This is a genomic window from Halodesulfovibrio sp. (assembly GCF_025210605.1).
Lineage (GTDB): Bacteria > Desulfobacterota > Desulfovibrionia > Desulfovibrionales > Desulfovibrionaceae > Halodesulfovibrio.
In genome coordinates this window covers 1-57671 of sequence record NZ_JAOARI010000035.1, presented here as the reverse complement: position 1 = coordinate 57671, position 57671 = coordinate 1, and the positions used below count along the sequence as shown (strand labels likewise).

The following is a 57671-nucleotide window of genomic DNA, read 5'->3' as shown; positions in this document are numbered from 1 at the left end:
GAGTACAAGTATGTCAAAAAAAACAAAACAGCCTGTTAAGCAGCATTATGTGCCAAAATTTATCCTAAAAGGTTTTGCTAAGAACCCGCGTGCGAAGAGGAAAATGGTTTTTGTGTATGATAAGCACAGCGATATAATTTTTACTGCGAATATCCGAGATGTGGGCTGCGAAAATAAGTATTATGATTTCAAAATAGAAGACTTTAAGGTCACAGCTGAGTTTGGACTTGCACGAATAGAAAACGAACTTGCTCCAATAGTTTCTAACATCGTCTCACGTCAGCGTATTGATGATCTGACGTTCGAGGAGCGAGGTGCAATTTCTTTTTTCATTGCTATGCAAATGACTCGTTCTCCAACGACTCGAGAGCATTGTGCTTGGATTTCCCAAATGTTTTTTGATATTGCTGAAGAACTTACAGGAGTACGTGAGCTTGAAGGAGAACAGGAACCTTCAGAAGAAGAGATAAAAGCCAATGCGTGCATGTTAATTCCTGAGTGTGAGGAGTTTGCAAAACTAATTTTCCTTAAAAAGTGGTTTTTACTAACCCCTCCAGCAGGCGCTGTATTTCATCTTTCGGATACCCCTGTTGTTTTGGCAAACGATAACGATAGCCCTTTGAGAGCTTCATTAGGTCTCGCTTGTAAAGGCATTCAAATATATATGCCATTGTCAAAAAATATCGTTTTAGCAATGTATTGCCCTACATTGACAGATAAGCTTGAAAATGAAGCAAAAGAATTATTGGCAAAGATGACCCTCTTGTCTTCTTTTCCACGAGCAGGAAAAGTGCAAGCAGAGTCAGTGCTTGCAGCTTTGAGTGGTGAAAGCCCATTACTTTGTGAAGACGATCATGTTACCTTTATAAACTCGCTTCAAACAGAATGGTCACGACGATATCTTTATTCAAGTACGAATGATTTTTCTTTGCCAAAGCGCATGATTGAAGATCATCCAGAATACAAAGAAGGTATGAAGTGGAAAGTGCACGGTTTTGAAAAGAAAAGCTGATGAGTTTAGACAAATAAAAGGCACAGCATTATGCTGTGCCTTTTGTTTATCAATTACTGGCGAGTAAGTGGAAGTACAGTAGGAATAGATGCTCTTTTTTTGATCAGTTCAGCAATCTTTTCCTGTTCCTCTGAATTGCTCTGGAGAAATTTCTGGTAGCTTTCAATAGCTACTGCAGGATAGGCATTAACAGTATTGAAGTGCTGTCCAGGTACCTTCTTGATAGGGCGTTCTCCTGATTCACACCAGTGCGTAAGGCGAGTACCAAGAGCCCAAAATACTGCATTAGTATTAGCTTCTGGAAACATTTCCTTAGCCCAAGTAATTGTATCAGCTTTCATCCAGTGTTCACCTTCCCCTAATCTATTTTCCAGCTTTCTAATTTTTTTATTCTTAGCAGAAATGTTTTCCACCATTGATGCTTCACGTTCTCCGCTAATCCTTCCTTTTGACTGGCGCTCTTCAGACAGTTTTGCTTTGAGTTCATTTCTTTCATCTGCTGCTTCAATTAGTTGGGTCACAGCTTCTGAGTAGTTTTTTGGAAGTGAAGGCAGTGTGCCAGGGATATAGTTTTCTGGTAGGTGAAGAGCTTCTTTTCGATAGATAGAAGGGAGTGCTTCAGAAATGAACCATTCTCGATATTCGTCAGGTTAAAGGTAGCCTAATCGGTGAAGAAGATAGAGCAGTCCGGACACTGTTACATAATCTTCAGTATTTTTTTATCCTGCTCGATAGAAGAAGTGTATGAACACAGTTCTTCTTCTGTAAGTAAATTCTTTGTATGGCTAAAGTTAGCCCCAATTGCTCTGCAAATATCTGAAAGTGAAAAATAGTAATTTTCATTTTGGTAAAAGTAGCGTGTGTTCCATTCTGAATCGTTATCGATGACGAAAGGGATGAATGCTACTGGGGTGCTGTTTGGCATGGATGTTGTCGTGGAAATATTTTTCATGTTTTTTTTTTCATGATCATCATTGATCAATTTAATTTTATGGGAACAAAAAAAAAGGGGGGGGTATGATCAGTGTGCCAACTTCTTATTGATAAAATAAAGTTACGTCTGAAAACCATACTTTTACCTTCCTCTTGCCAGATTGAATTTCAAAAAGTCTTTTTATTAAAGTATTTTAATATCTTGTTGCTTGCAGCTCTTAGTAATGTGAAATTAATTAGAACAGAGCCTTATAATTATCTAATAATGATAATAAGAAACGTATCCAGGCCTTTGGCCTGGCACCCTCTATAAATAAATGAAATTATTGTGTGTGTATTCGTTGGGTCAAGATTAGCTTCGGGTTTTAGCTAAACTTACAGTTTGTAAGGGTTACCCAGCTTTTTGCTTCAATTTGGGGCATGGGTTGAATAAAGTATTCATTAGATTTTCTATCTCCTGATTTGTTGTTTTTTGAGCGTAAGAAAAGACCCCAGATTGTCTGGAATTTTTGAGCCTTACTTCTCAATGTATTGATTTATTTACCTAGGATCAGGTATACGGTCGCTCTTACTGCGAAAGAGCGTAGCTTTTACTGCGACTTCCAGGGATATCTGTTGCGATAATGCTTCCTGATTCCACTGCAGCGGTAATTCTGCGTTGTGCTTCAGTCTTTTTCACATCAGATGAGCTCATCATGGCAGCGATAAAGTCTTTTTGAGAATTAAATGGCTTACCATGATCCTGCAGTGCTTTCACTGCTAGTACTCCTTTTTCCTCCAAGATGTTACAGTCTGTAATTGGGTCAGTTGTGAACCAAAGATTTTCGTCCCTATAGAGAGTCAATTCTGTTTTTTTGATTTTGAAATTACGGGCTTTTTCATGATGAAAGATAATTTTTTTTCCATCCTTCGAACCTCTAGCGTGAGAGAGCTTAATGATATTAGGTGCCCAGTCTGAAATTGCTTGAGCCCCTCGTCCCCCTTGAGAATAAGTGTTTCCGCTTTTGGAAACATGGTGGACTAGTATTAATGAAGCATTCGCGCTTTTGATTACTGCAAATAAGTTATCTAGTAACTCGCGCATCTTGCAATTGTCATTTTCAGAAACTTTGATGAACGAAATCAAAGGATCGATAATGACCACATCGATGCATTGTTCTTTGATAATATCCCCCATCTCAGTCAAGAAGTCGTCATTACCAATATCCCCAGTAACACAGCCACTATTATGCATTTGAGCTGTAAACACATGTTCTTCGATTGAGTTTCTTTTTTCAGAATCCTAGCAGCAACAGCTTGATCACTATTTTCTGCCTGAACAAATAACGTGCGAAAATTTTTAGTGATTTTAAATTCATTGAATAAGCTTGGCTTACTTTTCATCCCTCCAGTGATAGCGATTTGGTTTATCATCAAGGATTTTCCTAAACCAGAAGTAGCGCAAAGAAGTAGGGCATCCTTTCTGCAGAGGAGATCTTCGAGAATTGGATTCGATTGAGTCTCAACTTTAAGTAATTCTCTTCCTGTCATTACTGAGAGTGTCTTTGAAGCAGGTAGAGAAATGGTAAAATTAGATAACAGTGGGGGTGACTGATTTTGGAGAATATTTTTGTTGCTTAGAGGCATATTTTTTCTTTCTTAATAAAATTAAATTGTTGTGAGCTCGCAGGAGTCCAAGGGTACTTTTTAGAACACGCATTTTTGGAAAAGCGGCTTACTTCTACACAAAAAAAAAGTTTATATGCAAGAAAAACAATTCTGAGACGTTTTTTTCGCACAACTTGTACTTAACGATGGGATAAAGGCAAAATGGCTCTTAAAGTCAGTTTTAAGTTTGTTTTTTCTTAAAAGTGTTATTTAGAAATAAAATGAGATTGAGTTAGGAACATTTTAAGAGCATTTGTGGATAAGTTTAGACAAGTGTGAAAAACTAAAGCATCTCAAGAGCAGCAAGTTTCTGTAGCTCGTTGCCATGCATGTACCTTAAGGCCATCGCAGGCACTTTCCAGCCCATGATGTCCATCAAGGAACGTAAATCGAGCCTGTTTGCGAGCTCTGTTGCGACTGTATGCCGAATACTATGAAAAGTTATTCGATCAAGCCTCGCACGACCTTCATTAAATCCTAGTGTCTGTATACATGTTCTGAAAGTCGCTGGTGCTTCGTAATAGGGAGTGTAGTCTTTTCGCAAAAAGACTCGATTTGTGGGAGTACGCTCTTCACAAGAGAGCAGTAGGGATTGCAATGTATTACTAATGGGTATGGTTCTGGATGAACCATTTTTAGTATTGTCGAATGTGATGTGGGTATTTGTGATATGTCGCCATTCAAGTTTGAATGTTTCACTTGCTCTGCAGCCAGTTAGAAATGCAAAGAGTGTAATTCGCCAAGCATTTGCATCATTTTCTTTTAGGTAGTTAAGAATCATTTCTTTTTCGTGGGGTTGGATTGTGCGCTTTCGGCGATTGTCATTGGTGATGGTGGTACCTACAGCTTTAGCACTTGGTGGGCTTTGCGAGATGATTCCTCTTAGGTGAGCGTGCCTAAGTACTCTTCGTAACGTGCCTGAAATATATTCGATAGAACGTTCTGAGAGCTTTTTTTCGACTAGATTGGTTATAATTTTGTCCCAATCTATGATTGAAATGGTAGCAAGTTTCTTTTCTCCGAGAACTGGAGATAAGTGGTTAACAAAATGACTTTGTTCTTTATGCCATGACTTTATCTTAGTTCGCTTAGCAAATGATAAGTAGGATTCTTTCCAGTAGCTATTGAGTGTTGCTTCCACTTCAGGCTTGGCTGTCTGAGTTTGTTTTTTTGTTTCTGTTGATGTGGATGTGGTTTTGCCTTTTTGCAGTTTAGGAGTTCGTTGTAGGCTTTTTCTGCCGTCCACCCACCCGAACTCCATCCGAGACCTAATTCTTTACGTGTTCCATTTTTTTGAAAGCGAGCAGTGAAGTATTTATCCTTTCGACGATTGTGTCTTCTGGTGTTGTGTTCATAAAAGCGTACGCCAGGGAATTTGGTTTTGTGCCAGATAATTTTTGCCATACTGATTCATTCTCTCCCCACTTTCTCCCCAGCTTGCGTAGGGGAAGTGGCGTTTTGTAATTTCTACAAAACTGAGCTTTTGAATTAAATTCAGTAAAAACGTAATGTTATTTGTTTTGTCTGGGGTGAGGTTTGGTGTGAATTAAGACTTAAAATCTCTCGTCCGCAAGGACGTGCCGGTTCAAGTCCGGCCCCGGGTACCAGAGTAAAATCAAGCACTTACGATGATTTCTAAAATTGTTGTTAGTGCTTTTTTTTTGCCCTTTATTCAGTTTGTCCCCACATTGTCCCCACTTATAATCTGAAATGTGTATTGTGGAGATGTTAGATGCTATAGCAATATCGTCAACTAATTCGTCATGTTGTTTACTTGCATCGTAAGAGAAGGAAAAGGATGGATAAGAATTATTGGGTAACTGCTCTTGGGCTAGCGTTCTTTGGTGTAGTGTTTTTTTTCGCTGGGGTATTGTGGGATGGATACGATATTATTTTAGTAATGATGGCGTTAGGTTCTTCAGGAGTATATGCGAGTTGGGTTTCTGCATTTGCTACTGTTGCAATAGCAATACTAACAGTTGTGTTGGCGAAGGAGACTTGGGCATTACGAAAAGCGCAGAATAAGCAAGTTGATTCATTGCGGAAAGAAACACTTAGACCACAAGTTAGTGTTACGCTAGAACCTAGTCCAATTTCATCAGCCTTTATGATGGTAGTTGTTAGAAATAGAGGGCGGGGAGTTGCGAAAGATATTTCTTTTGTTATGAGAAATGAGCAGGGTGAGTTGATCGATGCAGCAGTAAATGATGTTGTTGATGCTCTTATGAAAATAAATATTTTTTCGAAAGGGATACGAGCCTTTGGCATTGAGCAGGAGTTTAAAAGTTTTCTTTTTAGCTTTAGAGAGCTTTCTTCAAGTGTATATGATGAAGTTGTATTTATCGAGATTGACTATTTTGATGTTGAAGGAACTCAGTATGCTGATGTTGTAACAATTGATCTGTCAGAATTTAAAGGCTTGCGTACTATTGGTGGAGGAGATCCGTTATATACGCTTGCTGATGAGGTAAAAAAACTTAGAACAAGAATCGAAAAAGTGACATCTGGAAACTATGTGCGGTTAAATGTGAATACCTTCTCTTCATTAGATCGTGATCAGGAAAAAATGGAAGAGAGAAGAGTCTTAGAAGAGTATGAGGCTGAGCATGCAAAAAATTGATGCTGGATAACGGTAAGATATGAAAAAAAGAAAATCGATTCCAAATGATATCGCTGCAGAAGTTTTGTATATGGCTGATAGGACGTGCTGTGTTTGTCAAGAGTTAGGTAAATATGTTCAGATTCATCATATAGATGAGAATCCAGAAAACAACTCGTTAGATAATTTAGTTCCATTGTGTTTGCATTGCCATAACCAGACACAAATAAAGGGGGGATTTGGTCGGCATTTAGGGGCAACATTAGTTCGTAAGTATAGAGACGAATGGCTGCAGATAGTTAAACGGCGGAGAGATAAGGCTGTTGAGATAGCGCTAGAATACAAAATATCTAAAGAGAGAGGTTCCAAGGTTTATAAGTCAGCATCATGTTCACGAAAGTTAGAGCCATCGCTAAGTTATATAAATTCACTTCCGGAATTCAAACGTGAACTTACAGCGCTTGCAAAGCCTGAATGGGATTCTGGAGTAACTGCAAGAATGGTTGAGGCAAACTATGCTTATAAGGATGCGCTGGTAGCAGTATTAATCTTTTTATCAAATTCTTATTCTCCAGATCAATTTGGTGGTCAGACTGCAGAAGAGTTTTTTTCAGACGTGATTACGACACGTTATCGATGGCATCGTGCTGTTGCAGAACCTCAAGGAGGGGGGACTGGTGGGACGATAATGAATGTCCTTTGTACAGGGGCTGTATTGGAAGATGTTATTAAGATGGTTGAGGATATGGTTATGGCTCTTGTTCAGTATGACGATTCATTTGACTGGAAAGGATGGCCGGAGGCGTGGCGTAATGCTTAATCTTAAAAGATAATGAATAGTAAAAAAGTTGTTGTCCATAATCATTAGAAAACAAGAAGTTATTTATGCCTAAACGCGTTATGCAGCACCACCTAGAAGATCTTTCAAGACATAAGTATGGAATACTATTACCTAAAGAATGGGTAAGTCGTGATAAAGATAAAGATTATGGAGTTGACGTTGAAGTTGAGGTTTTTGATGTTGATGGTAGTCCTTCTGGGTTAGTTTATTGGGTTCAACTTAAGGCCACGAGCTCCACAAAGGCATACACGATTAAAAATTTTAATCTAAAAATTGAAACATTAGAGTACTATAGAAGGTTAGATATCCCTGTTTTGATTGTCAGATATTCATCTGTTCAGGATAAATTTTATTATAAATGGGCACATGAAATAGATCTGTATGGCGCAAAAGAGGGGGCTAAAACTGTCTTAATAAAATTCGTTGATTCGGATTGTTGGGAGAAAGAGAAAACTCCTCGGCTTATTCAGGAACAGCTAAAAAAGATTAAGATGATACGAAACGGAGCAATTAATTTTCCTGTTAAATGTAATTTGGTCGTTAATGGAAGTCACGTTTGTGGTGTGGAGTCCGGCCTTCTTTTGGCAAAGTTACGCAAAGAAATGCGTCAAGAATACAGCAAACATGTTCGAGTGCTGTTGGCGAAAGAAGATGCGATCGTTAATATTCAGATTTCACCTGAGGAATTAAGTATAGATCTTGGAGGCGTGTATCATTGTGTATTTCATAATGTAGCGTCAATGGAACAAGATTCACTAGCTGCTGAGTTGGCAAAAGATATTATGTTGGGACTAGCTGCCATTATTGCTCAGATGGGTAATAATGATTTTTCTGCAAAGGTAGCTTTTGCTGATGGCGTTGGTGCAAAACTAGTGAATAAACCAGATTTGTTAGTCCACATTTTCCCACAGCTGCTTAACTCAAACGAGTTTGAGAAGGCTATTGAGATTGCTAAGTTAGCTATTGAGAAGGGCGTCTCAGAACATATTGAAGGTGCTGTGCTTATAGCCATTTTGCATTCTTTAGATAGAACGGATGATAAAAAGGCAGCCGCTATCGAAGCTTATTTACTTCATTGTGTTGAACGGAACGAAAAAATCCATGATGAAATGTACGGACATTCTTTGTACAACCTTGGAAATTTTTATCGAAGCATTAGTAAAAATCGTAAAGCTATTCAATGTTATTTAAGGGCTCGGAAACATCAACCTGCATACTATCAGCAAGCATATTTTTTCAGTGAACTTGGTGGGCTGTTGTTTGATATTGGGAAATATAATCATGCTGCAGCGTACTATAAAAAGTCGTTAGATATTGAAGAAAGAGAGGGCATTCTTCCTTTGTATGCGGATTCTTTGATGCTAGCAGGGAATTATCAATTATCTTGTAAAATTTTTTCCAAATTTTTAGATGAGTCACATGACGAGCATGCTGAATGGCGTCTTAAGTTCTTTTGTTTAAGTATGTTGCTTGAAAAGTTTGATCTGAAATTACAAGCGCGTGAGCGGAAAGCTGCCATTAAGATGGCGGACATATCTGAATGTAAAACACAAGAAGACGCTGAAGCTCGAATTAATGAGTCACTGCGATTAGATCTTTTGTGTCCTTTAGCATGGTATAATTTAGGGATAAAGTTTCATAAAGAGGGAATGAATGCAGATGCCGCATACGCATTTATTGTTTGTTCTCTTGTAAATAGAAATGATCTTGAAGCATGGGTAAATGCAACTTCATGTTGTTTTGACGCAGAAGTTCCATTGTGGGTTTTGGTATTTACAGTAAAAGTGGCATATTTTTATGGAAAGGATGACTATGTTGACTTGGCTTATAGCATGTGTGAGCAGCACGGTAAGAATGTTGCCCCATTTGCTAAAGTGATAGAGACAATTATTGGAGAGATCAAAGAGGCTAATTCAAAACTGGCAATTCGTTTCCCGAATGAGGATGGAAAAATGATCAACATTCTAGATAGGGAGGCTAGCTAGCGCGTTCTGTTTGTACGTTTTTAGACAAATCTGATTTAGACTACAAGAATCTTGCATTAGACTTGCTTCATATATAACCACTTATGAAAAAGGTGGTTATAGCATGTTCAAAGAAAGAGATAAATTCACACAATATCTTGAGGACATAGTTCAAGATTTTAATTTGAAAAATCTAGGAAAAAAACCTGACTTACCTTGGGGGCAATGTAGTGATGCGTTATGGCGGTTGAATGACCGCGCTAGGGGAGCGTTGCTTGTAGAACATCAGAGAGCAATTTCTCTTTTGGCTACAAACTATTTGCAAGATATGCAGCTAGCCTCCGATGCTTTTGTTTTTGGTTTGAATTTAGATAGCTACTATGAACAGCTCAAAGACAGATTTGATTCGATTTCTGCTTGTTTAACGATTGCGCAGCGTAAAGACCGTAGGGTTTACGACGTTGCTCTTTGTTTAGAAATTTATGTGCTTTCAAGAGAGATTATAGAAGATCAAGGCAGAGTTCTTTTACCTAATTTTATTGATAGATTGGTTTGCTTATTGAGTGAGCTAAGTGTCGCAAAGAAGTTGCCGATTCATCCCTTCCCAAGATTTCCAAACAATCTTCCAACGCTAAAAGTAAAACCTCAATCCCGAGGTGGAACAAGTCATTCAATAAAAGACGAAATAATTATTCTTATACGTATGGTTCCAGATTATTCCAAACAGACTGCAAAGGAATGTTGGAGTTATTTGGAAGAAAAATTCGCTGTGATCAAAGAAATGAAAATTGAGAAGTACACTTTTACTTTTTCACATTATAATAATGAATTAATGTACTCTTGGGTTTCTTCTACAACTCGGCTTGAATCAGAAAAAGCCATGAAGTTTAAGACCTTTCAAACATGGTTTTCTAAAGCAAAAAATCCCGAGAACTAACTTGTCGAGATTTTGCCCTCTCTATTCTTCACATAACAACAAACATTATGTGGAGGCTTCATATGGAAAAGCTACAATCAACTGACCTTTCAATTCTTCTCAAAACCCTTCCCCCTGTCATTGCCCGAAAAGACTTGAATGTTTACCTCGGTGGACTAATTAGCAGTGGCTACATGGCAAATCTTGATAGCAAAGGGCTTGGCCCAAAATCCGTAAAAAGTGGTCGACGCGTTGCCTATATACGCGAAGATCTTGTTGCGTGGCTTGAACGTTGGCTTAGCTCGTAGGTGGCTCCGATGCCATTGACGACTGCCAATTCTTCATCTCTAGCCGCTTGTTCTCTTTCTGAATTCCTTTCTCTTGAACTACCCGAAAGACAGTTTTTGTTGGAGCCTGTTCTTCCAGAACAAGGGTTAGCAATTATCTACGCTCCCCGCGGGTTAGGAAAGACCTATGCCGCGTTAAGTATGGCCCTTGCGGTAGCTTCAGGTGGTGAGGTTTATGGCTGGAAAGCTCCTTCTCCCCAGCCTGTTCTCTATATCGATGGTGAAATGCCTGCTTCTACAATGCAGGAACGGCTTTTGGGACTTTCAAATGGTTCAGATAGTGCCTTGCCTTCATCTCATTTTTTTCAGTTAATCACTCCGGATTTGCAGCAAGTTCCAATGCCCAACCTTTCGCATAGTGCTGGGCAGAGATCCGTTGATGAGTTTCTTAACGGTGTTCGCCTTGTTGTTATCGATAATTTGGCGACTCTTTGCCGTAATGGACGGGAAAACGAAGCAGATTCATGGCTTCCTGTGCAGTCTTGGTTACTGGATCTACGCCGTCGTGTTTTGTCTGTTCTTCTCGTGCATCATGCGGGCAAGTCCGGCGATCAACGTGGCACATCTGCAAAGGAGGACATTATGGATACCGTGATCAGTTTACGAAGGCCTCAGGGGTACACGATGCAGGAGGGAGCACGCTTTGAAGTGCATCTAACGAAAGCTCGTGGTGTTGCTGGGGATGGAGTGAAACCTTTCGAAGTACAGCTTCAGCAAGAAGGCGATGCCCTTACATGGACAGTTCGGGAAATCGAAGAGGCAGAACAAGACCAGTTAAGAAGCTTGTTGGCCGAAGGGCTTTCAATTCGAGAGATCGCTGAAGAGATGGGAAAATCTAAATCTGCAATCCACCGGCTTAAGTCAAAATTGTAGGGTGTCCCGCTGTCCCTACCTATAAGAGGCGGGACAGTGGGACAGCCCATAATTTTCGGGACGCACGGTGGGACGGATACGGGACAGCTTCTTCTTATTCGGTGGTGTCACTCTGCTTTTGCAGATGTCATGCGGGACAAGTGGTGGGACAGTTCCGGTAATTCCTTCGTTTTGTTTGTCCCAGTGTGATTTTGTGTGTGGGACACACAGATATTACCCGCAGTTGCCATCAATAGATTGAAATATTGAGTGAGGTTGAAGCTGTATCGGTTGGTAGCAAGCCATGTTTTCGCTTCGCTCAAACGTCTTGCCCTGCGGGGCAATGCTCACGAGGTTCGCATGAAAAAGCAGTTGAACTCCATAAGGAAAAAAGGAGTGGGCGGTCGCCCTAAGTTGTCGCAAGAGGCTGTGCGTTCTCGAACAATTGGAGTTCGAGTTAACGAGTTAGAAATGGACAAATTAATTGCACGGGCAAAGACAATGGGTATGAGTCCCGCTCAATGGCTTCGTCATGCAGCACTAGATCGCAAATTACCTTCGCCGCCAGCTCCGGAAGTGAATAGAGATATGTATGTCGAATTCAGTAGAATCGGTGTGAGTTTGAATCAACTTGCGAGAGCAGCGAATAAGGGGCTGCCTGTGACTCTTCAAAAAGAGCCAGAAATTTTATTGAACTTGTTGCGTCAGGTGCAGCTAGCGATTTTGGGAGTTAGTGATGATAGCGAAAGTAATTAAGGGGAAAGGATTTAGGGGCGCATTAGACTACGCTCTATCTAAGGATAAGGCAGAGTTTTTGGCAACAAATATGGCTGGTAAAACACCACGTCAGTTTGCTTCTGAATTTGGAGTTATACGTAAATTACGCCCAAATCTAGGGAGAGCTGTCGCTCACTCTGTTGTTAGTATTGCCCCTGATGAGAATTTAAATGGGGAGTAATGGAAAGGTGTTGCAGAGTCTTATTTGGAGCATATGGGGTTTTCAAATAGCCAGTACGTTGTCGTTCGGCACAATGACACTGAGCATGATCATATTCACATAATAGCTAACCGTGTGTCGATGGATGGCGCTGTTGTCTCAGAAAGCAATGAAGCGGGCTCCTAAGAAGCAAGAGATTGAGTTCGCGCTTAGAACAGGCACTCTCCCTGTAAAACAGCAGCTTCAGCATGTGCTTGATGAAGCATTGAAGCATACAAAAGAATTTTAGAACTATGCACGAACTTGGCGCATCAAGGTGTCGGCGTGTTGTTAAACAAGGCAAAAACAGGCCGCGTCAGTGGGATAAGCTTTGAATATGATGATGTAGTAATGAAAGGCAGTTCCCTTGGACGTGGCTATTCTTGGAATGGACTTCTAAAACGTGGAGTTTGCTATGAGCAAAACAGATCAAATGAAATCGATGGTGTTGGACAGAGCCAGAGAGTACAACGAGGCGCGCAAGGCGATGACTCCAGAGGAAGAACAGCAGAAGGAAGACATAGAGGGGCTGCTGGAAGTAATAGGCAAATTAGAGCATTACAAGGCCTCAAGCTATGGCGAGACGATGGCTCTCTTGAAGCATTTGCGGACTACGATAAATCAAGCAGCAAACAAAGTGGAAAAATCCGCAGAACAAGTAAAGGACTTTCCCGTTAGTGTGATAGCAAGGGTTACCAGTGATATTACACAAGCAGGAAGAAATGTTGAACAAAGTGCAAAAAGAGCGTCTATGTTGCTTGATGATGTCAGGGACTACGCTTTAGAAGTTCGCAAGAGTACTTTATGGAGTGGTGTTGGGCTAGGGGTGTTAATTGGTATGCTCTTGGTGATAGTTATGCGGATCGTGGTAGCACGTTACTTGGCATGAAAAAAGCCCCTACTTAACAGGTAGGGGCGTTAGATCATCCAAATATTTTGTAGTGGCTTGTAAAGCTTTTTGCATGATTATAAAGTCTTGAAGAAGAGGAATTACAATCAAGCTGTAGTGAATGTTTTGTACTTTTGTACTTGGATAACTCAACAACTTTACTGTTAACATTTACTTCAATCGAGTGGCTTTCAACAAAGACATCAGAGAAAAATTTTTCTAATCCTTTAATTGGAAGTATCTTCTGTTTTTGTTTTTGCATTACTTTTTAACTCTTCTAATTCTTCGGTAATACGGTGTTCGTATAATGTATAGCTGTCGAGGTATACATCAGTTAAGGGGAGTGTTGCATCAGCTCTGTTGACACACGTCCCATCATCCTTTTTTCGATCATACCATTTCTCAAAGAATAACGCGTAAGCTTTAGGAGCAAGACCTACGAACTGCTTGAATGTAAGTTTATAGTCACTTGTAGATTCTTCGGCGTCTTCAATTAATTCGTCGAAAAAGTCTTTTGCGCGGCTTTTGGGGTAAGGTTCTATGTAAACAACTTGTGCAAGCCCAACAGCAAGAATGTGCTTTGCACAATTGTCACATGGGTAAGTGGTAACGTAAATCGTACCATCTCTCAAACCTTTTTTGGACGTTCTGGCTGCGCTTAAAATCGCCTCCATTTCCGCATGGATAGCTCGAGAAAATTCAATAAGGTTTTTTAAACCAGCATCTTCAAGGAGTTCAAAAATATCTTGTTCTTTACATGTTTTTTTTAGCATCCCTTGTTTTTTTAAGTTATTATAAATATTTGAAAGTAAAGATGAAATTTCGACTTTACTTCTGCATTCGCCAAGTTCTTTGCACATAACTTTTTCATAATTTCTTGTATGATCTGTCGTTAATCCTCCTTTGTATGCAGGTACATCATTCCATCCAATAGAAACTAGTTCATTATTACTATCACAAATTGCAGCACCTACTTGTCTAGATAAACATGTAGAGCGAAGGCGAGCTGAAAAAGCTTTAGCCATCATGGTTTCTTCGACTGTTGGACTAATAATTTGTCGTCCAAAAAGAAGATTTAAAAAGCGAGATAAGTCACGAGAGAGATTATTGTGCTGGCTGTTTAAAAATAGATCTGCTTTGTGGAAGATTTCTCGAACTTGTTGGCCATTTTTGATTCCTTCTTTTTGGTCAATTTTGCTTAGAAAGTCATATTCTTTTTTACGCTGATCTTGTTGGCGTTGACCGTTGCTGCATGACCTAAAGTTTTCAAGTTGTTGAGAATGGCTGCCACTTGTTCCAATAAGAAAGAGTATTTTTCCATAGATGGACTCTAACAGCTTTAACTCATCTTTATGTTTTACTGACCTGATAATGTGAGCGATTTTGTCCGGTTTTTGAACAGTAACAGCTCCTTCAGCTGTTTCGTAGCTGTCATTATCTACTTTAAATTCCACGATCTTAGAGATTGCTATTTTGGCAAGATGGTCGAAACCAAAGCGTTCTCTAAGGGTATTCCCCCATCGTTGTAGTTTATATATTTTGCTTGCGGCTTTTGAAGCATTGTGTCCAATGAGGTCTGTTTTTATTTCACCCTCTTCGAAGCCGAGCCTTGTAGCTTCTTCTTCAATTATTGAACTCATAGAGATGGGGTTTACTTCGTAATCGAATTCAGCAGATTTCAATAACTCTTCTAGTTTTCTGGCTGCATCTTTAGCGCCGCCGCCTATGGGTTCGACAAAGGCAAAAACTAATTCACGACTTTTTCGTTGTTCAATCCCTTTGTAGCCAAGGTTTTTCTTATTTTTTTGTATTGTATTTTTTTCAACAAGCGATAGTTGTTTTGCGAACATTAGTTACCCCTCCAAAGTATATCAGTGAGTGATAACTTTCAGTATGATTTTTGTCTATAAAGTCTATAATGATTGTATATTTTCTAAAGCACGTAGTTTAGAACTATCATCTCCATGCATATACCGCAAAGCCATCGCAGGAACCTTCCACCCCATGATATCCATGAGTGAGCGAATATCGATTTGTTTTGCTAGTTCTGTGGCAACAGTGTGCCTGATGCTGTGAAAAGAGATACAGTCTAGACGTGCTCTGTCTTCATTTAATCCAAGTCTGCTTACAGCTGTTCTGAATGGCGACGGTGCTTCTTTGTAGGTTCGCATGTGGGCATTGGTAAAAACTTTTTCAGTTGGCGCGCCTGTAGCAATTGATGCAATAAGCTCACGTAGTGGGGTGCTCATCGGAATAGTTCTGGATTCTGAGTTCTTAGTGTTCTCAAAATTTATTCCGTTGGCGGTTACATTACGCCATTCAAGAGAAAAGGCTTCGCTCGCTCTGCAACCAGTTAGAAACGCGAATAGAGTAATGCGCCATGCTTGAAGGTCAGAGATTTTTAGCTCGTTAAGAATTAATACCTTTTCTTCTGGAGTAATAATTCGCATTCTGCGGTTATTGGTGGGAGCGGTCGCTCCCACTTTTTTTCCAGAGGGCGGTGGAGAATCTGTAATTCCACGATCATGGGCATGACGAAGCACTCTTCGCAGTGTTCCGGAGATATACTCAACAGAGCGTTCAGAAAGTTTCTGAGAAGTCAGGCGGCTAACAAGAGAATCCCAGTGATGCATTGAAATATCGCAGAGAGAAGTCTTTCCCAACAATGGAGAGAGATGATTTCTGTAATGGCTTTCTTCCTTGTGCCATGACTTTTTTTTAGTTCTCTGAGCGTGGGCAAGGTAGGCAGAAGACCAGTATTCATCTAGTGTGATTCGTTTAGCTTTCTTTTGTTGCTGTTTCTGTTCTGCTGCTTGGCGTTTGTCTTTGAGGGTCGTGTGCCCTTCGCCAGTCGTAGCAGCTTCTTTAAGTTTTGAAAGTTGCGCAAAGGCTTTGTCTATTGTCTAGCCTTCAGAAGCCCATCCAAGAGCGGCCTCGCGTCTTTTCCCGTCCTTTTGGTAGCAAATCGCAAAATACCGATCTTTTTTTACCCCATGCTTGCGTGTTGGGTGCTCTCTGTACCGAATGCCTCTAATTGAGGTCGAGTTCCATTTGAATTTTGCCATAAGCTCTCCATTATTGTCCCCATTTTGTAGCTGAAATAGTGGGGATACAGGTTATGAACTGTGAAAAGCTTAATATGAAAAACTCTTTTAAGTCAAATGGTTGAATTTCATTTGTGAGGATCTGTGAAGGTTCGTACAGCGACTTAAAATCTCTCGTCCGCAAGGACGTGCCGGTTCAAGTCCGGCCCCGGGTACCAGAAATAAAAAAGCGCTTACGACGATTTTTAAATTGTTGTGAGCGCTTTTTTTTGCCTATGGCTAGGGGGCTAGTTGAAGAATAGTATGATAATCTTGATTGCTTTGAGATTGTAATCGCAAAACGTAGGCTATCCCAACATTGTGTTCATCAAAAAAAAACAGGCACCGGAATTTTCCGGTGCCTGTTTTTTTGCGCTAACAATACGATTCTTAGGTGAGACAGATACTATTGTTTTTTAGTAGTAGTCTCTGTTGCGGTTGCAGCTTCTGCTGCTTTCATTTTTTCACGAGTTTCCTCGATGTAGCCTTTAACTTTGTCAGACTGTTTCCATTCTGCATACATGGTGAGCCAGTTGCCAAAGTCGAGGAATTGTTGATCGAGCTGTGATTCGTGTCCTTCTACCCACATGCTGAACAAGTGCAGTTCAAACTGGAAGGTTGTGCTGTTGAAAACACGCTCTGCCATGCCTGCTTTCATGCTGCTACCGTCAAGTTCGTTTGAAACGTGAACAACAACTGCTTCACGGGAGGTTTCCGGAGTGATTTCCTTGTTGTTAAGTGCGTCAGCAAGTGAATGAAGATGCGGCCAGTTTTCGCGAATACGCATATCTGCTTTTTCGGGAATACGTATGAAAAGCTTCTCTCCTTCCTCTTCGCTGATGAAGTAGAAGCGTAGCCAGTTCTCAAAAATAAGAACTTCGCTGATAGATTTAACTGCCTTAGAAAATTCTGTAACCGCCATGTGGCACTCCTTATCTCTATTTCTCCCCTGTGTGGGTACAACTAACTATGGTCATTAGATGACTATCCGTCAAGTGAGTTTTTTCACAAACGACATCTAGGAGTATAAATGACACAGGACATGGTGGTCTTTTTCCACTTCAAGCCAGTTGGGAGTTACCTCTTTGCAAACTTGCATGGCTTTAGAACAACGGGGATGAAAAGGACAACCTTGCGGCGGTGTTAACGGGCTTGGCAAGTCGCCGTTTTGTGCTTTGGCAGCATGCCGCCTTCCTGGAATCGGGACGGGTACAGCTTGCAAAAGTACTTGGGTGTAAGGGTGCAGCGCATTATCAAATAATTTTTGTGCATCTGTAAGTTCGACAATGCGACCAAGGTACATAACTGCGATTACATCGCTTACATGCCCAACTACTGCCAAGTCGTGCGAGATAAACAGGTACGTCAGCCCGAATGCGGTTTGCAGTTCTTTAAGCAGGTTCAGTACCTGCGCTTGAACAGATACATCCAGCGCAGAAACAGGCTCATCGCATACAATAAAGTCGGGATTTAGCACCAAAGAGCGGGCAATTGCGATACGCTGCCGTTGACCACCGGAAAATTCATGTGGGTAACGTGCGTAATGTTCGGCGCGCATGCCGACGCGTTCTAGCAAGTCCGTTACAGTTTTTTTTCTGTCACTGGATTTGCCGATACGGTGTACATCCAGCGCTTCCTGAATACTTTTCCCAATGTTCTTACGTGGGTTCAGTGACGACACAGGATCTTGGAAAATCATTTGGATGCGCTGGGGCAAAGAACGTATTGTTTCGCTGCTTCCGTGCCATATGGATTCGCCTTCCAGTAAAATATCGCCGGAAGATGGCGGGAGCAGGTGTGCAACAATTTTTGCCAATGTAGATTTACCACAGCCACTTTCCCCAACCAAACCGAGCGTTGTTCCTTTGGCAATGGCAAGGCTGACGTCACGAACGGCTGTTAATTCTCTGGGAGCTGTCGAAAATAAAGGCTGGTCTACGGAAAACCTGCGAGTGATATTTTTAAGTTCTAAGAAGGTGGTAATACTCATTTCTCCGATAAGTTTGTGTGCAATAGTTTCATACTAGCAGAGTGTGCGCCGGTTAGCAAAAACTCGCATGTGTATTCAGCGTTGTAGTCGCAGGTAATAACGCTTTATTGACAAGGAGTTTGAAATGAGCCAATTTCCACCACCGAAGGAATCACTATGGGAAAAAAACGCACAAGAAAACCGCGTCCACCGTTACCGGCTCCTAGCTGGTCGATGATGCTGTATGCAAAGATTGAGAAGAAATATATCGGCATGTTTCGCTTTTTATTAGAAGCGCAGGACAACCTCGGATACGCATCTGTGGTTGATAATTACGACTGTGTGCTGAAAATTACGTTTTCACCGCATCAGGAACGTGAAATTCGAAGCTTTCTCAAAGGAATGCAGCAAACTATTCCGTTTGAAATTATGGAACGTCCGGTGGAATAATTTTCTGCTTTGCAAAATTACAGCATGCGCTCTGTCTGCGGTACATATAATAGAATGAAAAAACGGCTGTCCTTATAAAGGACAGCCGTTTTTGTGTATTGCTGTTATAACAACGTTAAATCCCAGTTGAATGGGGAGGTGCGTTTTGCTTCCGGTACTGCTGCTGGTGGTTTTTCCATCAGTTTAACAAACATGGTGTACCCAGCCTGAAGAAGCTGCTGTTTGTTCTTTTCAATGTCCATTGGCCACCCCGGGTAAATCCATGAGTTTTGACCATAGCGACGCAGCCAGAAACATTCACCTTTTGGAGAATAGAATGGTTCATTCGGCTTTACGCCTTCCAGAGGGAAGCGGGAGATGCCCATAGGCCAGTAGCCGTACAGAACAATACCGAGTGGTAGACAGCTCTGTTTAGGCAGTTCCATAATATCTTCCTGAGACAGCTCAGGAGAAACTATCGCGCCCTTGAAGCCCATCTTTTTTAATGCTGCGATGGCAGCAGGGTTGGACGGGTTACAGAACGGGCCTGCGATAAGGTCGATATTGCGAGCACCTTCAAAAAAGGCAGCTTGCCAAGGAGAGCCGAGAACAAAGTGGCGAGCACCCTGACGCAGTGCCTGCTTAATCATAGAGCGCCATTTGTTTTCTTCGTTTGGCCAGATTACTGGTGGAAGCCACCATGACATACGACCAAAGAGAGTACGCCCTACAGTTTTCAACGAACGCTGACCGAGCCAGATTCCGTTAGCAGTGTCGGTAAATTTACCAGCTTTGCCCTGTTTGCCGTGCGGCAGGTGGTCACGCATCAAAATTGTCATGGAGCGTGGACGCTTACCCTTTGCAGGGTAGATGACGTTTGCTTCAATAGAAGCACTTTTTCTGCCTTTGCAACGGGAAAGCTTGCCTTCCCATTCTCGCAGAATTTTGATCATTTCCTGCTCACGACGGTCAATCAAGAAGACAGGCGTGCCGCTTTTCGGGCGTTTACCGGCAGGAGCACGCAGCACAAAGGTTCCGTTCTTTGGTACAGGATGCGGAACTCGGTCGGTAAAGTGCCACTGTTCATCTTCGTACCCGATTCGTAGATAATCCGCCTTAAGCAGTTCAAAGCGTGGCTTGAAGAAATATTTAGGGTAGGTGCGTTCACCTTTTTTCGCTTTTTTCGGCGGTTCAACGGTGATTTTACCCACAAGACGACCAGAGCTGGTCTGTTCACCCGGATTAACAGGAGAACGACGTTTTTGCGGCAGGAATGTGCTGTGTGTGGAAGGGCGTCCGAGTGCCTGTTCCAAAATTTGCTCAGCCTGCTTGCGTGCTTTCGGGTCGTTAGGATGGTCGCGTAATAATTTGTATGCGGTGGTTACGTAGTAAACGTAATGCGGTCCTTTTTTACGCCCTTCGATCTTCCATGATTTGAGATTTTCAATAGGAAGAAGCGTCTTTGCCAGAACATCCAACGATAAATCCTGACAGGAGAAGAAGCGACCTTTACGCGCTTTCTGTTGGTACACGCGACGACAAGGCTGAACGCAGCGCCCACGCAGTCCAGATTTACCACCCATGTAGCTTGACCAGTAACAGCGACCGGAAACACAGTAGCAAAGTGCACCGTGTACAAACATTTCGAGTGTCATGTCTTCAGGGCATGCATCACTGCACTGGCGGACTTCATCAATATCTAATTCACGCGGAAGAATAATACGATCTACGCCCATGTCCTGCGCGACTTTGAACGCTGCGGGATGGGTTACGTTTGCCAATGTGGACAGATGCAGTTCGCCCGTAAATCCAACTTGCTTTGCAACTTCAACCATACCGAGATCCTGCATGATGAGCGCATCAGGGCCTACATCGCGCTGAAGTCTGCCGATAAGACGTGCTGCGGAGTCAGGATCACCCGGCTTAACAAGAGTGTTCATTGCTACATAGACTTTGCGGTCTTCCTTGTGGGCAAGTTCTACCATCTTGGATAATTCAGTAGAGGAGAAGTTGTCCGCCGCCATACGAGCGGAGAAGTGCTTTAAGCCAAGGTATACAGCGTCTGCACCGGCAGCAATTGCTGCAAGAAATGCATTCTTATCACCGGCAGGTGCCAAAATTTCAGGTTTATTTTCCATAATATATATCTCTTATGATTCCGCCGCACCTAGGTGGTTTAAGCAACTGCCGTACAATTGCTTGAAAAAAATTTGCTGGCGGAAATAATTTTCGTCGTAGTCTGCGGTGTAGCTCATACCTATTGAATTAGTGGTTGGCAACTCTAATACTCGTCTCGTGGAAACTCTTTTGCACCGCCATGCTATCATTAGAATACGAAAGAACATAAGAGCAGGAAGAGAAAAGGGAAAGATGGCTGGTTTAACTGTCTTTTTTTTCTGTATTTTTAATTTGTACGGTTTGGCTTGAGTTACCTACAGGCAGCGCTATTTGGTATTTGCATATGATACGCTAACAATGTTTTTGGGTATGGTGTCAAAGCAGCAGTGTGTGCGTATGATTTTTTCTACTGCATTTGTATGGTTAATAAATCTATGAATAAAATTATCTAAGCAGGATAATTATGATACGTTCTTAAAATGAGCAGTCTTAAATAGTCAATTCTGCGCAAAGTATTGATTGCGAGCTAAGAAGAAAGAACGTACACGTATACAGCCCGACGTACGGGTAATACTTTATTATCAGGATTTGCATGCTTTGGGCAGAGGTAACTGCTTAAAAAAAATGCAATAAGGTTACAGGAATTATGCATCAGGAACAATGCACTACACTTACAGTCCTTGATACTGTCCCGTTTGGATCAGTATCCGGCGAAAGCCTTTTTTTCGCCCTACGCATTGAGCGCCCGGATTGGGCAGACTGGCAGCCAGGCCAATTTGTGATGCTTCGCCCGGAAGGGTGGGCGCTTGATATGATGTGGGCGCGTCCCTTTTCAATTTGTCGCGTAAGCAAACGCGATCTGGTAATCTTTTTTCAGGTTGTAGGGCGTGGAACAAAGCGTCTTGCACAGTTAAAAGCAGGGGATAAAGTTGTGGTATGGGGACCTCTTGGTACTCCATTTGCCGTAGAAGAAAAAACTTCTACGTTGCTGCTGGCTGGCGGTATTGGTATTGCGCCGCTTGTTGCATACGCACAAAAGCATCCACAGCCGTGGAACCTGCACATGGAGTTCGGGCACAGAATGCCTTTGAACTGCTACCCGTTCGAATCTATGAATGAACGTATTACCGCAGCAAGCCATCTTGAGCGTGGTCCTGATGACTTGGCTCATTTTCTTGATTTGGTGGAAACCAGTATTAAGGAATATGCAGAGAGCGATGGTCTTGTACTTGCTTGTGGTCCTACGCCGTTTTTACGTGCGATTCAGGGCTTTGCGGCTAAACATAACGCCCGTTGTCAGCTTTCTTTAGAAAACCGCATGGCGTGCGGTGTTGGTGCATGTTTGGGTTGTGTAACCAAAACCACCGATAAAATGACAGCAAAAGGTGTGGCAGCTGGTCGCGCACAGGCATGCGAACATGGTCCTGTGTTCTGGTCGGATCAAATTATTCTGGACGAAGAGTAAGGAGGCTTAAATGACGATGAACGTAGCGCTTCCCGGCTCTAGCGGTTTACAGTTTAAAAACCCTATTCTTACTGCATCCGGTACATTTGGATACGGTGTTGAGTTCGCACCCTACGGCGACCTTACAACCCTTGGCGGTATTGTTGTAAAAGGGCTTTCCCTTCAGCCGCGTGCTGGCAATCCAATGCCGCGTATTGCGGAAACCCCGTGCGGTATGCTGAATGCTGTTGGTTTGCAGAACTCCGGTGTGGAAACTTTTATCAAAGAAAAGCTTCCAAAACTTCCTACAGAAGAACTTCCGGTTATTGCAAACATCTACGCATGCGACCCTGCTGAGTTTGGCGAGTTAACAGGCGTACTTGCAGCCGAAGAAGGTATTGCAGCGATTGAAGTGAATATTTCCTGCCCTAACGTGCAGGAAGGTGGCATTCTTTTCGGGCAAGATCCGTTGCTGGCAGCGAGTGTTACAAGTGCTGTAAAGAAAGCTGCTGGAACCAAGCCTGTTATCATCAAGCTTAGCCCGAATGTTACCGACATCACAACCATTGCGAAAGCAGTAGAAGATGCTGGTGCAGATGTAATATCTTGTATCAACACTCTTTCCGGAATGGGCGTTGATATCCGTTCCCGTAAGCCTCTTCTCGCAAATGTGATCGGCGGGCTTTCCGGTCCTGCAATTAAACCAGTTGCATTGCGCTGTACTCATCAGGTGTGCAAAGCTGTTTCTATTCCGGTTATCGGCATGGGCGGCATTGCTTCTGCTGAAGATGTGCTTGAGTTTATCCTTGTTGGCGCACATGCAGTACAGGTTGGCACAGCAAACTTCCTCCGCCCTGACTTTTCATTCCGTCTTGTAAACGAACTTGAAAAGCTGATGGAAGAAATGAATATTACTGATCTTGAAGAATTTAGAGGTTCACTGAAGCTCTAACAATCAGTTTGTGCTTTTGTTGCAGCCAAAGTAAAAAAGTATGTCGATGCAGCTGCGCGCAGCATCTACTTTTCGAAATTGAATAAAAAACGAGGCAGAACGCATGTTTTGCCTCGTTTTTTATTAGATGTCTTTTAACTACGCACATGGTGGCGCTGGTGGAAAAAGAAGGTCTTCGACGGCGCATACCAAATGCACACATGCTGATGATGCTTAAAAAGGTCTTCGACGACGCTGCCGCGGGCTTCAAGAGGTCTCCGACGGCGCTGCCGCGAGCTTTAAGAACCTTTCTCGAAGAAAGGTCTCAACGTCTCGCTACCATGTGCCTTCGGCGACCAAATTACAATCTACAGAAAGAAGGTTCTCTGGACTCTCCCAGAACTTTTACCCGCGAGGTCAGCACGTTTCTTACACTGCCTCGCGGCTTACGCACCACTACCTTACCCAATAACATCGACAAGCAAAAAATCAAGTTCCCCCAGTTACGTCGAAAAGAACTAACCCTCTTCGTCCTCCCCTCCCAAAAAAGCCCCTAATCGGGGTTAAGAGGACACATGTTCATACAAAAAAAAGGATGGAGTAAAAAACTCCACCCTTTCTTTATTGTTTGTTGCATCCTTGAATAAGTCCTTTTATTATAAACTTATTCAGTATCTTGATATAAATGTAAATTCACCTAAACGGGGTCAAGGGGACGTGTCCCCTTGCGGGGGTGCAGGGGGCAGCGCCCGCCTGCCCGTCGGAGACCCGCCGGAGGCATCACGGCGCATACCGACGCATGCCGAATACACTACTCACTCTGATTCAATAACCACTGCCTACCGTATGCTGCTTGTCCTAACGATATGCACCCATCGTTAGGCGGCAATTGTGTATGCTGAATCACAGTGTGCCCTTGAGCTGCAAGTGCTTCTGGAAGCTCTTTCCCGATAGTAAAACTTTGCATAACTCCACCTGAAAGAGCTATCGTATTAAGCGTAGTATCACGCATTCCTTGAACTGCCAGCTCTGCGCAACCCTGCACAAGCCCTAGATGAAACTTGCGGGCAATGACACTATTCGGAACACCTTGCTCCCAATCTCTATAGCACTGAAGAAATAAGCTGACGGTGTCCAACACAAGAACTCCGTTAGTATGTTGCACATGACATTCATACGCTTCTGATACTGTTAAATCTTGTGCGTTTTCTAGTAAAATTGCGGCTTCGCCCTCATAGGTTACGACATGACATATTCCGAGCAAGGCAGATACGGCATCAAACAAACGCCCACAGGATGATGTTAGCGGTGTATTAATGTTACGTTCCAGCAATTGTGGTAACAACGTTGCCTGCTGGGCAAAATCCTGCTCCCATGTCCATTCTTTTTCGGAACGCTGTATGCCAGCACTCCAAAGAATGCCCTGTGCTATGCGCCACGGTTCGCGTATGGCTGTCTCTCCACCGGGAAGCGGGATATGTGCAAATCTGCCGAGCCTTGATTGCTCCAGCGACTGGTTATTCACACACAGCAATTCGCCTCCCCATATAGTCCCGTCTTCTCCAAAGCCAGTTCCATCCAGCGCAAGCCCAAGTGCAGTTCCTGTAAATTTATTTTCTGCCAGAACACTGTAGATATGCGCTGCATGGTGCTGAAGCCCTAAGACGGGTATATCATGCTTCTTCCCATATTCATGGGCAAAGCGGGTTGTCATGTAATCGGGATGCAGGTCATGAACAACAGCCTCGACGTTTACCTCAAGAATTTGCGGTAAAAATTCTGCAATTTCCTCATAGAATGAGTACACTTCGAGATTTTGCATATCGCCAATATGCTGTGAAACAAACGCCTCATTATCGCGGGTATAGCAAAGCGTATTCTTAAGTTCGGGACCTACCCCGAGCACTGACGGTGCTTTCTCCGTCATAAAAACAGGACGCGGTGCAAAACCTCTGGCGCGGCGCAAAAATTGTGGCTTGCCTGTATCTTTTTGGACACGCACAACCGAATCATCCACGCGCACCAAAATGTCGCGATTATGAAGTAGGAAAATATCTGCAAGAGAATGCAAACGCTTAAGAGCTTCACGGTTCCCAAGAGCAATAGGTTCGCTGCTCATATTACCGGACGTCATAACCAGAACAGGTAGCTCGCTAGTCTGCTTTGCGTAATATTTAAAAAGAATATGATGAAGTGGGGTGTAGGGAAGCATAATGCCGATATACTGTGTACCTGGATTCAGTGCCGCGGCTAACGGAGCATCGCCACGCTGTTTACACAGAACTATCGGGCGCTCTTTCGTTTGCAACAACGCTTCTTCTGCATCTGTGAGATTTGCTATCGTGCGAGCGGTTTCAATGTCTTTCACCATCACAGCAAGCGGCTTGCCCCACCTGTTCTTTCGGGTTCGCAATGTCTCTACAGCTTGCTGCCCCTGAGTACCTGTTGCCATGCATACAAGATGAAAGCCGCCAAGCCCCTTCACGGCTGCGATTCTACCCTCTGCAAGACCTGCCGCTGTTTGCGCAATAGCTTCAGTGCCACGGCACACTTCCACTCCATCCGGCTCAGTCAACCAGACATAAGGGCCGCAAACATCACAAGCGTTCGGCTGGGCATGAAAACGTCTGTCGAGCGGGTCTTCGTATTCTTTCTTACAGTCGGGACATAGCGGAAAACAGGACATGGAAGTCTTTGCCCTGTCGTAAGGAATGGAACGAGTAATGGTATACCGCGGGCCGCAATTGGTGCAGTTGGTAAAAGGATACTCATACCTGCGATTATCAGGATCAGACATATCCCGCAGGCAGTCATCGCACGTAGCAACATCGGCACTGATAAGGACACGGTTGCCCTGTTTGCCTTCGCTTTCCAAAATTATAAAGCTGTTTTCACCGTCTACAGCGGGAAGCTCTTCCTCTGTCTTCGAGGTCACTTCCGCAAGTGGCGGCAGTTTGTCTACCAAGTCGAATGCAAAACCAGCTAGTGTTACATCATCCCCTTGCACTTCAATAAACACTCCATCAGAAGTATTGCTTACAGTGCCAGTCACCTTGTTTTCCAAGGCAATTCTATACACGAAAGGACGAAATCCAACACCCTGAACCTGACCAGTAATGATATAGCGCTTACGGCGTACACGATGAGTCATGCAGAACCTTATCGTAAATACATGGAGGAGAAAAGGGACGCACAGACTCGAATATACTGATTACAATTTTGCTAAATCCGGCTTTATTTATAACATCCTACAATCATGTATGATACGATTACTCTTCTGTATAATAATGAGAATATAAGCGCGAAACACCACTGTTGAACACTTGAATATTCTTGTAACGTCGGCTACCTGTTAAATCTTATTTGAACAATTTTGTAGTATGGAGAGACCATGGCGACTGAAAAATTAGGAAATCGCATTCGCAAGTTCAGGGAAGAGCGGGGCTTAAGCCGCGCAGAGCTTGCAGAACAGGCTGATTTAACAGAATTATTTGTAACCGCTTTAGAGGAAGAAGACCTGTATCCTTCTATTGCGCCGTTGCAAAAAATAGCCCGTGCACTTGGCGTTCGCCTCGGCACATTTATGGATGATGAAATTTCTGTTGACCCGTTGATTGTACGTAAAGAGTCCCGTGAGGCTGATCTTACAATGCAGAAAGCTGGCGATAAAAACCCAAGCTTTTTGTTCCACTCTTTAGGCAAAGGCAAAACTGACCGTAATATGGAACCATTTTTTATCCATATTACTCCTGAAGCTGAAGAAGACCGTAAGATATCTTCACATCAGGGCGAAGAGTTTATTGTGGTTACTTCCGGCAAGCTGCTTGTGCGCTATGGCAAAGAAGAACACGTACTTGAGACTGGCGACAGCGTCTATTTCAACTCCATTGTTCCGCATTACGTAGGTGCGGCAGATGGTGAAGAGGCTGAAATTTACGCAGTAATCTACTACCCTGACTAGGAAATTCCATGCAAGCATTCGAACTTCGCGAAAAGACCCTTGGTCAGATTCTTGATGAAACGGTCGAAAAATATCCTGACAACGATGCCGTTGTATACGTAGACCGTGATTACCGGCAGACCTACAAAGAATTTGGCAAGGTGGTTGATGATCTGGCGCAAGGGCTTATGGCTCTTGGTGTTCAGCGGGGCGAAAAAGTTGCTGTTTGGGCAACAAACGTTCCCTACTGGGTTGCACTACAGTTTGCGACAGCAAAAATTGGTGCCATCCTACTAACCGTAAATACCAACTACCGTAAAAGCGAACTAGAATACCTGCTATCTCAGTCTGAATGCGAGAACCTGTTCATTATGGATGGATACCGCGATCATGACTTTGTTCAGACTATTTACGATATGATTCCCGAGCTGCGTCATCAGCCTCGCGGCAAGCTTAACGTCGATAAGCTTCCGTCACTGAAGCGCGTCATGTTTCTTGGTGTTGAAAAGCATCGAGGCATGTACTCCATTCCTGAAATCATGGCTATGCAGGCGATGGTTTCTGAAGATGAATACCTTGAACGACAAGCTACACTCTCTCCATATGATGTGGTCAACATGCAGTACACTTCCGGTACTACAGGATTCCCGAAAGGGGTTATGCTGACACATGTAGGTATTGGTCTAAATGGATACTGGATCGGGAAAAACCAAGGTTTTACCAATAAGGACAGACTCTGTCTGCCTGTTCCGCTGTTCCACTGCTTTGGTTGTGTGCTCGGTGTTCTTGCCGCAGTAAACCACGGTGCAACGCTCGTTATTCTGGAAAACTTTTCACCTGTGCACATTATGGCTTCTGTAGATCAGGAACACTGCACCGCCCTCTACGGGGTACCGACAATGTTCCTTGCAGTGCTTGAGCATAAGATGTTCTCCAAATTTGATTACTCATCGCTTCGTACCGGCATTATGGCAGGCTCCATCTGTCCCGAGCCGCTGATGAAGCGTGTTATCGAAGATATGAACATGACAGAAGTAACCATCTGCTATGGTCTTACTGAAGGTTCTCCGGTTATGACCCAGACCTTGCCGCATGACAGCTTCGAACGTCGAACCCAGTCCGTAGGCAAGAAAATGCCGGGAATCGAAGTACGCATTATTGATCCAGAAACAGGTGAAGAATGTCCACGCGGTACACAAGGCGAAGTTGTCTGCCGAGGCTACAACGTCATGAAAGGCTACTACGCCATGCCGGAAGCCACAGAAGCAGCGATTGATAAAGACAACTGGCTGCATTCCGGCGATCTCGGAGTCATGGACGAAGATGGATACGTCGTTATCACAGGCCGTATCAAAGACATGATTATCCGTGGCGGTGAAAATATCTATCCGCGTGAAATCGAAGAATTCCTCTACGGCATGGACGGCGTACACGACGTTCAAGTTGTCGGTATTCCAAGCCGCAAATATGGTGAAGAGGTTGCTGCCTTTATTATCAATAAAGAAGGCTATGATCTTGCCCCTGAAGATGTACGTGATTACTGCCGTGGCAAAATCGCATGGCATAAGGTTCCGCGTTACATAGCATTTGTAAAAGAATACCCGATGACAGCATCAGGGAAAATTCAAAAATTCAAGCTTCGCGAAAAGTCCGAAGAATACTTCGGTGAAGTTAGATAATACATTGAAATAAAAAGGGTGGTGCAGATGTGCCACCCTTTTTACGTTGTATCTTTTTTGGTCTCCGACGGGCAGGCGGGCGTTGCCCCCTGCACCCCCGCAAGGGGACATGTCCCCTTGACCCCGTTTAGGTGAATTTGTATTTATATCAGGATCTTGAATAAGTTTATAATAAAAGGACTTATTCAAGGATGGAACAAGCAATCAAGAAAGGGTGGAGTTCTTACTCCATCCTTTCTTTTGTATGAACATGTGTCCTCTTAACCCCGATTAGGGGATTTTTTTGGATAACTGGAGGAACTTGATTTTTTGCGTATCGATTTTATTGAGTAAGGTAGTGGTGCATAAGCCGCGAGGTGGTGTAAAAAACGGGCTGGTATCGCGGATAAAAGTCTTTGGAGATTTTTAAGAACCTTTCTTCGAGAAAGGTTCTTGAAGCTCGCGGCAGCGCCGTCGGAGACCTCTTAAAGCCGGCGGTAGCGTCGTCGAAGACCTTCTTTTTCCATCAGCGCCACCATGTGTGTAGCCTGTTGATAGGATTATTTACGGCGCGTTACTACGTTCAGCAGAAGCCTTGCAATGAACCATGCACTGCCAAAAAGAATAGCCAATGAAAGAAAGTAGAGTGGGGTATTAGAAGCGATTTCGGAATTGCGTAGCATTGTTATGCCGCTGAAGATGATTGCCGCACTGATGATAAGCTGAAAGAGGTGATTCGAATCACGAATCACCTTCCGGCGCTTGCTCATAAAAAAGCTCATGATCCAGACGATCACGAAAAAAAGGACTGCTATTTTAAACATCAGCTTCCTTAGGCTCTTCTGGTTGAACTGCTAAGCTCTGAATACGCTCCAGACCTTCTACAGGGTTTTCTTGTGAAAGGAGTTGGAACGGAACGATAACGCCTTCTGCTCCGGCTGCAATGCCAGCTTCTACCGATTTGCAGTATGCATCGAAGTTTGCTGCACCGTGTGTCCCTGCGAGTACAACAGGGGCGGTTGATTCGTTAACAGCCTGCGCAAAACTAGGTTGATGCCCTGAGTATGGAACTGCAACGATATCAGCGCCGAGTTCGCTCCCAAAGCTTATTGAATCTGCAATAAGGGCGCGATCATATTCCTGCACAATCCTGTCGCCTTTTGCGCAGATGGAAAGAAGGACAGGCAACCCGTAGGAATGTGCTTCTTCACTGATGCTGCAAAAATCTTGCATCATTTTTTCTTCATACTCGTTGCCTATGGCAAGTTGTAATGCAACGGCATCGGCTCCGGCGCGGAGTGCTTCGAGCACTGTGCAGACAACGGTACGGTTCCATGACGGCACTGCATGTTTGCTTGCTGTAGATAACTGAATAATGAGCGGAAGCGATGCGGGAACAGTTAATCCGTAGGTTCGAGCAAGTCCACAAGGAACGAGCAGGGATTGAATAGAATGTTGGCTCACTGCATCTATGCATGTGGACGCGGTTGCCTGCGGCGTAAAGCCGCCGTCCAGCCGTGATTGCTCAAAAGAAACAATCATAGATTTAGCGTTGCTTTCTGTCGGGAGCAGACGTTCTCTTCTACGAAACATACCAATCATACATTCTCCTGTTGGCTATCGCCCACGTGCATTACATTCAAGATAGGGACAATATGCAATAGCCCCGTCTGTCAGAGCTGTCTTGTCGCCAGTGCCGCTATACATAACGAGCGGTGGTTCGACAACTATACCGCAATTACCGTTTTTTCGGGCTTCAAGCAACACTAGCGTACTCTTTTGATCTGCCTTGCTGTGAATAAATTTCAGACGCTTAGGTGTGAGTTTGTGCATGGTGCAAGCACTCAGCAATTCTTCAAGGCGTTCAGAAGGGAAAATACAGCAAAATGATCCCTTATTTTTTACCAGAAAAGATGCTGCCTGCACAAACGCTTTTAAAGAGCCTTCTGTTTCAAATAAGGCACAGGTGCGCTCTTGCGTTGCAGAGTGGCGTCCTTGATTAGGTTTGCGGTAGGGCGGATTGGAAACAACGATATCTGCACTTTCTGCTGTAATTCCGCTGTCACGGATTGCGGCAACATCTGTTAATGTTCCTGTGAAACGAGAAGCAAGCCCTAGGTGTGCGGCGTTTTGGTGTGCGGCTTCGAGAAGTATTTCTTGCAGCTCAATGCCTGTCATGGAGAGACGTGTGTTTTCGAGAAGCATAGTAAGCCCGACTACCCCGCACCCTGTGCCCAGATCAACAGCTGTTCGATATTTTGCCGCTCCCGCAAATCGTGCAAGTAGCAGAGCATCCATTGAAAATTTGAAGGTTCCTTCCGGTTGGAACAAGCCGCGTGGAAAGTATTGCCGTGCTTGAGCTATCTTCTCGTCAGTAATCATGTGTATCCTGTAAAAAATGTGTGCGATGCTGGTATGTGTGTTGTGAAGATGTTTGCGTGATCGCAATGTTTGTAGAATTACTCAACAAGATCGGTTGCGAAGCGTGCTTGAATAGAGAGCCTGCTGGCTACGACGACTTTTTGAATACCTGCTGGCAGACTGTGCAGGTGTACGAATCGCGTGGTGAACAGTATTCTCCTCGTTTGGCGAAGCATTCTTCTGCCTGCATCAGGGCAACGGCTTTTTCTGCGGCTTTGTTTTTCTGGGATGTTGCACCGTTAATTCTATCTATGTTTCCTTTTATCCAGCGCTTGAGATAAAAACGTCTGCCGTTCATGGTCATGTGTACTGCTTTTTGTTCGGCAATACGAAGTTCGGATACAAATTCACTGGTCAGGTTTCGTTTGTCCATCTGGCTTGCATATTCAAGAGCTTCAAGAGGATTAAAGTTGGCAATGCGTACAAGATTGCCTGCAAGCTGCTTAGGACAATCTTCATAGCGGTCTTTTTCTACTACTAAAAAGACGACTTCATCTGGCAACACATCGTCATCACTTTTGGCTTTTTTACGTTTCTCTGAGTGGTCGAAGGAATGAACTATTTCAACCATAAACACACTGTTATCATTTATATCTTTGAGAGCAGTTTCGAGAAATTCCTCAATAAGGTTATATTCAACAATGCGGCTAGACATACCGAGCAAGTAGGCAAGTTGTGTTGTTTTGAATATGCCGTAATCTCGCCCGATGAGGTTTGCGAGAATACGTAATGCCTGCACCGTACGTAGTGTTGAGAAAACGAGATATGGTTTGAGAAGTTCCTGTGCCTGCTGAAGATGAGGCATCGGGCGTGCGGTGACGCGCGTAAGATCATCTTTTGATGGGCGTTTTAATGGATTTGCACCATAATACAGACTGCGTCTGGTTGGTTTGTTCATATCGTCGTCTCCTGAAACTGTTCTGTAAATGCAGGGTTTGTGCCTGTGTACCAGCTTTTAAAGGAGCCTGCTACAACCTGATTTTGGGAGTTAATAAGCTGTTTATTGATGAAATAAGCATCGATTATTGAATGTAACTTGTCTTAAATATTATTTAAAAGTTTTTACTTTTGTTGAAGATTGTAAAACAGTGTGGAAACGATCAGGCACTCGCTTTTTTTGTTTGCTTTATCATAATGCGTTAGTGGTACTAGAATAGGTTACTGCGATAGTCTCGTTATCCATTTTTTTAAAAAAATTGTTTGTGTACTCAAACGTATGTGGTATTAGCCGTGCAGTCATTCTGGAGAAGAGACTATAAATTGCTTGCTGCCTCTTTTCCGTATATTGCGGATTGAATATTCAATCCGCAATATTTTTTGATGGTTTTTTCAAATATTCCAAAACTTTTTTTTGCCAAATATGGTAAAAAAAGTCTGCTGTTTGTATTGTAACATTCTGCAAATACTGATTTTTGTGTTATAAATAATTAATCCAGAAGGTTGTAACAAAAGCCTTGTGAAAAAAAGAACTTTTGTATATCAATAAAACCAACTGATTAACAAGTCAGGTCTGTGCGCCAACACAGGCAAAAAAATAACATAATAGTGAGTGAACAGTATGATGCAGCAAGCAACACTGATGAAATCATCTGTTTGGTCCCAAAGTAGAACACAACGTAGCGTGCTCATTGGGGTTGGTAACGACCACACCAAACAATACGGTATTCGTTTTGTACGTGACTTTTTTTTCCAGGATGAACTAGCAAAATTTACACTTTTTCATCTGCAAAACGCTAAAACACTTCAGTTACTCGGCACAAGTGAACGGTCTTCAAGCGCCAAAGAGACCGTTGCTGAAGAGTTCTTAGCTAGAACAGGTGAACAGCTGTCATGCTTGGTTACTGCTCAGGAAAGCCTGAAGCAGGTAGGTATATCAAGTAATCGCTTGTCACTTCTTTCGAGAGTGCAGACCCATTCTAAGGCGTGGGATCTGATGGAAGAAGCTGCCAACGGTGACCATGACGCCCTTGTTCTTGGTAAACGCGGCAAGTCATGGTTTGAGAGCATGATTAACGGCTCTACCGATATCACAAAAGAAGTTATTGAGCGCTCTTGCGCTAGACCGGTTTGGCTTGCCCCTTCATCGATCTATGGCCGCAAGAATGTGTTGTTGTGTGTGGACGGCTCACGTTCCTCCAGAAACATCACTGAACATGTAGCGCGTATGGTTGCAGGTAACCCATTGCATACCATTACTGTGTTGCATGTTGCTCCCGGTAAAAAATATACTACCGCTTCCCCAAGTGTTGCGTTTCTGAATAAGCAGTTCCGCAATCAACGCAAAGCGCAGTGTTTTATTTCAAAGACCAGTCATCAGGTTGTAGCGGATGCAGTTGCTCTGCTCGTTGCAAACGGTGTGAAGGAAGATGCCATCTCAACCCAGTTGGCTCATTCCAATGATCCTGCTTCTGTTATCATGGAAACCTCTGATCAAGGTAACTTTGCAGTTGTAGCTATGGGTCGTTCCGGTACTGGAAATAGCTTTATGCGCCACATGCTTATGGGTTCCTCTGTAGCTCATGTGTGGAAAAAGCTTAATAACGCTTGCCTGTGGTTATCGTGTTAGAAGCCCATTTGTGGTAACTTCGCAAAACCTCTAGGTAACTCCAAGTCTTAGATTAACCCTGCTCTGTAAAAAACGCCCATTTTTTGCAGAGTAGGGGACGATACAAAAAAAGACTTCGTATTTATACGAAGTCTTTTTTTGTGCCTAATTCAAATTACTGACTATAGCATTGGGGATGGGTTCTCACCGTCCGAAGCAGACTGCATCGCTATTGCTGATTGTATGCTTTCAGAAAGAACCTGAACCATCGTATCGATGTATGAATGTCTTTTAAAACAAGTGATTATAGTATGATGAAGCGTAATGCACCAATGCAGACCATTGCGTAGAACCCTGCAATAACATCATCAATCATCACACCCCATCCACCGGAAAGCCAGCTTTCAGAATCTTTAACGGGGTATGGTTTTGTAATATCAAAAAGCCGGAAGAGCAGAAATGCCAGAACCATCCACCAAAGTGATAATGTAGCGAACGGGAGAATGGTTATCCATTGTCCAACAAGTTCATCAATGACGATTTCTCCGGGATCTTTACTGCCTAAAATTTGTTCAGCGCGCGTTATCTGGATACTTCCCCAGCAAAAGATAGCAGCTAATACGACAATACGAAGCCACATTGGCAGCGGCATAAAGAAAATAGGAGCAAGCGCGATGGCAACAGCAGAGCCGACAGTGCCCGGTGCGTAAGGAGAAAGTCCTGAAGGCCCCAAGCGTGATGCGTGGACGGCTATCTTGTCGCGCAATGAAAGTTCGGTACTCATAAAAAATGCCTTTGAAGGTAATCCCTTGCGGGTGGTTATGAGGTTGATGGAGTTACAAACCCTGCTGTTTCCAATTTTTCTAGCAACTCAGCAACGGGTAGCCCTACTACGTTGGACCAGGAACCACAGATTTGTTCTACTAAAAAAGAACCGACTCCTTGAATAGCATACGCTCCAGCTTTATCAGCAGGTTCACCTGAACGGATGTATGCCTTAAGGGCAGTTTCAGAATATTTTTTCATTGTAACCGCAGTTTCTACGGCGTATGTGTCTGTGGCTCCGTCTGGATAAATAATGGCGGTAGCAGTGATAACCTTGTGGGTGTTTCCAGAAAGTCTGCTTAGCATATCAAGTGCATGGGCATCATCCGCTGGTTTGCCCATAATTTCATTGCCAAGCACTACAATAGTATCCGCACCGATAAAACAAGCGCTACTGAAATGTTCCGAAGCTGCGCAGACAGTCATAGTTTTTGTTAAAGCGCAACGGCAGGCGAAGTCCGCGGGATTTTCATCGTGAGTAGGAAGCGGTTCCTCTCCTGGGTGCGTCTCAACTGTAAATGTAATGCCAAGTTCGGAAAGAAATTGTTTGCGGCGTGGAGAGCCGGAAGCCAGTATAATTGGCTTTAGCGTGGTGTAAACAGGGGTATTCATATAGTATGTTTGTTCCGGTTATAAAATAAATAAAATCTTGACGTAGTGTGCTGTATTTGTATGGCACTTGTCAATTAATTGAACTATGTAGCAGCTGTTTGGCGTAGTCACATTCTATAGCTGCTAGTACTGTGACTGTAGTGCTGTTCTATTTTGCTCGTTAACTAGTTTTGTGTATTAGAAGTATGGCTAATCATTTTTATAATGCACAGAAGCCTAAAGATTATCTTTAGGAGGTCGATAGCGAGTATTAAGAGTATAGCGTCATGACAGTAAAATCATTTTATGTGCAAAATATGCTTCGAAAGTACAAGAAGCAAATAACTTCTGCCCAGCTTATTGCGCGGGCAGGTGGTTCGGCGCGTATTTTGCAAAATCAGGACTATCAGGATGGTGATGCTCAACTTTCTGACATTAATAGAAAACTTCTGGATAAAAATCGCCAGAGGCTTGTAGAGCGAGTTGCCAGAGAAGTTTATGAAAACTTACTTTTTTCCGGCAGCAACAACCCGATAGTGGAAGAAATAAAAACGCAGCTTGAAATTGATATAGGTTTTTCCGTGCTTTTTAGACATCCTTTTCCAAATCTTTCCTTACAAATATATAAAGAAAGCGAATTTGGGCCGATAAAGCTTTCAGGTGATGAAAAAGAAGATGTACTAAACAAGCTCTGGGCAATTTCTTTAGATAAAGTTAATGCGACCATGTTATAAGCGTGGAGGTAGGGAATGAAAGTTTATGATTATAACGCGCAGCTGGATTACGGCTCGTCCTTAAAAAAAGGCAACCGTATTGAACAGGCTGGACGTGAACAGCAAGGACGCGAACAGGCTTCTGTCGATGTTGAGTCCAAAGGTGATCGAGTGAGCTTTTCTGAAGAAGGACGTTTGCGCACTGAAGCATACAAAGAAGCTATGAATGCACCGGAAGTCCGGAAAGACAAAGTTGCTGCTATTAAAGCACAGATTGCTTCCGGTGAGTATAAAATCGATAGTAATAAAATCGCTGAAGGTTTGCTTCGCGATGAAATCGATTTGTTCATCTAACTCACCCAGTTTATATATCAAAGAATGTAGAAAGCCGTTCTCACTTGAGAACGGCTTTTCACACATGCGTAGGGTAAAGCTGGATTAGTACAGAGCGTGCAATGCCTCGATGGTCATTTGCTTAAAGTCATCTGTTGTTAAATAGATATGTTCTTTTGTGACCCTTTTTTCAACGTTACGCAGAACTTTTTTGACAACTCTATGTGTCTGAGCAGCTTTTATGGTGAATCCGAGTTCTTCGCCTATTTCGCGAACATATCGACGATTGACTGTCGCTTTTGCTTCGTCCATCACTTCGTTTTTTAATGTTATAAGATCTTGCGATAGTTTGCTCGGTTCAGACATACGTTGATTCATCGTGATTTTAATAGCCTGCATGCGGCTCCACGATGCTTTATGTTCTAACGATTCTTTAAGAGCGCGTTCCGCAAGGCGTACGATTTGATCGCGTGAAAACACACCTTCATGCCTTGTTGTGCCTACTTCCTGAAGCAGTCTGGCTGTAATGTAGTCTATTCTTGCTTGGTTCAATTTACGGGGATTTTCGTGCAAGTCTTGCATGAGAAATCGTAAATTTTCTTTATTACTCACAAAGTCTCTTACCCGCTGATGGTTTTTTATGGAATCACTCAGTCGTGATGTGCGCATGTTTTTGCGATCGTAAAAAGCTGCTTCGTGCTCGGACATAGGAGCATGGCGGTGCAGGTTGCTCATTTGCTGGTCGCGGGCGTATTTGATGTTTCTTGCTTTGTGCATCAGCTGTGATACTTCGCCGCAGGTTAGTCGATCTGACGTGTTGACTTCCTTCTGGCTAATGATTCCGTGACGAGCTTTGATACCATCCATCCCGTGCAGTGAGGAGCTGGTTTTGGAAAGTGCTTCTTTCGCATTATCAATACCATATTTGCGGACAAGACCATTCCAGAGTGTCCACGCTGCATGACGGTTACTTTCTTCCATCTCCAACCGTGTTTTGGCGCAATATTCTTTGAACAGCCCCATCGTTTCCAGCGCAGAAACCAAACGTCCTTTCCATGGTTTTCCAGCTTTAAGTGTTCCTTTTTTCGTCAAGCTCACAGTATCGCGGCTTGAGCCAACATGCTCAAAGCCTTTCAAATTCGCGTCCGTAACATTTTTGCTTATAACTCGCATGTGTTCCCCCATTCTGTCTCATATATTCTGCCATCGTCGACAAGACCGCGTTGTCTAGCAATAGGTGTCAGTGGTTAGAATACACCAATACGAGCGGATCGTTCACCCTCTTATACGTTGGATATACAGGATTACTGGCTGTGGCGCGTAATCAGGTTTGGTGAACAATCTATAATTCTTTGAAGAAAACTATCGAAGACCTTTTTGTAAATTGTGTGGATACTAATGGTGAAGAGATTTTTTACGCACGATATGGCGAGCAGTTGTGTGAGCAATGGGTTTACGCGACAGTTCATTGCTTTCCCTTTGGTTGTGGATTGGAAGAAAGCAAAGGCATAACAGGTTGGTTTGACAGGGCGTTGCGATATTCGCTGAATAGGTACGATGGGAAATACTGTAGTACCGTAGAGAACCGGAAACAACGTTACGGAGGGCTTGAGTATGGTTGTAGGTAAATATGAAGTTGACGCAATTACAGCTTCGGCGGTTATATTGGCGATAATTTTTTTCGTTATTGGTGCAGCTTTTATGCATACCCGCAGATGCAAGCGGAAAAATAACGATCCGAAATGTTAATGCATACCTACCGAATTTTTGGGCGTAGCATTTCATAAAAAAGGTTAGTCGAAAGAGAATCGGCTAATCTTTTTTTGTGCAAAAAAGAGGTGATGATAGATAATAACTGTGTAGCACAAGAAGCAGTTTGCACAACAATCCTATTTTTCAATGTATGAAATGGCTTCTTTGATTGCGAGAATTGCTGAAGGCGTATCTGCAAGAATATCGGGATGTTGGGGCATAAGTAGCTGCAATAGCTCTTCTGGTGTTGTTGCCGCAGTATTTGGGTCTTTTTCGTGAGCAAGAGCTTGTAGCTCTAGGAGGATTTCGGAAGGAATCTGGTGTTCGGATGACATAAGGCGCTCCGTATATCATTTGGAATTAAGCTATGTTTTGGAGCCTTACAGAAAAAAGCGTATTTGACAATCAGTTGGTGTCGAAACGTGCGGCAGAAAATTTTTTAGGACACAACTAGTGCTTTCCCTTATACAAAGAGCGTTGCTTGTTTTTACGGCATTTCTATGCCTGCCACGCCGAAGGTATAAGCTCCTTATGATACAGTAACTATTGGGCAGTTGCTGTAGCCTTTCAGAAAAGGCAAACTATACAGTTCGGTTGTATATTTGTTGCCCCCATGTGGCAGATATATGGTGGTGAGTAGCATAGAGTGCTGAGACAACGGGGTACACTTTGTGACCTCTAGCACAGTAGAAAGCTGTTTTGGTGAACATGTTTACTACAGTGTATGTTTTTTAGGAGTTCTGCTTTTGCAGGACAGACTGTCCAGAGTAAGCCGTTTCAGTGCCGGAAGCGGAGTACGGAAAGATAGTTTTTGGCTAAGATCCCCTCTGTTGGCGCTAAGGGGATCTTTTATTTTGCGGCATGTTACGCTGTAATCGCGTTTCTAGCCCGAACAATATGTCGCAAAAAGAAGTCCGCCCTTGTCAGAGGAACGGCTAGGGCGGACTCTAATTTCTTTTTGGCTCAAAACGTTAGCAGCCAGAGCATATCTTCTCGATAAGTGATGTGGTTGAAAAGCCGTGTAAAAGAGGAAGGCTCAGTACTTCACCACCATCGCTTTCTACAATGTCTTTTCCGACAATGGAATCAATTCCCCAATCCCCGCCTTTAATGAGAACATCAGGGCGAACTGCATCAATCAGTTCAAGTGGTGTGGATTCGTTAAATTCTACAACGTAATCAATGCTTGCAAGATGTGCCAGCACATATGCGCGTACTCCAAATGTGTTAACAGGTCTGTTGTCACCTTTGCCTAATGACCGTACGGAGTCATCGCTGTTTAAGCCAAGAATGAGGATATCCCCTTTTGCTTTGCAGCGAGCGAGAAGGTCAACATGACCAGGGTGCAGAATGTCGTAACAGCCGTTAGTAAATATAATGCGCTGGTCACGTTTATCTGTCAGAGCTGCAAGCAGGCTGTCCCACTGGTCAGCACGGAAGATTGAAGGGTGCGCTGGTATACCGTTATTATGACTCATTGTACTGCACTATGAGGAATGTGAAAGAGTTGTACTGGTGCCAAAGAGAATGAGTTCCATCCATTCCATGGCAAAAAGAAGACGTTCTTTTTCGTCATTCATAATTTTTTCGCGTCGTTCTTCCGGCACGTTGACTCTATCCATAAGGTTCATGTCTTCCATAAACCCTTTGAAATGGTCGAGCTGGTAGAATGCAAGCAGCGCCATCTGCACACGTTTTTGTGTTAACTCAAGATCTGTGTCGATGAAGCGGGAAATGATGCTCATGTAGCGGTCTGCAAAATAGTTGTATTCGTCCAGCCCTTGATCTTTGAGCCATTCTGTTGCTGTCCACTGCTTTGCTTCATCAAAGCCCTTACAGTGATCTTCTTTAACAACTACAAACTGCTCAATAACTGTTCCGTTTTCATCAAGATGTGTGGCGCGACCTAATGGGTAGGTACGACAGGCGGCAGAGCGGTTTTCGTATACTGAGCAGCCTTCTTCGCTAAGGAACGGACATTCCTGTTCAATAGAATCCGTCATTTTAAGGAACAATACCGGGAAACCGGAGTTAGGGTACTGTTCGATGACAGTGTATTCTTTGATAAAGGTTGTGCTGTCCATGCCCAGTCCTTGGCGTAGTCGCAGGACATCATAAGGGGACAGCGGCATGTTTAAATCGCGGCAGCATGCATTAAAGCAAGAAACCTCTGGATGACATGCAAAGGAAAAAGTGTCGTCACCTGCTAATTGCGGCAATGATTCAAGGTATTCTAATGTATCTTGAACTGCGGACTCATCGTCTGGACCTGCATCATGTGGATCTACAAACATATATATTCCTGAAAAAATCAAAGGGCGGGCTAATGCCCGCCCTAAGGTCTTTAAAAGTCGAAGTTAATTGCGCTGCGAACCATTTCCATGGTTTCACGAGCCATTGCTCTTGCGCGCTCGTTACCGTGTTCAAGCACTTCCTGTACAAGCTTAGGATTTGCATCAATAGCTCGGCGGCGTTCTTGAATAGGAGCAAGAAACTCTTCCATGGATTCGAGAAGGATTTTCTTACAATCAACACAGCCAAGACCAGCAGATGTGCAGCCTTTACGGATTTCAGCCTGTTTTTCTTCAGATGTCATGAGTACATGATACGGGAAGAGGTTACAGATATCAGGATCGCCCGGATCATTACGACGCAGACGGTTTTTATCTGTAAGCATGCTGCGAACTTTCGGCTGGATATCTTCCATACCTTCACGCAGGAAGATGCCGTTGTTGTAGCTTTTTGACATCTTACGACCATCCAGACCCGGCAGTTTTGCTTCAGGAGTGAGCTTTCCTTCCGGTTCGGTAAAGATGCTACAGTCGTACATGTGGTTGAAACGGCGTGCGATTTCGCGGGTCATTTCAATATGCGGCAGCTGATCCTGTCCTACAGGAACGTATGCAGGGCGGTACATAAGGATATCTGTAGCCATGAGCACCGGATAGCCGAGGAAACCGTAGTTGCCGAGGTCTTTATGGCTAATCTGGTCGCGCTGTTCTTTGTAGGTAGGGCAGCGTTCCAGCCAGCCAAGCGGAGTAATCATAGAGAGCAGCAAATGCAGCTCTGCATGTTCTTTAACAGCGGACTGCTGGAAAATAGTACATTTTTCAGGATCAAGACCGGAGGCAAGCCAGTCTTTTACCATTTCCGGAACATGAGTTTTGATGCCACTGGTATCTGCGTAATCACTGGTAAGCGCGTGCCAGTCTGCCACGAAAAAGTAGCAGTCCATGTCGTTTTGCATTGCTACCCAGTTTTTGAGTACGCCAAAGTAGTGGCCAAGGTGAAGAGCGCCAGTAGGGCGCATACCGGAAACGGTACGTTTACGAGTCATTTCTTTCCTCCGGAAATGTTGTCAGGCTTAGATAATGGAAATTAATTGTTGAATCAGTCCTGCGGAACCTTGAATCAGCGGGCTGATGATTTTTCCCAGAAAGCCTGTTGCCAACAACAGCATTATTATAAAAAATCCGTAGCGGGAAATTCCCTGGAATTTATATGCGAGACGAGGCGGGAGTAATCCTGCCAAAATATTACTGCCGTCCAACGGTGGAAACGGCATAAGGTTAAACCAGCCGAGTGTAAGATTGATCCAGACTCCGGCTATGCACATTTTGTATAAAAAATCGTAACCATAGCTGTATACAGAGCCAGCTGTGGGACCATTTTGTGCCACAAAAGCAAATGCCACACCGAACAGAATTGCAAGAATAAAGTTCGTAATAGGGCCTGCTGCTGACACAAGGATCATACCCTTTCTTGGGTTGTTGAACCAGCGCGCATCAACCGGCACAGGCTTTGCCCAGCCGATAACAAACGGGCTGGTAAGTGCCGTGAGTACAAACATGGCTGTACCCATAGGGTCAATGTGCGGAACAGGGTTGAGCGTAAGGCGTCCATGCGATTTTGCAGTGGGGTCACCCAGCTTGTACGCAACCCAGCCGTGCGCAACCTCATGGCATACCATGCCAAGTAACATAGGAACTAACGCGACGGCGATCTTAGTAACACTTTCTGCGATATCGGTACTAAACATAACTTTTGCGGCTACCACGAACCCCCTTGTGAAGCAAGTAAATTCACGGTTCCAAAGGCGTGGCAAGCTCTCCGGTTAACTGTTTTCTAAGAGCGGAATAAGCCGTAAATCTGTTTGCAAATGGTCAAGAAGCTTGCGGTGTCCTGCCGGAAGAGTCACGGCATCAAGCTCTTTCATGTTGACCCACTGATATGCTGTAGCCGCATGGAGCACTGGCTCTGCTGTATGTTCTTTTGCAAACGTCAGAAAATAACAGTGCATGGTAACCCGATAGGTTGTGTAGCCGTGTTTGACTACGAGGATTTTGTCTTTGATTTGCACTGGAAATTCTGTTTCTTCCATAAACTCTCGTACAACTGCTTCTTCCGGTGTTTCACCTTCTTCAACAGAGCCACCCGGTAATTCCCAAAATCCTGCCCATACACCGAACTCAGGACGTTTTTGAATATAAATTTTACCGTTGTGCATAAGAAAGCCCGTCGCAACATCAATATGCTTTATACCTTTTTTAGCGATAGGTACTGGGCGTTCCTGCGGGATTCCCAGATGGAAGGCTTCACAGTTTTCCTGAAGTGGACAGCGTGCGCAATGCGGTTTTTTACTGCAAACCAGTGCTCCAAGCTCCATGAGCGCCTGATTGAATTCCCGTGCGCGACCAGATGGAAGCATTTCGGTTGCTGTCTTACGGATAAATTCCATGTTTTGTTTTTGCTTAACGGGGGTATCTATATCAAACAGTCTTGCAAAGACCCGCTCTACGTTAGCATCAACACAAATGACATCCTGATTAAAGGCAATAGAGGCGATTGCACCAGCTGTATACTCTCCAATTCCGGGAAGTGCCCGTATGTCAGAGTATGTTTCTGGAAAAATACCATCATGCTCTGTTGCAATAATTTTAGCCGCTTTGTGCAAATTGCGCACACGGGAGTAGTATCCCAGCCCTTCCCAGAGCTTTAAAAGATCGTCTTCATGGGCTTCAGCAACTGCCGTGACGTCAGGCAGCATTTGCATCCATCGATTAAAATAGGTTACGCCGCGTTCCATTTGTGTTTGTTGCAGCATAATTTCGGAAACCCATACATGGTACGGTGCGTAATCTGTACGCCACGGTAAGGGTCTTTTATTTTGTGTGAACCATGTAAGGAGCTGGTTGGCAATGGTAGGGTATTGGTCTGGTGAAATCATTGGTTACTCATAATCCGCTTGGTGTTTTTTAGTAAGCTGCCTATGTGGTAGCTCTTGCTCTAATCAGAGTAAAGCGGGGAAATGAGTGAAACGCTGCTATGCTGTTTGCAACGTAGGCACAAGCCTATTCTTACTGTGTGTAATACTGTGTCATACGCACGGTACGTGAACTAGCGTTATGATGAACCGGATTCTTTCTCTGAAGCCCAGTAAGGGTGCTGCAAATCTTCAAACGCGGACATGGCAGCCACTGCGCCGTCGCTGACAGCAGTTACTATTTGGCGCACGCCGCCGTTCACATCACCAGCGGCATATATGCGGGGAACATTGGTTCGCATGGTTGTATCAACATGAATAGTTTTATCTGGATTGAGGGCAACACCAAGTTGTTCTGCCAGCTGTGAGTTAGGGTTCATACCGATAGCGATGAAAACGCCGTCGCATGGGTGCTCTGTCTGTTCTCCGGTTTCAGTATTGCGCAATGTAACACCTTGAACCGTTGTCTCTGTTCCGTATATTTTTTCGATAACCGTATTGTACATGACAGGAATCTGTTCCCGCTCAACGGCATCTTGCAGTGTTTTCTGGGCGCGCAGGGTGTCGCGCCTGTGGACGATCATTACATCAATATTGAGGTTTTTAAGATGCAGCGCATCCGTCAGCGCGCTGTTGCCGCCACCGACCATGAGTACGTGTTTGCCGCGGAACATATACCCATCGCATGAGGCACAGTGGGTTACTCCGGTTCCGAAATATTTTTTTTCTCCTTCTACTCCTAGTGGTCGCCACTCAGTTCCTGTTGCAAAAATTAATGCTTTACCCGAATACACCCGTTCGGCTGTCTGTACTTCAATGAAATCATTAATGCTGACATGTTGAATTGCCTGATTTTCACGTATGTTCGAGTATTCTCGTGTATGCGCGGTAAGAATTTCCACAAGCGCTATGCCACCTACGCTTTGAAAGCCGGGGTAGTTTTCGACTACGGGCGTTGTCATAACTTGACCGCCAATGACAGAGTTATCCAGCACCATTGAATCCAACCCTGACCGTTTTGCATAGATTGCCGCTGTAAGCCCTGCCGGTCCTGCTCCCAGAATGAGCAGGTCGTATATTTTTCCTTCCTCTTCCGGCTGCTCCTGTATCTGATCGCGCAATACCTCTTCCGCATCGCGTAGCATGAGCAGTTCAAGGCAGAAACGCTCTTGAGGCAGTAGTCCAACCCTATGATAAGACTGGTTAAAAGACGTATGAGGAACTGAGCCAACACCGTATTGTTTCGTCAGGTCTGGAAATTCATCGGAATCAATGCATTCTGCACGAATCAGCAAAGGGCGTTCGATTGCAGCCTGAACTGCATTCATAAACTGTGTTGGGCAATACGGGCAGCCCGGTGAAGAGAAAACGCGTACCTGTCGGTGTTCATGCAATTCTGCGAGAATTGTTTTTGATGTTTCAGAGAGGGAGCTTTTACCAAGAGAAAGGTGCAGGATAGTTTCGATGAAGGCTTTTCCTTCTTCGCCTAGGGGAGCGCCAGTGAAACGTATGTCATACTTTTCTGGATTGAAAAGCAAGCTTGGTGATAATTGGACGTCATGCTTTTGCGAAAATTCGTCACCAAGTTTGTGGGGTATGACAGATATCTTAGGAGAGAGACGTGACATATCCAGAGCAAATTGTAGTGTGAACCCGTTAAACATGTTTTCGGTATCAGAATCAGTCACAACGTGCAGTTCTATGGTGCGTTTGAGCTGCTTGAATAATTCAGAAAGGTTGTTTCGGGCTTCTTCTGGAATTAACCAGTGCTCGTCAGCGGTATTCGATGTCTCATGCGACGTAGAAGATGTGTTGGACTTGCTTGAAGATGCCATATGTTCTCCACAATCGGTTGTGTTCTCATGACGGTACTAGGGAATTGTCAGCATACCATGCTTGGAAAGTTCTGCAATACGAGGATAGAGTAAAAAATAGCCGCTGACCGGTGTGACATCTGGTATGCTAAAGGGCGAATCAAAGACACTTCAGTAGCGAATAGTATTGATAATCGACGCACTGAGCGGGGGGAGCACATGCATGATAAACCGATTTTAGTGACCGGAGCGACTGGGTACATAGGTGGAAGGCTTGTGCCGCTATTGTTGGCGCAAGGGCGCAAGGTTCGTGTTCTGGTGCGCTCAAAACGCAAGCTTGATAGTAGACCGTGGGCGGCACATGAGAATCTGGAAGTGATTGAAGGGGATATGGTTTCCGGCAAACGTACAATGGAAGCTGCTAGAGGATGTGGGGTCGCGTATTATCTCATTCATTCGATGAATCCTTCACATAAGGATTTTAGCGATGCTGATCGTAAGGCGGCGTACAATATGGTGCAGGCATGTAGAATTAACCGTGTGCAACGTATTATTTATCTTTCTGGTCTTGTTCCTGATGATCCCAACTTGAGTAAGCATCTTGCCTCCCGTGCTGAAGTTGCTCAAATTTTATCGCTTTCTGATGTTCCCGTGACAGTGTTGCGGGCAGCGCAAATTATCGGCGCGGGTAGTGCTTCATTTGAGCTTCTGCGGTATCTGGTAGATCGTTTGCCGATGATGGTGACTCCCCGCTGGGTGCATAGTAAATGTCAGCCAATAGCTGTATCCAATGTGCTTACATACTTAACGGGTGTGTTAGATGCACAGGAAACTGTTGGTGAAACATATGATATTGGCGGGCCGGATGTTGTAACGTATCGGGAGCTTTTTGAAATATATCGGAAGGAAGCAGGGCTGCGGAAACGTTTTATTATTCCGGTTCCAGTGTTAACCCCTCGTTTAAGTTCGCTATGGATTAATCTTGTCACCCCTGTGCCGACGAATCTCGCAAGACCTTTGGTTGAAGGGTTACGGAATAATGTTGTGTGTTCTGAGAACCGGATACGTGAAATTATTCCCCAGAGTTTGCTTACGGTACAAGAGTCTGTCGAACTTGCGTTAACGCGAGTCCGCCAGCGTACAGTCGATACATGCTGGACAGATGCCGGAGAGCCGGAAATTCCTGAATGGGTAACCTGCGGTGATAGCTCGTATGCAGGGGGAACTACATTGTATTCTGCCCATGCTGTTCATATTCGGGATACCGTGGAACAGGTGTGGAAAGTGGTTAAATCTGTCGGCGGTGAAACAGGATGGTATAAAGACGACTACTTGTGGCGGATACGAGGATTTATCGACAAAATAATCGGAGGTCCCGGACTCAGGCGCGGGCGGCGGAATCCTGAAGAATTGTTTATAGGTGATGCGCTGGATTTTTGGCGGGTATTAGATGTTCAGGAAAATAAGCGGCTACTACTTCTTGCGGAAATGAAGCTACCGGGCGAAGCGTTGCTCGAATTTACTTTATTCCCAGTAACAACGGGAACAGAACATGTGACAGAACTACGCATGGTTGCGTATTTTCATCCACGAGGCTTATGGGGTATGGCTTACTGGTACTCTCTTTGCCCCGTGCATATGGTTATTTTTAAGGGGATGTTAAAGGCAATAGCAAAAGCAGCAAAAGGTGATGTAGTTAAAGGGCCGTGGCGGATTCGGCATATTGCACTCCAGCGGTGCTCTCTTGATACGGTGCAGAAACTTACAGTTGCGGAAGCTATGAAACGCAATGGACATACCTAAGGCGTGTTGTTCATAAAGAATGTCAATTGACACTCACAGGGAGCACGCCGTACCATGCGGCGCTAATGTAAGGAGTAAACATGTCTAAAGAAGCACCTAACTTTGTTGTTCGCGGAATTTTCATCGGGGCATCTATCGGTGTCCTCGGGTATCTTATTGGTTTTCTGCCAAACCTTCCCCGTGCTATTGCATTAGGCATGGTTCCCGGCTTTGTTGCTGGTATTACCCTTGCCAGAGCGCATAAATTAAAAAAGAAAGATGGCGATTCTTCCAGTGAATAGCCTTACTACGTTATAAAAAAAAATTTTTGCAGAACTGCGACAGCCTCAGAAAACTTCTATTTTGTTTCCCAGCAGGTTGGGTGTCTAAGATAGGAAGTAGCTACTTGTATTTTCCGCTGCGACGGTTGAAAGCTGTTTTCCCATCCAATAGTACAAAAAAACGCCCTGTTACTTGGCTAGTAACAGGGCGTTTCGTTTAGGATTTCAAGTCAGTAACGACTTCTTGCAGCCTTTGTGTCATTTCTGCAAGTTCGTTAACTGCGGTAGCAGATTCGCGCATAGCTGAGGCTGTTTCCATTGCAATGCGGTTTATCTCTTCTGAACTGTTACTGATTTGTTCAGAGGTTGCAGACTGCTCTTCACTTGCTGAAGCAATTGATCTGACTTGGTCTGCGTTGGCAATAGCAACTTCAACAATTGCTTTGAGAGAATTGCCTGCTTCACCTGAAAGCCCTGTGGATTGCTCTACCACGCTGGCAGCATTTTGCATTTCTTCAATATTGTTGTGTGACGCAAGTTGAATTGCCTGAATAGCACCTTCAACCTCTTGCGTTGCCTGCATGGTTTTTTCTGCAAGTTTGCGGACTTCATCAGCAACAACTGCAAAACCGCGTCCTGCCTCGCCCGCACGGGCAGCTTCAATGGCTGCGTTAAGCGCAAGTAAGTTTGTCTGATCTGCAATATCAGTAATCACCGTCATGACGTTTCCGATGTCTTCAGCGCGTTCTCCGAGAGCACCTAAACTTTCGGTAAGTGATGCTGAGTGATTACTAATTTCCTCGATGGACGTTACAACAGACGAAACAACGCCTTGCCCCGTTTCTGCCTTGTGTCTGGTATCTTCAGCATGAGAAGCAGCGGTTGTTGCGTTGCGGGCAACTTCAAGCACGGTTGCGTTCATTTCTTCAATAGCTGTTGCTGTTTCAGCAGTGCGTTCCAGCTGCAATTCTGCACCACGGCTTGATTCGTCTACTTGTGCTGCTAATTCTGTAGCAGTTGTCGAAATATGGTTAACAATAGCTTCTAATTGTTCGGCAGCCTGAAGCATTCCCTGTCGTTTTGCCAGTTCAGCTTCGTGACGGGCTTTTTCTGCTTCTTGTACTGCCAGTTGTGCGCGTTGCGATTCTTGCTCCGCTTCAGCAGTTTTTTGCTCTGCTGTGGAGATCATTTCACGCAAGTTGACGGTCATTTTATTCAGTGCGTTTGCCAAAGCGCCCACTTCATCGTGGCGATTCAGCGCAAGTTCATTATCGAGATTTCCACGGGCAACATTTTCGGCAAATGCCACCCCCTTGCTTAGCGCGAGAATAATTTTATGTACAATGAAGAAGATAACAATACCAGCGACAAGGACAACGATACCCGCTGTAAGTATGTTGCTGTTACGAATGGCTTCAACCGATGAGAAAATGTCATCGATGTTTGTGCTGATACCAATAGTCCACCCTGTGTGCGGTTCGTGGGTGAATGAGACTATTTTGTCTACACCTTCGTAGTTGTACGTAATGGCGCCTGATTTTTGGGAGACCATTTTTTGTCCCCATGGATAATCAGTCAATCTTGTTTTCAGGATATGAGCATTGTTTGGGTGGGCGGCAAGGTAGCCGTCCCGCGCGATGAGGAAAGCGTAGCCAGTCTGTCCCATTTTGATAGGACGAATGTATTTTTCTGAAAATGACGACAGTTTGACGACACCGATAATCGCTCCGATGACTTCGGTATTTTCTTTGACAGGAACGGCAACAACAAAAATAGGCTCACCGCTAGCTCTACTTTTCAGTGCATCAGAAACAGCGGGAACACCTGTCATGACCTTTTTGAAGTAGTCACGGGAGCTAATGTCCAGTTTTCCCATTTGCTTTATGTCGGAATAAACGGTTGCGATACCGCTGGTATTGATAACCCCAACGGCTTCATAGAATGTGTATTCTTTGACGATGCTTTGACAGTAAGAAATTGCACGAATATGCGCTGATTGGTTGGCACTCTCTGTTATCAAATCTCTTTTAATGGAAATATCGCCTGCTGCAATGTTCAAGGCTAGCTGAATGTCTTCAACCCATCCGGTAATTTGGGTTTGGAGACCGTGAGCAATTTGTTCTGATTGCTCAAGCATGGATTCTTCTAAGATAGTTTCAGCTTGCTTGAATGATAAGAAAGAAGCAGTACCCATTCCAACTATGATAATGAGCAGTGTTGGCAAAAGAATCTGGGTTTTTAGATTGAATTTCATTGCATCCCCTCCTGCCGTGAGCAGTTTCGCATGGCAGCATTGATTGTAAATCGTTATTAACAATAATCTCGATTAAATTGCCCTTATAGTTATGAATATCGGATAAATTGACAAAAAAGTTATAGCTAGCGTGAAGTTTTAATTAATAAAGGTGACACTTGCTTTTGTTGAGCTGATGGTCATTAAAAAAGAGGCAGCCAGAAAGCTGCCCCTTATATTGTGATGGGATTATTTATTCGTCGATGCCAAACCGCCGTGCAATTTCTTGTGCGGCTTTTCTGCCGGCACCCATTGCGAGGATAACCGTTGCTGCACCGGTAACAATGTCACCGCCTGCATACACATCAGGAATGGATGTTTCGTTGGTTTCTTCATCGGCTTCAATGTAGCCCCATTTGTTCAGCTTTAGATCGGGTTCGTTTTCAAGCAGAACAGGGTTTGGTCGAGTACCGACAGCGATAACAGCAAGATCTGTTTCCAGTTCGTATGTTTCGCCTTCAATAGGAAGTGGACGACAACGACCTGATTCATCCGGCTCACCCATTTTCATTTTCTGTAATGTAACGGAAGCAAGGTTACCCTTTCCATCGCCTTTGAATTCTATCGGATTCGCGAGCACTTCAAGAATGACGCCTTCTTCTACAGCATGTTCGACTTCTTCAAGGCGAGCAGGCATGGCGTCCGCTGTTCGTCTGTAGACAATATGTACAGATTCAGCACCGAGGCGCTGGGCAGTTCTTGCGGCATCCATTGCCACGTTACCGCCACCGTACACAGTTACCTTGCGACCTTTAATGATCGGGGTGTCGTAGTTAGGGAAGTCGTATGCACGTCCCAAGTTGACACGGGTAAGATATTCGTTCGCGGAAAATACACCGCAAAGGTTCTCGCCCGGAATATTCAAGAAGCGTGGCAATCCTGCGCCTACGCCAATGAAGATAGCTTTGTAGCCTTGCTCTTTCAGATCTTCAATGGAGAAGGTTTTGCCACCGACATAGTTGGTGACAAATTCAACTTGCAGGTCTTTAAGAGCACCGACTTCTTTGGCAACAATATCTTCTTTTGGCAGACGGAATTCTGGAATACCGTATACAAGTACGCCACCTACTTCATGAAGTGCTTCAAAGATGGTTACTTTACAGCCACGGCTGGCAAGGTAGCCTGCCACAGTGAGGCTGGAAGGACCGGAGCCGATACAGGCGACTTTCTTTTCGTCATCAATGAAAGGACATTCCGGCTTCGCACTAATAAGATCACACGCATCCATGTGCATGTATTCGTCTGCTACAAAGCGTTCGAGGCGACCGATAGCAATCGGCTGTTTCTTTGCATTGAGAATACATGCGCCTTCACACTGAATTTCCTGCGGACAAACACGTCCACAAATAGCAGGAAGGCTGTTGGTGCTTTTAATGATAGAATATGCTTCTTCGATATTACCCTTAGCAACTTCGGCAATAAAATCTGCAATTGGAACCTGAACAGGGCAGCCCTGAACACATTTTGGTTTTTTACAGTTCAGGCAGCGGGCAGCTTCCTGCATTGCCATTTCTTTAGTGTAGCCTAGTGCTACTTCTTTAAAGTTGCGTGCGCGTTCTGCTGCCGGTTGGTTAGGCATAGGGACACGTGGGGCAATTTGTTTTTTTGTCTTTTTAGCTGTTGTCATTGCACTTGCACCTGCAGTGATGTTCGAAAGATTCTTTTTCGTGGCTGGAGAAAGCAGCCAGTCTCTGTCTCAATTCGCCGAAATCTACTTTGTGACCGTCAAATTCAGGACCATCAACGCAAGCAAATTTGGTTTCTCCACCAACGGTAACACGGCAAGCGCCGCACATACCTACGCCATCAACCATGATGGAGTTAAGGCTTACTGTAGTTGGAGTGCCGAATGGTTCGGTTGTTTTGGAAACAGCCGCCATCATTGGTACAGGACCAACTGCGACGACTTCGATAACAGAGTCATCTTTTTCAAGACGATCTTTCAATAAGTCAGTGACAAGACCATGATGACCATAGGAGCCATCATCGGTGGATATGAGAACTTCTGGACAGAATTCTTTGAGTTCGTCTTCAAACAGCAAGAGGTCTTTAGTACGGGCACCGATGATAGCAACAACGTGGTTGCCTGCTTCATGGTGACCCTTGGCGATGTGATGCATTGCCGCAATACCAGTACCGCCACCAACACAAATAACGGTGCCGCCAGTGTGCAGTTCGGTTGCTTTTCCGAGGGGACCGCAAAGGTCGAGGATTTCGTCACCTTCGTTAAGCTGCTCAAGCAAAGCTGTGGATTTGCCGAGCACCAGATATACAATGGTAATGGTACCGTTTTCAGTATCAGTGTCAGCAATAGTGAGCGGGATTCTTTCGCCCTTTTCGGTTACTCGTAAAATAACAAAGTTACCCGGTTGGGCTTTTGCCGCAATATGCGGTGCATCAATAACCAGCTTGCTGGTTTGTCCTGGAATTAACTGTTCTTTTTTAAGAATTTTATTAGCCATAATCGTACCTGTTCCGCCGTGAAAATACAGCGATAGCGGAAATGTTAGTGCGGTTGAAGCGCGTGTCAGCTTTAAAAAAAGCCGAATAGATTGCAGCCGATATCAGAACATATCGGAACCTGGAACAATAGTCGTCCGTTAGATGGCATCCATGAAGATGGCTGTGGCTAAAAATACGGTAAGCCCCCTGACAGGCTTGTCGTATTTTTATGTCGCAGCTGTGTGTTTTGAATAAGAAGGGGAAACCCCTGACACACAGAACTAACAACACGACGTGCAGCAAGATACGTTTCTCTTAACACGGCATTCATTGACTAGTGAAGCATTAACATGCAGCTCGCTTCTGTAAACGGTGTTAGCTTACAGGCAGGAGAGTTGTCTGTATTTTGCAAATGTAATCAAATGACATTTTTCCGTGGTTCCCGTGTTAACTACCATATAATTTGCAAAATGTTGTAGTTAAAAAAGGGATATAGAAAATTTTCCGCAGTCCTTGCTGTTTGTTGATTCAAGGACTGCGGAAAAAGAGGTAGCAGGTATTCGGTGGAAAACCAATATACTGTAGAGTAATTATAATTCGTAATTAGGCTTTGCGTATAATTCGTTACCGTGGGCGTCATTTACGACAAGCAACGGGAAATTGCTAACAGTAAGTTTGCGGATTGCTTCTGGTCCCAGATCATCAAATGCAATTACTTCGGCTTCGTCAATACACTGTGACAACAGTGCTCCTGCGCCGCCAGTAGCGCCAAAGTACACACCTGTATGCTCTTTCAGGGCTTCGCATACTTCCGCACTGCGTTTTCCCTTGCCGATGGTTGCTTTTACACCAAGGCTGTGGAGCCGCGGGGCATAGGTATCCATCCGGTAGCTTGTTGTTGGACCGGCTGAACCGATAGGGCGACCTTCCGGTGCAGGGCTAGGACCTACATAATAGATGACAGCACCTTTCAATTCAAAAGGAAGCTTTTCACCGTTATCTAGCATGTCGCATAATCGCTTATGCGCTGCATCTCGTGCAGTGTATATCGTGCCAGTCAGCTTTACTACGTCGCCAGCTCGTAATTTTTCAACATCATTATCACATAACGGGGAAGTCAGATGATAGACAGCCATTAGATTTCGACCTCCTTGATACGTGAAGAGTGACACTGCACATTTACAGCAAGCGGTAGACTTGCGATATGGCAAGGGCGCATCTCAATTTTGACACCAAGGCTTGTTGTTTTGCCGCCAAGCCCCATTGGACCGATACCAAGCTTATTGATCTCGGTAAGCAACTCTTCTTCCATTGCTGCAATTTGCGGGTCGGGGTTCGGCTTGCTGAGTGGGCGGAAGAGCGCTTTTTTTGCCAGTGCCGGGGCAAGGTCAAATGTGCCGCCGATGCCCACGCCGACGATGGTAGGTGGGCATGGGTTAGGACCTGCTTCTGCCATACGGCGCACAACAAATTCTTTAATCCCTTCCCAGCCTTGAGCAGGGGTAAGCATGGTGCAGCGGGACATGTTTTCAGAACCGCCGCCTTTTGCCATGTGCTTAACAGTAACTTTGTCACCGGAGACGATATCAACATGCACAACAGCTGGTGAATTATCCTTCGTGTTAGCTCTGGTGAGCGGATGACAGAGGGATTTTCGCAAAAGTCCCTTTTCGTATCCTTCGACCATTGCGTTATTGATAATTTCCGGCAGGTTGCCTTCTACGTGAACCTGATCTCCAAGTTCAACAAAAAAGACTCCTACCCCTGTGTCCTGACACAGAGGAAGTCCAGAGCTTGCAGCAAGCTCTGCATTTTCCAGCAACTGACCGAGTATTTCGCGGGCAGAATCGGAGTTTTCGTTTGCTCTGGCTTCAGCTATTGCCTGCTTCACATCGTCAGGCAGGTATCGCGCAGCAGTAAGAACAAGTTCCACTACGGCATTATGGATAGTTTCAGCTTTGATGACTCTCATGGCAGCATCCTTTATGTGCGAGCTTTTCTCGCAACGCTTTTGGCAAAATTCCTTTTACAGAATGCAGAGCTAACATGCGGCGCATGATGCCGAGTTGATCCTGTAAAGGGATATGTTTAGGGCAGACATCCTCGCAGGCGAGTAACCCCATGCAGCCGAACACCCCTTGGTCATTGCCGATTACTTCGTAATAGTTTTCCACGTTCCGTTCGTCACGCGGGTCTAGATAGAAGCGTGCAACACGGGCTATTGCGGCAGCACCAAGGAAATCGGAACGCATGCGGGCTGTACCGCATGCAGCAATGCAGCAGCCGCATTCGATACATCTGTCCAATTCGAAAATTTCGTTCGCAAGAGAGTTTTCCATCCGTGCTTCCTCTTGCGACGGATCAAACGTGGTATCATCGTTATGCACCCACGCTTCAATGCGTGTTCCTGCATCACGGAACCACACGCCAGTATCTACTGAAAGGTCGCCAATCAGTTTAAATACCGGCAGTGGATGTAAGACAATGTGCTCCGGCAAGTCTTTTGTCTGCGTATGGCAGGCAAGACCGGGGCGTCCATTGATAACCATACCGCAGGAACCGCAGATTCCAGCCCGACAGCAGAAATCGAACTGCAATGTGGGATCATGTTGATCGCGAATACTATTCAACGCGATAAACAGGGTCATGGAATCATATTCGTCAATGTAAAATGACTGCATATGCGGAACAGAATTCGGATCAAGCGGATTGTACCGAAATACTTCAATATGGAGACGACGGGACATAGTATCCTCCCTTACTTTGTATCGTTCGTAAAAGTGGAACTTTCTGACGTGGTATTCTCTGGAACGCGCAATTTGTCTGACGGAATATCGGCATGGATTATTTTGCCACCGCCGTAGCCGCGTTCGCCAGGAGGAATTTCAAAGTAAGGTGAAGCATCTTCATAGTGGAGTGTCGGCAGGGAATCGCCTTCTTTCCAGTACGCTAAGGTACGGTTGAGCCATTCCTTATCGTTACGTTCAGGGTGATCTTCACGGGTGTGTGCACCGCGTGATTCAGTGCGTTTAAGCGCACCGAATGCAGTACATTGCGCCAGCTTAATCATGCCGGGCATACGTAATGCCAACGATATTTCTGGATTGAATCCGGCTGTTGACCCTTGCAGCCCGATGTTTTGGGAACGTGCGTATAACTCTTCCAGTTTATCCACTGCGGTTTGCAGGTCTTTACCATTACGAAAGATTCCTACGTAGTCCATCATTATATCTTGCATTTCATTACGCAGAGTAATGGCACTTTCGTTTCCAGAATTTTTCTCAAGGTGTTTGATGCGTCCTTGTACTTTCAAATGAGCATCGCGCAGAGCATCCTGCTTAAAATCAGCAGCATATCCTTTCAGAAATTCGACGACTTTTTTCCCTACGTAGCGTCCTGCGACAACCGTTTCTGCAAGAGAGTTTCCGCCCAGTCTATTGAAGCCGTGCATATCCCAGCATGCAGCTTCTCCTGCGGAAAATAACCCTTTTAACCCGTAGACAGCACCGTTTTTATCTGTGCGCACACCGCCCATAGAGTAGTGCTGGGTAGGGCGAACGGGAATCAGTCCGGTAATGGGATCGACACCGAGGAAGCTTGTGCAGATATCGTATACTTCACGCAATTTGGTTGTGATATGTTTTTCGCCAAGATGCCGGATATCAAGCCATAAGTGCTCGCCGTATGGAGATGGTACTCCGTGTCCTTTTGCCATGTGTTCCTGCATCCGGCGCGAAACAACATCGCGTGAAGCCAGTTCTGCTTTTTCCGGTTCGTAGTCAGGCATAAAACGGTATTCATTTACGTCCAGCAACGTTCCACCATCGCCACGGCAGCCTTCTGTTACCAAAATATCTGTCGGAACGGTTCCAGTCGGGTGGAATTGGATTGCTTCCATGTTGCCCAGTGGAACAATGCCTGTATCGAGCGCGGCAATTTGTCCGCCGCCGTCGCAGATAACGGCATTTGTGGTGGCTTTGTAGATGCGCCCGTATCCGCCTGTGGCAATAAGTGTAGCTGTTGCATAATACGCCATAAGTTCACCTGTGCGAAGACAGCGAACAATAGCGCCGATGCAGTTTTCTCCGTCGTGGATAAGTGCTTCTGCCTGAGTTCGGTCATGAATAGCTACGTCATACCGCAGGCACATGGAGTCGAGCGTATTCAGTACAGAACGACCAGTACCGTCTGCTGTGTAGCAGGTGCGCCATTTGGCTGTGCCGCCGAATGCACGGGCATGAATGAGACCATGTTTTTCTTCGCTTTCGACTGCTTCAAATGGCTTGCCGCCTTTGTAGTATGTTGCGGGTCCTTGTTCAACGCGGTTCCAAGGAACACCCCAGTGCGCGACTTCACGCATAACAATTGGCGCGGTGTCCGCAAAAATTCGTGCTACCTCTTGATCGCATCCCCAGTCTGAGCCTTTTACCGTATCTGCAAAGTGAATATCCGGAGAATCTCCCTCACCCATAACGCAGTTCCCCAGTGCTGCCTGCATTCCCCCCTGTGCTGCGGAAGAATGAGAGCGCCGAGGTGGCACAATGGAAAGGCACGTTGCATTGAATCCGGCTTTTGCTGCTTCAACAGCCACGCGCTCTCCTGCAAGTCCGGCTCCTATACACAACAAATCAGTATGAAAAATTTGCATGAGTCTGTTCCTTCTAGATTACATGGCTGTAAAAAGTGGAAGATACATAAAGCGAACAAGTGTGATGAGCCCGATAATAATAAAGCCGCCTGTCAAAGCGTATTCCTTACGTTTGTACCATGCGCGGTTTTCCGCAGTAATGATGCCGTATTTTACGCCAATGCGATAAAAGCCGATGCCGACATGTATTTCTGCAATAGGGAGAAGGATAAGATAGAAAGGAAGCCAGCCGCCGTGTTGAATACGGGCTGCACTTTTTATTGCTGTGATAGGTAGATCAGTCAGTACTACCCACATGTGTACGCCAGCCATGATGAGAATGATAAGTGCTGTGCCTACCTGTGCAAGCCACATCCAAGTGTCGCGGTGTTTCATCATAACACTGTGTTTGATGAACGCTTCGGATTCAGAAGATTTCCAAGGCATTTTGCGTGCTGCGAGTAAGAAGTGGGTAAAAATAAGCAACCCGATCATGGGACCGCCTATCTGTGCCATGTAGGTAACTTCTAGAAACCACGCAATGGCATTCATCACTCCGGGACCTATAATAACACTGGAAACAAGGAGCATGTGAGTCCATAAAAAAAGGATAAGCAGCACGCCGGAAAGCATCTGAAGAACATCCAGACGACCTTGTGCCTTGCTTTTTGCGGGAGCGTGCAGAGTAATGGTGCTAGAGTTCATTATTCGTCCTCCATACAAGTCCTTAAAAAGTTATTAGTAGTGGAATAATAGGCAAAATAAAAAAACAAATCCACACGATACAGTAATTATATTACTATATTATGTGGATAAACAAACTTTGTGCAACTGAACGCGCATGCTGTGCTGAAAAAAATGAAGAAACTGTAGCGAAGTATAATAAATGAGAGCGGGTTGGGTAAATAAACAGGTGCTAGTTTAGCTGGTAACTGTAACGCTCTATATTGCGGGGGTGTTGTCTAGTGGCCTTGTAGAGGGAGATTGCAAGGCTGTATAGTATGCGCTGGAAGTAGGGGGATTCCCGAATCTTTTGGAGGTAACTATTCTTTTTTATAATAGATACGCGGTATACTGCAATGGACAAATATTCCGGTGCAGGCGTTACTATACCGCATTGATCTATGAGGTATAAAAAATGCGTAGCAGGCGCAGCTGGACGAGGTTTACGCAGAAGATATGGGTTACTGCGAAGGTATTTTTCTTAACGCGAAGAAGCCATGGTGTATCGAGTAAAGAAGCTGCAATTTCATCCAAAAGATTCGGGAAAACCGAAGGGCAATACGAGGGGCAGCTCGTATTTGTCCCGTCCTAGAATAAGTTGACGGGTAATAAGGTTATCTAGATGGCTGTAGGACGAATGTCTTGCAGCCATTTTTGATGTACGTATCCAGGCGTCTTCATCTGTAAGCTCAGGTGAGGACGTTCTGTATTATATATG

At 44.4% G+C, this 57671-nt stretch carries 56 protein-coding genes; 22 read left to right on the top strand and 34 right to left on the bottom strand.

The window, feature by feature from the left end; genetic code table 11:
• Positions 1 to 10: 10 nt before the first annotated feature.
• A complete protein-coding gene (locus N4A56_RS13765; RefSeq protein ID WP_295548189.1) occupies positions 11 to 1012 on the top strand; it encodes a DUF4238 domain-containing protein in 1002 nt (333 codons plus the stop codon).
• A gap of 53 nt (positions 1013 to 1065) precedes the next feature.
• Here N4A56_RS13765 and N4A56_RS13760 read toward each other — a convergent pair whose 3' ends face one another.
• The 5 genes from N4A56_RS13760 to N4A56_RS13740 all read right to left on the bottom strand — a co-directional run bounded on the left by N4A56_RS13760 (position 1066) and on the right by N4A56_RS13740 (position 4838).
• Positions 1066 to 1533 (bottom strand): hypothetical protein, encoded by a 468-nt coding sequence (locus N4A56_RS13760; protein WP_295548187.1) that lies wholly within the window; start codon positions 1531 to 1533, stop codon positions 1066 to 1068.
• Between the two features lie 176 nt (positions 1534 to 1709).
• Complete coding sequence (locus N4A56_RS13755; protein ID WP_295548185.1) at positions 1710 to 1964, bottom strand: hypothetical protein; 255 nt, start codon at positions 1962 to 1964, stop codon at positions 1710 to 1712.
• A gap of 549 nt (positions 1965 to 2513) precedes the next feature.
• Complete coding sequence (locus N4A56_RS13750) at positions 2514 to 3194, bottom strand: AAA family ATPase (RefSeq protein ID WP_295548184.1); 681 nt, start codon at positions 3192 to 3194, stop codon at positions 2514 to 2516.
• A complete protein-coding gene (locus N4A56_RS13745; protein WP_295548181.1) occupies positions 3128 to 3571 on the bottom strand; it encodes a hypothetical protein in 444 nt (147 codons plus the stop codon). Before N4A56_RS13745 ends, N4A56_RS13750 begins: the two co-directional genes overlap by 67 nt.
• A 304-nt stretch (positions 3572 to 3875) precedes the next feature.
• Positions 3876 to 4838 carry a site-specific integrase gene (locus N4A56_RS13740; RefSeq protein ID WP_295548178.1) on the bottom strand — a complete coding sequence of 321 codons (963 nt, stop codon included), beginning with the start codon at positions 4836 to 4838 and terminating at the stop codon, positions 3876 to 3878.
• A gap of 552 nt (positions 4839 to 5390) precedes the next feature.
• On the opposite strand from N4A56_RS13740, the gene N4A56_RS13735 reads away from it, so the two are divergent.
• From N4A56_RS13735 to N4A56_RS13690, 11 genes are all read left to right on the top strand, one after another.
• Entirely contained in the window at positions 5391 to 6212 is an 822-nt protein-coding gene (locus N4A56_RS13735) for a hypothetical protein (protein ID WP_295548176.1), read from the top strand.
• A gap of 19 nt (positions 6213 to 6231) precedes the next feature.
• Positions 6232 to 7011, top strand: a complete 780-nt coding sequence (locus N4A56_RS13730; RefSeq protein ID WP_295548173.1) for an HNH endonuclease signature motif containing protein — start codon at positions 6232 to 6234, stop codon at positions 7009 to 7011.
• 65 nt (positions 7012 to 7076) lie between these two features.
• The gene (locus N4A56_RS13725) at positions 7077 to 9017 is read left to right on the top strand and encodes a DUF4365 domain-containing protein (RefSeq protein ID WP_295548171.1); all 1941 of its coding nucleotides are present in this window, start codon (positions 7077 to 7079) and stop codon (positions 9015 to 9017) included.
• A 103-nt stretch (positions 9018 to 9120) separates the two neighbouring features.
• Positions 9121 to 9933 carry a hypothetical protein gene (locus N4A56_RS13720; RefSeq protein WP_295548170.1) on the top strand — a complete coding sequence of 271 codons (813 nt, stop codon included), beginning with the start codon at positions 9121 to 9123 and terminating at the stop codon, positions 9931 to 9933.
• A gap of 62 nt (positions 9934 to 9995) precedes the next feature.
• The gene (locus N4A56_RS13715; RefSeq protein ID WP_295548169.1) at positions 9996 to 10220 is read left to right on the top strand and encodes a hypothetical protein; all 225 of its coding nucleotides are present in this window, start codon (positions 9996 to 9998) and stop codon (positions 10218 to 10220) included.
• A 9-nt stretch (positions 10221 to 10229) separates the two neighbouring features.
• The gene (locus N4A56_RS13710; RefSeq protein WP_295548168.1) at positions 10230 to 11132 is read left to right on the top strand and encodes an AAA family ATPase; all 903 of its coding nucleotides are present in this window, start codon (positions 10230 to 10232) and stop codon (positions 11130 to 11132) included.
• Positions 11133 to 11471: 339 nt separating this feature from the next.
• Entirely contained in the window at positions 11472 to 11867 is a 396-nt protein-coding gene (locus tag N4A56_RS13705) for a hypothetical protein (protein WP_295548165.1), read from the top strand.
• Positions 11848 to 12069: a hypothetical protein gene (locus tag N4A56_RS13700; protein ID WP_295548163.1), complete on the top strand. Its 222-nt coding sequence runs from the start codon at positions 11848 to 11850 to the stop codon at positions 12067 to 12069. Before N4A56_RS13705 ends, N4A56_RS13700 begins: the two co-directional genes overlap by 20 nt.
• A 33-nt stretch (positions 12070 to 12102) precedes the next feature.
• Complete coding sequence (locus tag N4A56_RS14930; protein ID WP_366519929.1) at positions 12103 to 12234, top strand: relaxase/mobilization nuclease domain-containing protein; 132 nt, start codon at positions 12103 to 12105, stop codon at positions 12232 to 12234.
• Positions 12203 to 12337 carry a hypothetical protein gene (locus N4A56_RS13695; RefSeq protein WP_295548161.1) on the top strand — a complete coding sequence of 45 codons (135 nt, stop codon included), beginning with the start codon at positions 12203 to 12205 and terminating at the stop codon, positions 12335 to 12337. Before N4A56_RS14930 ends, N4A56_RS13695 begins: the two co-directional genes overlap by 32 nt.
• A gap of 165 nt (positions 12338 to 12502) precedes the next feature.
• Positions 12503 to 12976 (top strand): hypothetical protein, encoded by a 474-nt coding sequence (locus N4A56_RS13690; RefSeq protein WP_295548160.1) that lies wholly within the window; start codon positions 12503 to 12505, stop codon positions 12974 to 12976.
• A 227-nt stretch (positions 12977 to 13203) separates the two neighbouring features.
• On the opposite strand, the gene N4A56_RS13685 is transcribed toward N4A56_RS13690, so the two are convergent.
• The 5 genes from N4A56_RS13685 to N4A56_RS13665 form a co-directional block, all read right to left on the bottom strand.
• The gene (locus N4A56_RS13685; protein ID WP_295548157.1) at positions 13204 to 14826 is read right to left on the bottom strand and encodes an anti-phage dCTP deaminase; all 1623 of its coding nucleotides are present in this window, start codon (positions 14824 to 14826) and stop codon (positions 13204 to 13206) included.
• A 63-nt stretch (positions 14827 to 14889) separates the two neighbouring features.
• Positions 14890 to 15609, bottom strand: a complete 720-nt coding sequence (locus tag N4A56_RS13680) for a site-specific integrase (protein WP_295548155.1) — start codon at positions 15607 to 15609, stop codon at positions 14890 to 14892.
• Positions 15610 to 15879: 270 nt separating this feature from the next.
• The gene (locus N4A56_RS13675; RefSeq protein ID WP_295548152.1) at positions 15880 to 16041 is read right to left on the bottom strand and encodes a hypothetical protein; all 162 of its coding nucleotides are present in this window, start codon (positions 16039 to 16041) and stop codon (positions 15880 to 15882) included.
• Positions 16042 to 16465: 424 nt separating this feature from the next.
• Entirely contained in the window at positions 16466 to 16981 is a 516-nt protein-coding gene (locus N4A56_RS13670) for a hypothetical protein (RefSeq protein WP_293669306.1), read from the bottom strand.
• A 96-nt stretch (positions 16982 to 17077) separates the two neighbouring features.
• The gene (locus tag N4A56_RS13665; RefSeq protein WP_295548147.1) at positions 17078 to 18049 is read right to left on the bottom strand and encodes an oligopeptide/dipeptide ABC transporter ATP-binding protein; all 972 of its coding nucleotides are present in this window, start codon (positions 18047 to 18049) and stop codon (positions 17078 to 17080) included.
• Positions 18050 to 18205: 156 nt separating this feature from the next.
• Between N4A56_RS13665 and N4A56_RS13660 the strand changes: the two genes are divergently transcribed.
• The gene (locus N4A56_RS13660) at positions 18206 to 18478 is read left to right on the top strand and encodes a DUF4911 domain-containing protein (protein ID WP_295548145.1); all 273 of its coding nucleotides are present in this window, start codon (positions 18206 to 18208) and stop codon (positions 18476 to 18478) included.
• Between the two features lie 104 nt (positions 18479 to 18582).
• Here the strand turns inward: N4A56_RS13660 and N4A56_RS13655 are convergent, their stop codons facing one another.
• Positions 18583 to 20595, bottom strand: a complete 2013-nt coding sequence (locus tag N4A56_RS13655; protein WP_295548143.1) for a U32 family peptidase — start codon at positions 20593 to 20595, stop codon at positions 18583 to 18585.
• A gap of 626 nt (positions 20596 to 21221) precedes the next feature.
• Between N4A56_RS13655 and N4A56_RS13650 the strand changes: the two genes are divergently transcribed.
• On the top strand, positions 21222 to 22040 hold the full coding sequence (locus tag N4A56_RS13650) for a dihydroorotate dehydrogenase electron transfer subunit (protein WP_293669312.1): 819 nt from the start codon (positions 21222 to 21224) through the stop codon (positions 22038 to 22040).
• A 10-nt stretch (positions 22041 to 22050) separates the two neighbouring features.
• Positions 22051 to 22971: a dihydroorotate dehydrogenase gene (locus N4A56_RS13645; RefSeq protein ID WP_295548141.1), complete on the top strand. Its 921-nt coding sequence runs from the start codon at positions 22051 to 22053 to the stop codon at positions 22969 to 22971.
• 790 nt (positions 22972 to 23761) lie between these two features.
• Here N4A56_RS13645 and hypF read toward each other — a convergent pair.
• The gene (hypF, locus tag N4A56_RS13640) at positions 23762 to 26101 is read right to left on the bottom strand and encodes a carbamoyltransferase HypF (RefSeq protein WP_295548139.1); all 2340 of its coding nucleotides are present in this window, start codon (positions 26099 to 26101) and stop codon (positions 23762 to 23764) included.
• Positions 26102 to 26341: 240 nt separating this feature from the next.
• On the opposite strand from hypF, the gene N4A56_RS13635 reads away from it, so the two are divergent.
• Together N4A56_RS13635 and N4A56_RS13630 are read left to right on the top strand one after the other, a co-directional pair.
• Positions 26342 to 26911, top strand: coding sequence for a cupin domain-containing protein (locus N4A56_RS13635; protein ID WP_295548136.1), 570 nt, complete (start codon positions 26342 to 26344; stop codon positions 26909 to 26911).
• Between the two features lie 8 nt (positions 26912 to 26919).
• Positions 26920 to 28569, top strand: coding sequence for an AMP-binding protein (locus N4A56_RS13630; protein ID WP_295548134.1), 1650 nt, complete (start codon positions 26920 to 26922; stop codon positions 28567 to 28569).
• Positions 28570 to 29108: 539 nt separating this feature from the next.
• On the opposite strand, the gene N4A56_RS13625 is transcribed toward N4A56_RS13630, so the two are convergent.
• The 4 genes from N4A56_RS13625 to N4A56_RS13610 all read right to left on the bottom strand — a co-directional run bounded on the left by N4A56_RS13625 (position 29109) and on the right by N4A56_RS13610 (position 31867).
• A complete protein-coding gene (locus N4A56_RS13625) occupies positions 29109 to 29318 on the bottom strand; it encodes a hypothetical protein (protein ID WP_293668588.1) in 210 nt (69 codons plus the stop codon).
• A gap of 46 nt (positions 29319 to 29364) precedes the next feature.
• A complete protein-coding gene (locus N4A56_RS13620) occupies positions 29365 to 30150 on the bottom strand; it encodes a hypothetical protein (protein WP_295548132.1) in 786 nt (261 codons plus the stop codon).
• Between the two features lie 15 nt (positions 30151 to 30165).
• Entirely contained in the window at positions 30166 to 30930 is a 765-nt protein-coding gene (locus tag N4A56_RS13615) for a methyltransferase (protein WP_295548130.1), read from the bottom strand.
• Between the two features lie 127 nt (positions 30931 to 31057).
• Positions 31058 to 31867 (bottom strand): hypothetical protein, encoded by an 810-nt coding sequence (locus N4A56_RS13610; RefSeq protein WP_295548128.1) that lies wholly within the window; start codon positions 31865 to 31867, stop codon positions 31058 to 31060.
• A gap of 681 nt (positions 31868 to 32548) precedes the next feature.
• Here N4A56_RS13610 and N4A56_RS13605 point away from each other — a divergent pair.
• Positions 32549 to 33535: a universal stress protein gene (locus N4A56_RS13605; RefSeq protein ID WP_293668594.1), complete on the top strand. Its 987-nt coding sequence runs from the start codon at positions 32549 to 32551 to the stop codon at positions 33533 to 33535.
• Positions 33536 to 33818: 283 nt separating this feature from the next.
• Here the strand turns inward: N4A56_RS13605 and N4A56_RS13600 are convergent, their stop codons facing one another.
• Positions 33819 to 34298, bottom strand: a complete 480-nt coding sequence (locus N4A56_RS13600; protein ID WP_295548126.1) for a phosphatidylglycerophosphatase A — start codon at positions 34296 to 34298, stop codon at positions 33819 to 33821.
• 35 nt (positions 34299 to 34333) lie between these two features.
• Positions 34334 to 34951 carry a nucleoside triphosphate pyrophosphatase gene (locus N4A56_RS13595; RefSeq protein WP_295548124.1) on the bottom strand — a complete coding sequence of 206 codons (618 nt, stop codon included), beginning with the start codon at positions 34949 to 34951 and terminating at the stop codon, positions 34334 to 34336.
• A 266-nt stretch (positions 34952 to 35217) separates the two neighbouring features.
• Between N4A56_RS13595 and N4A56_RS13590 the strand changes: the two genes are divergently transcribed.
• Positions 35218 to 35664, top strand: coding sequence for a DVU0524 family FlgM-associated protein (locus N4A56_RS13590; protein ID WP_293668598.1), 447 nt, complete (start codon positions 35218 to 35220; stop codon positions 35662 to 35664).
• 15 nt (positions 35665 to 35679) lie between these two features.
• On the top strand, positions 35680 to 35997 hold the full coding sequence (gene flgM / locus N4A56_RS13585) for a flagellar biosynthesis anti-sigma factor FlgM (RefSeq protein ID WP_293668599.1): 318 nt from the start codon (positions 35680 to 35682) through the stop codon (positions 35995 to 35997).
• 84 nt (positions 35998 to 36081) lie between these two features.
• On the opposite strand, the gene N4A56_RS13580 is transcribed toward flgM, so the two are convergent.
• From N4A56_RS13580 to N4A56_RS13545, 8 genes are all read right to left on the bottom strand, one after another.
• Entirely contained in the window at positions 36082 to 37149 is a 1068-nt protein-coding gene (locus tag N4A56_RS13580) for a hypothetical protein (protein WP_295548121.1), read from the bottom strand.
• A 716-nt stretch (positions 37150 to 37865) separates the two neighbouring features.
• Entirely contained in the window at positions 37866 to 38063 is a 198-nt protein-coding gene (locus tag N4A56_RS13575; protein WP_293668601.1) for a hypothetical protein, read from the bottom strand.
• Positions 38064 to 38699: 636 nt separating this feature from the next.
• A complete protein-coding gene (locus N4A56_RS13570; protein ID WP_295548118.1) occupies positions 38700 to 39206 on the bottom strand; it encodes an adenylyltransferase/cytidyltransferase family protein in 507 nt (168 codons plus the stop codon).
• Between the two features lie 9 nt (positions 39207 to 39215).
• Complete coding sequence (locus tag N4A56_RS13565; protein ID WP_295548115.1) at positions 39216 to 40022, bottom strand: YkgJ family cysteine cluster protein; 807 nt, start codon at positions 40020 to 40022, stop codon at positions 39216 to 39218.
• A gap of 50 nt (positions 40023 to 40072) precedes the next feature.
• Entirely contained in the window at positions 40073 to 41065 is a 993-nt protein-coding gene (trpS, locus tag N4A56_RS13560) for a tryptophan--tRNA ligase (RefSeq protein WP_295548113.1), read from the bottom strand.
• Positions 41066 to 41092: 27 nt separating this feature from the next.
• Positions 41093 to 41767 (bottom strand): site-2 protease family protein, encoded by a 675-nt coding sequence (locus N4A56_RS13555; RefSeq protein WP_295548301.1) that lies wholly within the window; start codon positions 41765 to 41767, stop codon positions 41093 to 41095.
• 75 nt (positions 41768 to 41842) lie between these two features.
• Positions 41843 to 42955 (bottom strand): A/G-specific adenine glycosylase, encoded by a 1113-nt coding sequence (gene mutY, locus N4A56_RS13550; RefSeq protein ID WP_295548111.1) that lies wholly within the window; start codon positions 42953 to 42955, stop codon positions 41843 to 41845.
• Positions 42956 to 43131: 176 nt separating this feature from the next.
• Positions 43132 to 44826, bottom strand: coding sequence for an FAD-dependent oxidoreductase (locus N4A56_RS13545; protein WP_295548109.1), 1695 nt, complete (start codon positions 44824 to 44826; stop codon positions 43132 to 43134).
• A 198-nt stretch (positions 44827 to 45024) separates the two neighbouring features.
• Between N4A56_RS13545 and N4A56_RS13540 the strand changes: the two genes are divergently transcribed.
• Positions 45025 to 46608, top strand: coding sequence for an SDR family oxidoreductase (locus tag N4A56_RS13540; RefSeq protein ID WP_295548107.1), 1584 nt, complete (start codon positions 45025 to 45027; stop codon positions 46606 to 46608).
• Positions 46609 to 46688: 80 nt separating this feature from the next.
• Entirely contained in the window at positions 46689 to 46889 is a 201-nt protein-coding gene (locus N4A56_RS13535) for a hypothetical protein (protein WP_295548104.1), read from the top strand.
• Positions 46890 to 47085: 196 nt separating this feature from the next.
• Here the strand turns inward: N4A56_RS13535 and N4A56_RS13530 are convergent, their stop codons facing one another.
• The 8 genes from N4A56_RS13530 to N4A56_RS13495 all read right to left on the bottom strand — a co-directional run bounded on the left by N4A56_RS13530 (position 47086) and on the right by N4A56_RS13495 (position 56935).
• Positions 47086 to 49122, bottom strand: coding sequence for a methyl-accepting chemotaxis protein (locus tag N4A56_RS13530; RefSeq protein ID WP_295548102.1), 2037 nt, complete (start codon positions 49120 to 49122; stop codon positions 47086 to 47088).
• A 232-nt stretch (positions 49123 to 49354) separates the two neighbouring features.
• Positions 49355 to 50788, bottom strand: coding sequence for an NADPH-dependent glutamate synthase (gene gltA, locus N4A56_RS13525; protein WP_295548100.1), 1434 nt, complete (start codon positions 50786 to 50788; stop codon positions 49355 to 49357).
• A complete protein-coding gene (locus N4A56_RS13520; RefSeq protein WP_293668617.1) occupies positions 50775 to 51623 on the bottom strand; it encodes a sulfide/dihydroorotate dehydrogenase-like FAD/NAD-binding protein in 849 nt (282 codons plus the stop codon). Before N4A56_RS13520 ends, gltA begins: the two co-directional genes overlap by 14 nt.
• Positions 51624 to 52193: 570 nt before the next feature.
• On the bottom strand, positions 52194 to 52739 hold the full coding sequence (locus tag N4A56_RS13515; protein WP_295548096.1) for a Fe-S-containing hydro-lyase: 546 nt from the start codon (positions 52737 to 52739) through the stop codon (positions 52194 to 52196).
• Entirely contained in the window at positions 52739 to 53575 is an 837-nt protein-coding gene (locus tag N4A56_RS13510) for a fumarate hydratase (protein ID WP_295548093.1), read from the bottom strand. The genes N4A56_RS13515 and N4A56_RS13510 overlap by 1 nt, the downstream gene beginning before the upstream one ends.
• A complete protein-coding gene (locus N4A56_RS13505) occupies positions 53556 to 54350 on the bottom strand; it encodes a fumarate reductase iron-sulfur subunit (protein WP_295548090.1) in 795 nt (264 codons plus the stop codon). The genes N4A56_RS13510 and N4A56_RS13505 overlap by 20 nt, the downstream gene beginning before the upstream one ends.
• A gap of 11 nt (positions 54351 to 54361) precedes the next feature.
• Positions 54362 to 56251: a fumarate reductase flavoprotein subunit gene (locus N4A56_RS13500; protein ID WP_295548088.1), complete on the bottom strand. Its 1890-nt coding sequence runs from the start codon at positions 56249 to 56251 to the stop codon at positions 54362 to 54364.
• 18 nt (positions 56252 to 56269) lie between these two features.
• A complete protein-coding gene (locus N4A56_RS13495) occupies positions 56270 to 56935 on the bottom strand; it encodes a succinate dehydrogenase/fumarate reductase cytochrome b subunit (RefSeq protein WP_293670221.1) in 666 nt (221 codons plus the stop codon).
• Between the last annotated feature and the right edge of the window lie 736 nt (positions 56936 to 57671).

Coding starts and splice junctions, on each gene's coding strand:
- N4A56_RS13500 (WP_295548088.1), bottom strand. CDS start 56,251: ATGCAAATTTTTCATACTGATTTGTTGTGTATAGGAGCCGGACTTGCA.
- N4A56_RS13725 (WP_295548171.1), top strand. CDS start 7,077: ATGCCTAAACGCGTTATGCAGCACCACCTAGAAGATCTTTCAAGACAT.
- N4A56_RS13520 (WP_293668617.1), bottom strand. CDS start 51,623: ATGGCTAATAAAATTCTTAAAAAAGAACAGTTAATTCCAGGACAAACC.
- flgM (WP_293668599.1), top strand. CDS start 35,680: ATGAAAGTTTATGATTATAACGCGCAGCTGGATTACGGCTCGTCCTTA.
- N4A56_RS13670 (WP_293669306.1), bottom strand. CDS start 16,981: ATGGCGGTTACAGAATTTTCTAAGGCAGTTAAATCTATCAGCGAAGTT.
- N4A56_RS13650 (WP_293669312.1), top strand. CDS start 21,222: ATGCATCAGGAACAATGCACTACACTTACAGTCCTTGATACTGTCCCG.
- gltA (WP_295548100.1), bottom strand. CDS start 50,788: ATGACAACAGCTAAAAAGACAAAAAAACAAATTGCCCCACGTGTCCCT.
- N4A56_RS13555 (WP_295548301.1), bottom strand. CDS start 41,767: ATGTTTAGTACCGATATCGCAGAAAGTGTTACTAAGATCGCCGTCGCG.
- mutY (WP_295548111.1), bottom strand. CDS start 42,955: ATGATTTCACCAGACCAATACCCTACCATTGCCAACCAGCTCCTTACA.
- N4A56_RS13535 (WP_295548104.1), top strand. CDS start 46,689: ATGTCTAAAGAAGCACCTAACTTTGTTGTTCGCGGAATTTTCATCGGG.
- N4A56_RS13655 (WP_295548143.1), bottom strand. CDS start 20,595: ATGGAAAATAAACCTGAAATTTTGGCACCTGCCGGTGATAAGAATGCA.
- N4A56_RS13675 (WP_295548152.1), bottom strand. CDS start 16,041: ATGGCAAAATTCAAATGGAACTCGACCTCAATTAGAGGCATTCGGTAC.
- N4A56_RS13690 (WP_295548160.1), top strand. CDS start 12,503: ATGAGCAAAACAGATCAAATGAAATCGATGGTGTTGGACAGAGCCAGA.
- N4A56_RS13590 (WP_293668598.1), top strand. CDS start 35,218: ATGACAGTAAAATCATTTTATGTGCAAAATATGCTTCGAAAGTACAAG.
- N4A56_RS14930 (WP_366519929.1), top strand. CDS start 12,103: ATGGGGTTTTCAAATAGCCAGTACGTTGTCGTTCGGCACAATGACACT.
- N4A56_RS13620 (WP_295548132.1), bottom strand. CDS start 30,150: ATGATTGGTATGTTTCGTAGAAGAGAACGTCTGCTCCCGACAGAAAGC.
- N4A56_RS13495 (WP_293670221.1), bottom strand. CDS start 56,935: ATGAACTCTAGCACCATTACTCTGCACGCTCCCGCAAAAAGCAAGGCA.
- N4A56_RS13540 (WP_295548107.1), top strand. CDS start 45,025: ATGCATGATAAACCGATTTTAGTGACCGGAGCGACTGGGTACATAGGT.
- N4A56_RS13515 (WP_295548096.1), bottom strand. CDS start 52,739: ATGGCTGTCTATCATCTGACTTCCCCGTTATGTGATAATGATGTTGAA.
- N4A56_RS13545 (WP_295548109.1), bottom strand. CDS start 44,826: ATGGCATCTTCAAGCAAGTCCAACACATCTTCTACGTCGCATGAGACA.
- N4A56_RS13645 (WP_295548141.1), top strand. CDS start 22,051: ATGACGATGAACGTAGCGCTTCCCGGCTCTAGCGGTTTACAGTTTAAA.
- N4A56_RS13570 (WP_295548118.1), bottom strand. CDS start 39,206: ATGAGTCATAATAACGGTATACCAGCGCACCCTTCAATCTTCCGTGCT.
- N4A56_RS13635 (WP_295548136.1), top strand. CDS start 26,342: ATGGCGACTGAAAAATTAGGAAATCGCATTCGCAAGTTCAGGGAAGAG.
- N4A56_RS13720 (WP_295548170.1), top strand. CDS start 9,121: ATGTTCAAAGAAAGAGATAAATTCACACAATATCTTGAGGACATAGTT.
- N4A56_RS13685 (WP_295548157.1), bottom strand. CDS start 14,826: ATGTTCGCAAAACAACTATCGCTTGTTGAAAAAAATACAATACAAAAA.
- N4A56_RS13705 (WP_295548165.1), top strand. CDS start 11,472: ATGAAAAAGCAGTTGAACTCCATAAGGAAAAAAGGAGTGGGCGGTCGC.
- N4A56_RS13600 (WP_295548126.1), bottom strand. CDS start 34,298: ATGAGTACCGAACTTTCATTGCGCGACAAGATAGCCGTCCACGCATCA.
- N4A56_RS13530 (WP_295548102.1), bottom strand. CDS start 49,122: ATGAAATTCAATCTAAAAACCCAGATTCTTTTGCCAACACTGCTCATT.
- N4A56_RS13730 (WP_295548173.1), top strand. CDS start 6,232: ATGAAAAAAAGAAAATCGATTCCAAATGATATCGCTGCAGAAGTTTTG.
- N4A56_RS13755 (WP_295548185.1), bottom strand. CDS start 1,964: ATGAAAAATATTTCCACGACAACATCCATGCCAAACAGCACCCCAGTA.
- N4A56_RS13700 (WP_295548163.1), top strand. CDS start 11,848: ATGATAGCGAAAGTAATTAAGGGGAAAGGATTTAGGGGCGCATTAGAC.
- N4A56_RS13680 (WP_295548155.1), bottom strand. CDS start 15,609: ATGCATCACTGGGATTCTCTTGTTAGCCGCCTGACTTCTCAGAAACTT.
- N4A56_RS13580 (WP_295548121.1), bottom strand. CDS start 37,149: ATGCGAGTTATAAGCAAAAATGTTACGGACGCGAATTTGAAAGGCTTT.
- N4A56_RS13715 (WP_295548169.1), top strand. CDS start 9,996: ATGGAAAAGCTACAATCAACTGACCTTTCAATTCTTCTCAAAACCCTT.
- hypF (WP_295548139.1), bottom strand. CDS start 26,101: ATGACTCATCGTGTACGCCGTAAGCGCTATATCATTACTGGTCAGGTT.
- N4A56_RS13575 (WP_293668601.1), bottom strand. CDS start 38,063: ATGTCATCCGAACACCAGATTCCTTCCGAAATCCTCCTAGAGCTACAA.
- N4A56_RS13630 (WP_295548134.1), top strand. CDS start 26,920: ATGCAAGCATTCGAACTTCGCGAAAAGACCCTTGGTCAGATTCTTGAT.
- N4A56_RS13605 (WP_293668594.1), top strand. CDS start 32,549: ATGAAATCATCTGTTTGGTCCCAAAGTAGAACACAACGTAGCGTGCTC.
- N4A56_RS13610 (WP_295548128.1), bottom strand. CDS start 31,867: ATGAACAAACCAACCAGACGCAGTCTGTATTATGGTGCAAATCCATTA.
- trpS (WP_295548113.1), bottom strand. CDS start 41,065: ATGACTCGTAAACGTACCGTTTCCGGTATGCGCCCTACTGGCGCTCTT.
- N4A56_RS13625 (WP_293668588.1), bottom strand. CDS start 29,318: ATGAGCAAGCGCCGGAAGGTGATTCGTGATTCGAATCACCTCTTTCAG.
- N4A56_RS13510 (WP_295548093.1), bottom strand. CDS start 53,575: ATGAGAGTCATCAAAGCTGAAACTATCCATAATGCCGTAGTGGAACTT.
- N4A56_RS13505 (WP_295548090.1), bottom strand. CDS start 54,350: ATGTCCCGTCGTCTCCATATTGAAGTATTTCGGTACAATCCGCTTGAT.
- N4A56_RS13745 (WP_295548181.1), bottom strand. CDS start 3,571: ATGCCTCTAAGCAACAAAAATATTCTCCAAAATCAGTCACCCCCACTG.
- N4A56_RS13565 (WP_295548115.1), bottom strand. CDS start 40,022: ATGTTTGTAGATCCACATGATGCAGGTCCAGACGATGAGTCCGCAGTT.
- N4A56_RS13665 (WP_295548147.1), bottom strand. CDS start 18,049: ATGAGTATTACCACCTTCTTAGAACTTAAAAATATCACTCGCAGGTTT.
- N4A56_RS13615 (WP_295548130.1), bottom strand. CDS start 30,930: ATGATTACTGACGAGAAGATAGCTCAAGCACGGCAATACTTTCCACGC.
- N4A56_RS13595 (WP_295548124.1), bottom strand. CDS start 34,951: ATGAATACCCCTGTTTACACCACGCTAAAGCCAATTATACTGGCTTCC.
- N4A56_RS13710 (WP_295548168.1), top strand. CDS start 10,230: ATGCCATTGACGACTGCCAATTCTTCATCTCTAGCCGCTTGTTCTCTT.
- N4A56_RS13735 (WP_295548176.1), top strand. CDS start 5,391: ATGGATAAGAATTATTGGGTAACTGCTCTTGGGCTAGCGTTCTTTGGT.
- N4A56_RS13765 (WP_295548189.1), top strand. CDS start 11: ATGTCAAAAAAAACAAAACAGCCTGTTAAGCAGCATTATGTGCCAAAA.
- N4A56_RS13660 (WP_295548145.1), top strand. CDS start 18,206: ATGGGAAAAAAACGCACAAGAAAACCGCGTCCACCGTTACCGGCTCCT.